The following is a 57671-nucleotide window of genomic DNA, read 5'->3' as shown; positions in this document are numbered from 1 at the left end:
TGCAACACCCCTGACTATCCAAGGACCCCCATGCGCAGAGAAATTGGCTACTGGCACCGCGAAGGTCGCGAGCTGTTCTATTACCTGGAATTCAAGCCCGACACCGCCGAGTTTTACCTGACGTGCGAACACACGCCCGCCGAAGGCGAGGGCAGTGTGCGCTCGGTATTGCTCAGTGAGGCGCGCGGCGAGCGTTACTACGAAGATGCGTTGCTGATTATCAAGGAGGAACTGTTCAAGCAATACACCCTGTGAGTGGGGATCGCGGTCAATGTTCCGGTTGGTGGCGGGGGCAAGATGTGCCGATAATGCCGCGGGCCCGACAGGTGTCGGGTCAGGATGTTGCCATTCAAAGGAGCTGTAAATGCGCGTGTTTTATATCTTTACCCTGTTGGGCAGCTTGTTGCTGGCCGGTTGCGCCAGCAACCCGATGGCCCCGGTAGCCGACCAGGCGGTGCAGGCCCCGAGCCCCGACATGGCACAAGTGGTGTTTATGCGCGATGCCTATACCGGCAAAGCCATTGTCTCTTCGCTGTATGACGTGACCGATGGTCAAACCCGTTTTATCGGCGTAATGGCCAATGGCACCAAGATCGCCCACCCGACCACCCCGGGCAAACACACCTTTATGGTGGTGTCCGAAGCGGCTGACTTTATGGAGGCCGACCTGGTGGCTGGCAAAACCTACTACGCGCTGGTTACGCCGCGCATGGGCTTGTGGAAGGCCCGGTTTTCCCTGTGGCCGATCAGCAATGAGCCGGATGCGGCCCACAGCTTGAAGTCCAATAACTTCAAGGACTGGGTCGAAGACACCGACCTGGTGACCAACTCGCCGAAATCCCTGGCCTGGTACCAGCGGGTCAAGGCCAGCGTCGAGAAAAAGCGCGCGGAGTACTGGCCGGTCTGGCAGGAAAAAAGCGCTGAGGCTATTGCCGAGCGCACGCTCAAGCCAACGGATGGTTTGTAACACCTGAGCCGGGGCGGTGGCATTCATGTCGCCCTGGCCTTACCTCGGCACTTCGCTGAGCTGCAGTACCCAGGCTATTGCCTGCGCCTTGCCATCCCACACATAGCGAAAATGCTGGCCCTGCACCGGTAGCGAAAGCGCCGGAGGGCGAAACGCTGCCACGCACTCGTGGCCGCTCAGCCGTACGCTGTTGTACAGCAGGCCCCAGGCGCCTTCTGCACGCAGTGGCCGGGCAAAATCCTGGCTCAGGCCATAACGGGCAGGTGAGGGATCGTGCAGGTCGGCAACGCCGCGTATATCGATCATCGGTTGTACCACGCGGTTGATATAGGTCCGCAAGGTGATTTCAATACTGGGCTCGCGGGTGGCCCGCCAGAACTGCTCCTGGTGAAAACAGGTTTCAGCAATGGCCGCCTCGACGCTGCTGGCGCAGTAGTACACACCATAAGTGCCATCGGTAAAACGGCTGGCCCGGCCAATATGGGTAAAGGCGGCCATGACGGGTGTCGACCCTTCGCCGCACAACCGGTCTTGCGGCTTTACCCGCTGCAGGACGCCAGCCTGGTCACGCAGACGGTCATTGGTGAGGCTTTCAAGGACAAAGGCGATCTCCAGGTCGGCCGGGTCCAGGGTGTCTTCAAACACTGAAATGGGCGGGAAGGCGCTGTTGACGATGCGATAAGCCCTGGTCCATTCAGGCAGCACTGCATCAGGCATCAGCCGCGCACACCATCCAGATAGCGGCGCACATCCGCCAGATCGACCACCTGGCCGGCGAGCATGTAGCCCAGGGCGCTCTGGCCATTGAAGGGCGCTGCGGTATTGGGCTTGTGTACCCATTGGTAGGCCCGTTCCGGGGTGTTGCTGAACAGGATACGCAGTGCCTTGTGAATGCCCATCAAGTACGAAATGCGCTCCAGGGTATCGTGGGGCAAGCGCACGTTCGGCAGTTTTTTGTATTTGAAGTAGGTGGTATTGCCAATGGCGCCAAGCAGGGTGCACTGCTGGTCCTTGGTGCAGCCCCAATGCTCCATCAGATTGAAGAAAAAGGTCAGGGCAACACGGCCAGCATCACCGCTGGTGATGTCCGGTTCAGGGTTATGGGCGACTAGCTGCATGACGGCCTCCACAGGGTCTATAAATTCAGCCTACTCCAGATATGTATTATTTCAAGGAAATCATCCGTAACTGAATGTTTAGCCGATAAGCCGGGCAGTGGGTGATTTTGCTCCGAGGGGGATGTGCCCAACCACGGGTCAAATCAGGCAAGGGCAAGGGCATGCCAGGAGATTTTTGGCCTGCCGCCGGTTAGGATGGCGCCTTACACCTACTCAAGAAACGGATCGGATCTTGACCGAACGACGTCAATTCAGCACTGGCATGAAGGGCAAGAACCTTCGCTATCTCAAAGACGGCGCCATTGAACCGGGACCCAAGGTGCGCACCGGTTTTGTGTTGCTGGAGCATTTTTCGCTGCCGGCCTTCACCCAGGCACTGGACACCCTCGTCACCGCCAACCTGCTGCGTGCCGGTTTGTTTTCTTCGCGCACCTATGGCTTGGGCGACAGTGAGGTGGTCAGCGACCTGGGCCTGGTGATCCGCCCCGATGCCTGTATCGATCCGGCGATGATCCACGAACTGGACCTGCTGGTGATCTGCGGCGGCTACCGCACCGAGTTGAAGGTCCACGATGAGTTGATCGGCCTGCTCAGGGCTGCTGCGCGGGAGGGCATCATGTTGGGCGGGCTATGGAACGGCGCCTGGTTTCTCGCCAGCGCCGGGGTGCTGGACGGTTATCGTTGTGCAATCCACCCCGAGCATCGTCCGGCACTGGCAGAAGTGGCCAGGGCGGCGCAGGTCACCAGCGAACCCTATGTCATCGACCGTGACCGGTTGACGGCCTCCAGCCCCGCCGGAGCCTTCCAGATGGCGCTGGGCTGGATCAAGGGCCTGCATGACAAGGCGCTGGTGGAGGGCATCGAGGACATTCTGGCGTTTGAGGAATCGCGCTACCGACGGATCAAGCCGGCGGAAAATATCTGCGTCAGTGCGCCCTTGCGCGAAGTGGTCAAACTGATGGACGCCAACCTCGAAGACCCCCTGGAGCTTGAGCAACTGGCGGTCTATGTCGGCCGTTCCCGGCGTCAGCTTGAGCGCCTGTTCAAGGAACAACTGGGCACCACACCGCAACGCTATTACCTGGAATTGCGCATCACCGAAGCGCGCCGGTTGCTGCAGCACACCGAGCTGTCGCAAGTGGAGGTACTGGTGGCCTGCGGGTTTGTCTCGCCCAGCCATTTCAGCAAGTGCTACAGCGCCTATTTCGGCTATCGACCGTCCAAGGAAGTGCGCCTGGTTAAATAGCACGGCCCGGCACCGTGCCGATCCTTGACTATGCTGTGGGCACTTACTGCGCAGGCAGATGCTCTGGTTCGAGGGATTGGCATGATTTCAGAATGGGAAATGATTGGCCGTTTGTTGTTGGCAGCGGTGCTTGGCAGCCTGATTGGCTTGCAGCGCGAGCATCAATTCTGGACGGCGGGTTTGCGCACGCACATGCTGGTGGCGACCGGCGCATGTTTGTTTATGACCGTGTCGGCCTTCGGCTTTCAGCAGGCGCTGACCCAACCGGGCACGCAACTGGGCCCTTCGCGGATTGCTGCGCAGATTGTCACCGGCATCGGCTTTCTCGGGGCCGGCTCGATCATGATGCGCGGCGAGGTGATCAAGGGGTTGAACACGGCGGCGAGCCTGTGGGCAGTGGCGGCCATCGGCATGTCGATTGGCGGCGGCATGTATGTGTTGGGTGTGGCTGCGACCGTGCTGATTCTGGCCATCCTGATCGCCATCGGGCCGATCGAACACCGCTATCGCGATTACATAAAGATCCATGTGATCAAGCTGGTAGCGCCGACGGGTGTGCTCAATCGTCAGAGTCTTGAGGCGTTTTTGGGCGCAGATGCCGTGCGCCTCAAGCAGGTGCTGGTCGAGCAGGGGCCGCAGATGGGCACTGAAAGCGTCACGGTCGAGTTCAAGAAAACCAGTCGGGTTGAGACCGCCGAGTTGCTCAAGCGCATATTGACGATTCCAGAGGTCAGGGAAGAACCGGCCCCCCATTGATTGAACGGGGTACTGCAGGCGGGCGCCATGCGATTGCGCCAGCGTTAAAGCCTGCGACTGCCGGCCAGCAACCACAGCAGGTAAAGCCCGCCCAGCAAGCCGGTAGTCAACCCGATCGGCAAGTTGAGGTGCTGGGTGAAACGCTGGCTGATCAGGTCGGCCACCAGCAATAGCAAGGCCCCCATCACCGCACCGGTCAGCAACGGGATATCGGGCGAACCGGTCAGCCTGCGGGCCAGTTGCGGCGCTGCCAGGGCGATAAAGCTGATGGGGCCGGCCGCCGCCGTGGCAATGGCCGTGAGGCCTACCGCCGCCATCACCATGAGCAGGCGCGAGCGTTCAACACTCACGCCCAGTTGGCTGGCGGTGTCGTCGCCCATTTCCAGCAGGTTCAGTGGCCGGGCCTGGTAGACCGCAACGGGGGTGATCAGCACCAGGCCCAGCGCCGCTGGCAGCACATGGGCCCAGGTGCGGGTGTTGAGCGAGCCGGACAGCCACAGCTGCGCCGTCATGGCCTGGTCGAGATCGCCGGTCACCAGCAGGATGGTGTTGAGCCCGGTCAGCATCGCGCCAACACCGATGCCCACCAGCACCAGGCGGTAGCCGCCGCTGGTGCGGCCCTTCATCGACAGCACAAAGACCAGGGCAGCGGTGCATATGCCGCTGAGCACCGCGGCCAGTGAGGTGCCCAGCGGCCCGGCATTGAACAGGATGATCTGCACAATCGCACCGCTGGCCGCTCCGGTGGTAAAACCGATGATGTCCGGCGAGCCAAGGGCATTGCGCGAGATGGACTGGAAGATCGACCCCGCCATGCCCAACGCCGCGCCGACGCAGACAGCTGTCAGTACCCGGGGTAAACGGACACGCCAGATCACCCGCTCGGCGGTGGGGTTGTCGCCCGCTCCGAACAGGCTGGCCAGCACTTCGCCGGGGCTCAGCGCCAGCGTGCCGACGCCCAGCAGCATGAGACCCAGCAACAGGGTCAGGACCATCAATAGCGTGCCGATCAGCATCACTCGCGGGCGCCAGAGCAGTGAACATGAAGCAAAGCGGATGACCGCAGGCAGGGCAGTTTTCATAGTTGGCTCAATCGGTACTTGCGTACCACGGCAATAAAGAACGGGCCGCCCAGCAACAGGGCGATGATCCCTGCTGCGACTTCGGACGGGGCCACTACCACGCGCCCGAGCACATCGGCTGCCAATAGCAGGATGGCGGCATACAGAGCGGAATAGGGCAGGATCCAGCGTTGATCCGGGCCGACCAGCAACCTTGCGATATGCGGTGCCACCAGCCCGACAAAACCGATTGGGCCGGCGCCCGCGGTGGCCGCGCCGGCCAGCAGCATCACTGCCAGGCACGCCAGCAGCCAGGTTGAACGCGGGCTGGCGCCCAGGGCCAGGCCCATGTCCTTGCCCAGCGCCAGCACATTGAGGTTGCCGGCAATCGCCATGGCGATGGCGCCGCCCGGGATCACGGCCGCCAGCAGCACCCACGCGGCTTGCGGCCCGCTGCGCTCAAGGGAGCCGGAGGCCCAATGGCGAAACTGGTCGAAGACGTCGGCAGGGGCATTGAGGATAAAAATGCCGGTGGCCGATACCAGCATGATCGACAGCCCGGCTCCGGCCAGGACCAGGCGCACCGGGTTGCAGGTGCCGGCATGGGCCTGACCGATGATAAACACCGTGACCCCTGCCAGCCCTGCGCCGATAAAGGCGAATCCCACATAGGCCAGTGGCGTCACCAGATTGAACGCGGCCGCCCCTATGATGATTGCCAGTGCAGCACCTGCATTGATACCCAGCAGGCCTGGCTCGGCCAGCGGGTTGCGCGTGACCGCCTGCATGATCGCTCCGGCCACCCCCAGCGCCAGCCCGGCCAGGATCGCCACCAGGGTGCGCGGGATACGCAGCTCGCGCACGATCAGGTGGACGTCGTTTTGCCGATCATAGGTGCCCAGCGCATCAAGGACCTGGTTCAGGCTCAGGGGGCGTGAGCCGAGGGCCAGGCTCAGCCCCACCATCAGTGCCAGCAATACCAGGCCGCCCACCAGGCCGCGCAGGCGTTTGCGGTGTGGCTGCTTGGACCGTAACGCGGTTCGCTGAAGAGACAGGGCCATGACTCAGGGAAAACTCCGTGCGACGGTATCGATCATCTGCTTGCCCGAGTAATAGTCGATGCGAAACGAACTGACCCCCAGTGGGTACACCTGTTTGTTGCGCACCGCAGGCAGATTGGCCAGTACCGGGTCGGCGAGAAACGCCTGCACATCGGCTTCACTGCCGCCGAGCAGGAACACGCTGTCACCGGCGATGGCCCGGGACAGGTTCTCGCGGGATATAAAACCCACGTCCGAGCTGCGCCGCACCTGATCCTTGAGCGCGTCAGGCAAGCCCGCCACGGTAAACCCCAGTGCGCTGAGCAAGCGTGCCTGGGGGCTGGCGGGCAACCCTACCGAATAACTGCCTGCAATGTTGTAGCCCACCACACTGACCGTGCCCGGGGGCGGGGTCAGGCCTGAGGCGACCTTCAGGGTGTAGGCATCGAAGCGCTGGATCGCATCCTGAGCCTGCTGCTCTAGCCCGGTGACCTTGCCCAGTTCGACGGCCATTTCCTGCCAGCTGTGATTGGAATAATTGACCACGGCGCTATTGATGCCCTGGGCCTCAAGCTCGGCCTGATGCTGCAGCACGCTGTCGGCACCGGTGGCCGACACCACCAGCAGATCAGGGGCCCAGCCGATCACGGCCTCAAGATCAAACTGCAGGTTGGGGTACAGCACTTGCACGGCGCGCTGGTCGGCGACTTCGGCCCACTGCCGGAAAAATCCCTTGGCATCTGTCAGGCGGCTGGGTGCGGCAGCGGCGGTGGCAATCACCGGTGCATTTATTGCCAGCAAGATCCCGGTCACGCTGGGGGTGGTCGAGACGATGCGTTGCGGTTTGTCGGCGGCATGGGCCAGCCCCGTCAACAGCAGCGCGACCAGGGGCAGGGTAAGTGTTCTAAGCATGCTCGCGGCCCTCATTGAGGTGATGGGCAAAGGTCGCGCCGCTGTAGCCCTCGCGGAACAGCCCGGCCTGCACCAGACGCGGCATCAGCTGTTGAAGAAACAGATGCACCGACTCCACCGAGCCGCCCGGGGCGGCAATGAAACCGTCAATCGCACCGCTGTGGGCCCAGTCGATAATCTGCTCCAGGGCGTCCTCCACCGTGCCCACCACTTGCCAATGGGCTGCAGAGATCACCTCGGGGCGCAGCAGCAACTGCTCGAGGGTCAGGGATTCACGCTCGATCAGGCGGCGCAGCAGGCTGTTGTGGGTGCGGCTGCCGGCATCGGGCGCTACAGCTGGCAGGTCGGTGCGGGTCACCGGGCGGCCCGGGGGCCAGTCAGTCAGGTCGAGGCCGATCATGTCCTTGATCGACGCCAGCTTGCGCGGCTTGTCCAGCCGCGCGTGGGTTTGCATAAACAGGGCGCGGGCCTCTTCGCGGGTGGCGGCCAGGTACAGGCTCAGGCCAGGCAGCAGACGAATCCCCGCGGGGTCGCGGCCGTGGCGCAGGGCCCTTTGCGAGAGATCGCGACGCAGTTCCAAAGCGGCTTCCTTGTCGGGCGTCGGGGCGAACACCAGGTCTGCCACCGAGGCGGCAAAGTCGCGCCCCGATGCCGATGCACCTGCCTGGATCAGCGGGATGCGCGGGCCGGGGTAGGCGGGCAGGTTGAGCGGCCCCTTGACCTTGAGGTGCTTGCCGTCATGGTCGATGGCATGCACCTGGGACACGTCAGCATAGTGGCCGCTGGCGCGGTCGATCTTCAATGCCGCGTTGGGGAAACTGGCCCACAGTTGCTGCACCACCGACGTGAATTCGGCGGCGCGCTCATAGCGTTCCTCGGCGCTGGGCATTTGCTCCAGGCCGAAGTTTTCGTGGCCCTGCAGGGCGGTCACGATATTCCAGCCGGCGCGGCCACGGCTCACCCAGTTCAGCGATTGCAGCTGGCGGGCCACCACATAAGGCGGAAAAAAGGTGGTCGATACCGTGGACACCAGACCGATATGCGACGTTTCCCGGGCCACGGCAGCGAGCAGCACGGTGGGGTCGAGGCTGGCAAAGCCTGAGCCGCTGTCGAGCATGTGCATGGGCATGCAACTGACGTCGGGGCGAAACACGAAATCCAGGTGCGCGGCTTCGGCGCGCACCGCCAGATCGATGGCGTAGTCCGCGGTGAAAATCTCTTCGATATTGCTGTTTTCCCGTCTCCAGCCATCGCCGCTCAACCAGGTAGGGGCCAGCGACAGGCCGATATGCAGGTGTTTGTGGGTGCTCATAAATGCAGGTTTCCAGCTTGAAAAAAAACCAGGGCAGCCCGCCACGGGGCCGCCCGTTCATGGGCAGGCAAAGGCTCAGAACGCGCCCTTGACCCCGATGCCGAACATGCGCGGCGTGGTCATGCTCGCCTCTAGGCCGCCAATGCCACGGTTTTGCTGCATATAAATGGCGGAGCGGTCATCGAACAGGTTTTTCACATAGCCATACACTTCAACGGCCTCGCTGAAACGATGGCTCATGCGTGCATCGGTCAGGGTGTAGGAGTCGATGGTCAGGCTTTTGCTGTTGGCCGTGTCGGAGTAGTAGCCGTCGTAATGACGCACCTGTACCGACAGATTGGTTTTTTCGGTGATGTCCCAGCTCGGCCCAACGCTCAGTGTGTAACCCGGCGAGCGGGCGAATTCGTTGGCCTGATACGCCTCGTTGCTGGAGATCTTGTCGATGCGGGTGCGCAGCGTGCCCAGGCTGGCGCGCAGCTTGAGGCTGTCGAGTAGCTGATAGTCGGCGCCCAGCTCCAGGCCGTAGCCGTGGGCTTTTTCAGCATTGATGGTGTAGGACTGGGCAATACCCGGGGAGACCACCACGGGGATGTTGTACTGGGCATCCTTGAAGTCCATGTAAAACAGGTTGGCGCTCAGGATCAGGCGGTCATTCAGCAGATTGGCGCGGGTAAACAGTTCGTAGTTCCACACCGATTCTTCCTTGAAGTCCTGCCACTGGCGGGTACTCAGGTTGAGCGACATGCCACCCGGGTTATAACCGCGGCTGATCATGGCGCCCAGTGTCCAGTCCGGGGTAGCGGCAAAGGCCAGCGACACCTTGGGCAAAAAGGCCGAGAAGGTTTTCTGATAATCCAGCGCCCCCGGTGCCAGCACCGATGTGCCCTGGCGGTCGATGCGGTCTTGCTGGTAGCGCAGGCCGCTACTCAGGGTCCAGCGGTCGTTGAGGCGGTAATTCAACTCACCGAACAGGCCGAAGTTTTCCTTGGTGTCATCAAAGCTCGACAGGCCGGAGAGTAAAAGCGATTCGTCGGATTTGGTGCGGGCTACATAGACCCCGCTGACTCCGCTGAACTCGCTGTGCTGGTCGCCAAACACCAGGCGGGTTTCGTTGGAAATATTGCTTTGCTTGATATCCGCATCACCCTGGCCCGCGATACCGGTGTAGCGCTTGACGCTGGAGTGGGAGTACTGCGCCTGGTTGAACAGCTTGATGCCGTTGTCGAAGTCATAGCTGACATCCAGGATCCCGGTGTTGGTGGTCTGTTCCCAGGACGGCATGGTGTTGGTGATGTGGTCCAGTTTGTGGAAGGGTTTGGAAGCTGATTCCTGGCTCGGGCGGTTGCTGTCGTTGTGGGCCAGGGTGAGCTTTGCCTCCAGCCCGGTCATTGAACTCGGCAGCCACAGCAGCTTGGCGCGGGCATTGAGTGCGCTGAAGTCCTGATCAGTCTTGCCCTTCTGGAAGTTGGGGCTGGTGTAATCGATAAAGGTGTCGCGGGCCGAGTAGTCCACTGCCAGGCGCCCGGCCAGGTCTTCGCCCATCAGCGGGCCGGAGAGGGCAATCGAGGTGCGCTTGTGGTTGTAGTTGCCGATCTCGGCCTGGTACAGCGCCTCGGGGCTGAAGGTGGGGTTTTTCGTGTTGACGATAATCGCCCCGGCAATCGCGTTGGCACCCTGGGAGGTGGTCTGCGGGCCGCGGAACACCTCGATATTGTCCAGGTCCCAAACCGAGGTGGCCCCGAAGAACATCTCGTTGTAGTTCAGGTAGTGGCCGTCCAGGTTGATGGTAGCGCGGGGTACCGTGCCGCCCCAGAACACGTTCTGGCCATTGTTTGGCCCCTGGCTGTCCATGCCGCGAATCACCGGCGCGCCAACGGTATCGGTATAGATGACGTTGGGTACGCCTTCGAGCACTTCATGCACGGTGGAGTCGCCGGTTTTTTGCTCGTCGATCTCGCGCCCCGAAATAACCGTTACCGACGAAGCCGTGTTCTTCAGGTCACGTTCGAGCTTTTCGCCCGTCACGGTAATCGGCTCGAACACCAGTGCCTGTTTTTTATCGCCAGCAAGCGCTTCGTCTGCCAGCGCGGCGCTGGCGCCAAGCAGGGTAGACAGGGTCAGTACGCTGAAACCGCACGTCAGCTTTCGGGGGGAGTAGGCCTTCAAGAGATGCTCCAAATGAGAATGATCCGCGTTATGGCGATCGTAGCATGTGGCTATCACGTTCCTCAATAAAGAATTGATTCCTCTATGTGGTATTTGTTGGCGTGCTATATGCTGGATTTTGTCGCAGGCGACGCCAGCCAAAGCCGGTATCATGCGCGGCGTCGATTGATGCCTATTGAGAAACAGCCGCGAGACAGTGGCGAGGAGAGAACCCTTGAAAAACCTGAAGGCACCGGATGACGATGCCCCGGACACCCCGAGCGAAAAGCGCTCGGGCACCATCCAGTCGGTGGCGATTGCAGCGCGGTTTCTCAATGTGCTGGCCAGCGCCGAACGCGAACTGGCCTTGGGCGAAGTGGCGCGACGCACCCAAACCGGCGGTTCGACGACTCATCGATATTTGCAAAGTCTGGTCAAGGAAGGGCTGGCCAAGCAGGATCCGGCCAGTGGCTTGTACGACTTGGGCCCGGCGGCATTGAGCATCGGCATCGGCGCATTGAAGCGCGTGGATGCGGTGGAAATTGCCGCCCAACACATGAAGTCACTGGCCCATGAACATGCGGCCAGTGGTGGTGTGGCGATCTGGACCGACCGCGGGCCGACGCTGGTGCGCTGGTACCGCAGTGCCTATTTTTCCATCAGCCCGCTGGCATTGGGCGATATCCTGCCGCTGGACAACACCGCCTGTGGCCTGGTGTTTCAGGCCTGGTTGCCGAAAACCACCATTGATGCCGCGCGCAAGCAGCAACCGGCGCATTTTCGCGGCACGCCGCCAACCAGGGCGGTACTGGACGAGGTGCGCCAGCGTTGCTGGGCAGAACTGACCAGCCACTTGCTGTCCAATGTCACCGGCCAGGCCGCACCGGTGTTTGATGCCCAGGGCGAGCTGGTGTGCGTAATGACCACAGTGACCGACCTGGGCCAGCTCAAGACACCTGAAGACCGCCAGGCACTGTTCCACGCTGCCCACCGGGTCAACCAGTCCACCGGTGGCTTGCCCTGGCAGGGTGGCGAGTAAGCCCTAGGCAGGCACCCGGGGCTTGGGCACCACCAGCGGGGTGCCGGTCACCGGGTCGGCGATAATCAGCGACGCCAGGCCGAATACCCGTTCGACCAGGCTTTCGGTAAAGACCTCGACTGGCGCTCCCTGGGCGACAATGGCCCCGTCTTTCATCGCAATGATGTGCGAGGCATAGCGACAGGCCTGATTGAGATCGTGCAGCACGGCAACGATGGTGCGGCCTTCGCGGTTAAGCCGGGCGAGCAGTTCGAGCAGTTCGATCTGATGGGCAATATCGAGAAACGTGGTGGGCTCGTCCAGCAACAGGATCGGTGTTTGCTGTGCCAGCACCATGGCAATCCAGACCCGCTGGCGCTGGCCGCCCGACAACTCGTCCAGTAGGCGTTCGCCCAGCTCGCTGACCCGGGCCGCAGCCATTGCAGCACTCACGGCTTGCTCGTCGGCCGGTGACCACTGGCGCAGAAAAGACTGATGCGGGTAACGACCGCGCGCCACCAGATCGGCCACGGTGATGCCATCCGGCGCTGTAGCACTTTGCGCCAGCAGGCCGAGCCGACGCGCCACCTCTTTGCCGGGCAATGCATGGATCGGCGTGTTGTCGAGCAACACCTGCCCGCTTGAGGGCACCAGCAGGCGCGACAGCGCCCGTAACAAGGTGGACTTGCCACAGGCATTAGGGCCGACGATCACGGTAAACGAGCCATCGAGAATGTTGACGCTGAGGTCGGTGGAAATGGTGCGCTGATCGTAGCCAAGGGTTACGGCATCGGCATGCAGGCGATGGGGCATCAGTCAGGATTCCTGGCGTCGGTGAGCTGGCCAGTATCACTCATATGGAATTTGTTCCGCAATACGGAACGGAGGCGAGTGCTGCCGCGGTCCGTATGAGTGAGCGAATGTGACAGGGCCGGCCGACCTGTACGACTACGCGGGCAGGGCCGTTGCGGGGGCATGACGCAATGTGGCTGCCCAGAATCCGAGGGCAGTCAGGCTCACGCCGGCGCCGAGCAGGCATACGCCGTTCCAGCCGAATGAGGCATACACGGCCGTGGAGGCCAGCGCCCCCGATCCGCTGCCGACGGCATAGAAGAGCATGTAGCAGCCCACGGCCCGGCTGTGGGAGTGGCCCGGGCTGCTGAAAATCATGCTCTGGTTGGTGACATGCACGGCCTGCGCGCCAAGGTCGAGGATGACAATGCCGATCACCAGCCACAGCAGCGACCAAGGGGCCAGCCACAAGGCTGCCCAGGCCAGGATCAGCAACCCCAGGGCCGCACCGGTTGTTCTTTGGCCCAGGCCTTGGTCCGCCCAGCTCCCTGCGCGTGAGGCTGCCAGTGCGCCCGCGACACCGACCAGGCCAAAGGTGCCGATGATGGTATGTGAGAACTCATAGGGGGCTTGAGTCAGAAGGAACACCAGTGCGCTCCAGAAAATACCCAGTACCGCGAAAATAAACAGGCCGAGCATGCCGCGAATTTGCAGCACGCGATCGTTCCTGAGTAACACAAACATCGAGAGCACTAACTTGGGATAGGCCATCGGTGCCGCCGTGGGCCGCTGTGATGGCAAGACTTTGCACAGGATCAGGGCCAGCGCGGCCATCACCAGCGCCGAGCCTAGATAGACCCAGCGCCACCCGGCCAGATCGCTTATCAACCCGGCCGCCAGCCGTGACAGCAGCAGGCCGATGACCACGCCGCCCTGAACCGTGCCCACCACCCGACCCTGTTCCTGTGGCCGTGCTGCGGTGGCGGCGAAGGCAATCAGGCCTTGGGTCATGGCGGTGCCCAGCAGCCCAACCATCATCATGGCCAGCAGCATGATCGCCGCAGAGCCAGTGATGCCGAGACAAACCAGCGTCGCAACCAGGGCGCCGATCTGGGCCAGCATCAAGGTGCGGCGGTTCAGTTGGTCACCCAGCGGCACGACTAACAGCAATGCCAGCACACTGCCGACCTGTGTTGCAGCCATCACGCCACCTGCTGCGCCCGGGTTGATGGCAAAGTCGGCGGCTATCTGGTCAAGCAGGGGTTGGGCGTAATAAACATTGGCTACGCTCAAACCGCTGGCGCAGGCAAACAGCCCCACCAGTGCGGGAGAAGCCGCGGTATTGACCGGGTGAAGATGATGACATGGCACGGGCGGACCTCTCGGCAAGCTAGTCTCGAATTAAGACTGGTTTCATTCTAGGCCAGCCAGTCTTAAAATGAAACTCGTTGCTCGACGTTACCCTGACATCCCGTTTCACCAGAGGAGCCTGCATGGCCAAGCCGCTTACTGATTTTGCCTCGACTGCCCCAGCCTGCCCGGTGGCCCGGGGTGTGGACTTGATCGGCGATCGCTGGTCATTGTTGATCGTGCGTGATGCCTTTGATGGCGTTCGCCGCTTCGGGGATTTCCAGAGTGGTCTGGGCGTTGCGCGCAGCGTGCTCACCAACCGCCTGAAGAATCTGGTGGAAGCCGGGATTTTCGACGTGCGACCCGCATCAGATGGCACCTCGTATCAGGAGTATGTGCTGACGGCGAAAGGCCAGAGCCTGTTCCCGGTGGTCGTGGCGTTTCGTCAATGGGCCGAGCAGCATCTGTTTGCCCCCCACGAGGCGCATTCGCAGCTGGTGGACAGCACCACTGGCCAACCGCTGGGCCTGATGCAGCCGGTGACTGCGCAAGGGCAGGTGATTGCCCCCGAGCAAACCCGGGTGAAAAAAAACCCGGCGTAACCGAGGTCACGCCGGGTGTACTGCCAGCCAGCACTTGGCTATCGTGGGGCTGCGTGCTGGCCGTTTGAACCCTTGGCGTTTAGTCGCGCTCGATGGCCAGGGCCACGCCCATGCCACCACCGATGCACAGGGTCGCGAGGCCTTTTTTCGCATCGCGCTTGATCATCTCGTGCAACAACGTTACCAGCACCCGGCAACCCGAGGCGCCGATCGGGTGGCCCAGGGCAATGGCACCGCCGTTGACGTTAACCTTGTTCATGTCCCATTCCAGTTCCTTGGCCACGGCCAATGATTGCGCGGCAAAGGCTTCGTTGGCTTCGATCAGGTCCAACTGGTCGATGTTCCAGCCAGCCTTGCCCAGGCATGCGCGGGTGGCCGCGACCGGGCCGATGCCCATGATTGCCGGGTCGACCCCGGCGTTGGCGTAACCAGCGATACGGGCCAGCACGGGCAGGCCCAACGCCTTGGCCTTGTCGGCACTCATCAGGATCACGGCAGCGGCGCCATCATTGATGGTCGACGAGTTGCCGGCGGTGACGCTGCCATCCTTTTTGAACGCAGGCTTGAGCTTGCCCAGGGACTCGGCGGTGATCCCGGCGCGGGGCTGTTCGTCGACTTCGAACGACAGCGGGTCGCCCTTGCGCTGAGGGATCAGAATCGGCGTGATTTCGTCAGCGAAGCGCCCGGACTCGATTGCCGCACTGGCTTTTTGTTGCGAGGCGGCAGCAAACGCGTCCTGCTGTTCGCGACTCAACTGGTACTTGTCTGCCAGGTTCTCGGCGGTGATGCCCATGTGGTAATCGTTGAAGGCATCCATCAAGCCGTCGTGCAGCAGGCTGTCGAGCATCGTCCCGTGGCCCATGCGCAAGCCGGTACGGGCTGCGGGCAGCACATAGGGGGCCAGGCTCATGCTTTCCATGCCCCCGGCGATCACCACCTCGGCATCACCACAGCGAATGGCCTGGGTAGCCAGGTGCAAGGCCTTGAGGCCCGAACCGCAGAGCTTGTTGAGGGTCAGTGCCGGAACCGTGTTGGGCAGGCCGGCAAGGATCGACGCCTGGCGTGCCGGGTTCTGCCCGCAGCCTGCGGTGAGCACCTGGCCGAGGATCACTTCATCCACCTGGTCACCCTTCAGGCCAGTTGTCGCGAGTAACTGACGGATCAGCGCAGCGCCCAGTTCGGCGGCCGGGACAGTGGCCAGTGAGCCTTGAAAGCTGCCTATCGCAGTACGGGTGGCGGCAACAATAACGACGTCTTGCATCAAATCTCTCCTGAAAAATGGGCGGCTCAAGCGAACTGCATTTGCGGGACATGTTCCGGAACGATCAACTTGCCTGCGGTTTTACGCACGATCTCGTCAATGCTGACGCCGGGGGCGCGCTCCTTGAGAATGAAGGCGCCGTTTTCGATCTCCAGATAGGCAAGGTCGGTCAGCACGCGCTTGATGCATCCTGCGCCAGTCAGTGGCAGGCTGCAACGCGACAGCAGTTTGGACTCGCCGTCCTTGGAGGCGTGGGTCATGGTGACGATGATATTGTCTGCGCCGGCTACCAGATCCATCGCGCCGCCCATGCCCTTGACCAGTTTGCCGGGGATCATCCAGGAGGCGATATTGCCCTGTACGTCGACCTCGAAGGCACCGAGTACGGTGAGATCGATATGGCCGCCGCGAATCATCGCGAAGGATTCGGCCGAAGAAAAAATCGAGGCTCCGGTGCGGGCCGTCACGGTTTGCTTGCCGGCGTTGATCATGTCCGCGTCCGCTTCACCGACGCGGGGGAAGGCGCCCATGCCGAGCAGACCGTTCTCCGATTGCAGCATGACTTCCATGCCTTCGGGGATGTAGTTGGCGACCAGGGTGGGGATACCGATCCCCAGGTTTACATAAAAGCCGTCCTGCATTTCGCGGGCGACGCGCTGGGCCATTTGTTCGCGGGAAAGTGCCATGTGGGTACTCCGTCAGAGCTGGGGGAAGGGGATCAGGCGCGCTCGGTGAGCTGTTCGATACGTTTTTCAAACGTGCCGCAAATGATCCGGTCGACGTAGATGCCGGGGGTGTGGATCTGCGTCGGGTCCAGCTCGCCGGGCTCGACGATTTCTTCGACTTCGACCACGGTGATCTTGCCGGCCGTGGCCGCCAGGGGGTTGAAGTTTTGCGCGGTATGGCGATAGATCACGTTGCCGAAGCGGTCAGCCTTCCAGCCTTTGACAATCGCAAAGTCGCCGGTGATGGACTCTTCCATCAAATAGGTACGCCCTTTGAACTCGCGGGTTTCCTTGCCGTCAGCAACGGGGGTGCCGACCCCGGTCGCGGTGAAAAACGCCGGGATGCCAGCACCGCCAGCGCGCATTTTTTCGGCCAGCGTACCTTGCGGGGTCAGTTCCACTTCAATTTCGCCGCTGAGCAATTGCTTCTCGAACAAGGCGTTTTCACCCACATAAGAAGCAATCACCTTGCTGACCTGGCGGTCCTCCAGCAACACACCGAGGCCAAAACCGTCAACGCCGCAGTTGTTGGAGACCACGGTGAGATCGCGGATGCCCTGGCGCTTGATCTCGTTGATCAGGTTCTCCGGGATGCCGCACAGGCCAAAGCCGCCGGCAATCACGGTCATGCCGTCCTTGAGCCCGGCCAGCGCCTCTTCGTAGGTCGCCACGCACTTGTCGAAACCAGCCATATGCACCTCTTTTATTGTTAGTGGGCTGTCGTCAGCCGTTTGCAGCAGTGTTACTGCCGGTGATTGTTTTGTTAAGTTGATTTTTGAGGTGAATTAATAGATAAAACAAATTAATCAGCGTGAGGCTATGGGATGACCGTCAAACAGATCCGCGCCTTTCTTGCCGTGGCCCAGAGCTTGAGTTTTGCGGTGGCCTGCCAGCGCCTGCATTTGTCGCAGTCGGCCCTGAGCCTGACCATCAAGGCCCTGGAGGAAGGCCTGGGCGGGCGCCTGTTCAGCCGCACCACGCGCAATGTGGCCCTGACCCCTGAAGGCGAGTCGCTGCTGCCCCTGGCCCGGCGCCTGATCGCTGAGTGGGACAACGCCGAGGACGAGATACGTCAGCGCTTTACCCTGCAACGTGGACGCGTGACCCTGGCGGCCATCCCGTCGTTCGCGGGTAATTTGCTGCCGTCGATCCTCAAGGATTTTCGTGTGCGTTACCCCAAGGTCAATGTCACAGTCAACGACGTGATCAATGAGCAGGTGCTGGAGCTGGTTGGCGATCGGCAAGTGGAACTGGGTGTGGCTTTCGAGCCCGCGCCGGGTTCTTCGTTGACCTTTACCCCGTTGTACAGGGACCGTTTTGTCGCCGTGGTGCCGCGTGACTCAGCGCTGGCCGGGCATACCCTGATTGACTGGCAGACCTTGCTGCAGCAGCCCTTTATCACCTTGCAGCGGCCTTCAGCCGTGCGGGTCATGCTGGAGGAACACTTGCAGGCCCAGCAGATGAAACTGCCGGTGGATTTTGAAAGCCATCAACTGGCAACGGTGGGGCGCATGGTCGCCTGCGGGCTGGGGGTCAGTGTGGTTCCAGCCTTGTGCGCCGAGCAGATGCGTGAACTCGGTGCATGCTGCATCACCCTGCATGAGCCGGTGGTGGAGCGGGCCATCGGGGTGTTGACCAAGCCCGGCCATGAGCTGTCTGCCGCGGCCCAGGCGATGTTTGACTGTTTGCTTGAAACGCCCTGGTGAGCCTGCTTTCGTCGCCACGGCAACAGCAAACATGTGCAACAACCCGCTCTTGTGGGAGCGGGCTTGCTCGCGATGGCAGCACTTCGCTCATCCAGACAGACCGAGGTGCCTGCATCGCGGGCAAGCCCGGCTCCCACAGAAAAAGTATGTCGCTCGCAAAACCCTGAAGGGGCTAGCGGATCAGGCTTCGCGCCCGGCCTTGTGCCCGGCGCTGATGGCGCCTTCGATGTAGCCGATACTGTGGCAGTCGCCAATGCTGCTGGCGCTCAGGCCCGCCCGGGTCAGCTCGTCGAGCAGTCCGGTATCGGGCTGGGCACCGATAGCCAGCACCACGGAGTCGGCCTCGCTCTGCGCCGAGGTCCCATCGGCCAGTTGATAGCGCACGCAATGACCGTCAATGGCGCTGACGCTGGCTCCGGTGATCAGCTGGCCGCCATGCACACGAATCTCATGCAGCACCCGCCAGCGGCGCACAATCGCCAGTTCGCGGCCCAGGTGGGTACCGCTTTCCAGCACGGTCACCTGGCGCCCGCGGGCAATCAGGAACTCCGCCAGCTCCAGGCCCACCAGGCCGCCACCGATAATGGTCACGCGCTTGCCCAGCGGCATCCATACCCGTGACAGTTTTTCCATGGCTTCACGGCTGTCGGTGATACCGGTCAGGCTGCCGGCTTTTATCATCGCCCGTTGGGTGAAGGACAGTTTGCGTTTGGCGATGTCTTCAGCGCGGTCGCCGGTCATCAGGCGACGCAGTTCGTCGCCGCTCCACACATGGTCCTGATCGGCACCGGGAATCGCCGGGGCTGCGCGTTCGGCACCGACGGCCACCAGCACCTGATCGGCGCCCAGGTCGCGCAGCAGGGCAGGGCTGGCCTGGGTATTGAGGCGGATATCTATCGCCGACTGCTGCACCTGCACCTTGAGGTTGTCCAGTAATCGCGCATTTTCGGCATAGGCCAGACCTGCAAAAAACAGCGTGCCACCGAGGCGGTCGCTGCGTTCAAGCAGGGTCACGCGGTGGCCGCGCAAGGCGGCGATGCGGGCGGCTTCCATGCCCGACGGCCCGGCACCGACCACCACCAGATGTTTGGGCGTGGCCGTGGGGCCGATCACGTATTCGAACTCATGGCCGGTCATGGGGTTGACCGCGCACTTGACCCGTTCGTTGATAAAAATCTGGCTCACGCACACATAGCAGTAGATGCATGGGCGGATGCTGGCTTCCTGATCGTGGAGCAGCTTGTTGGGCAAGTCGGGGTCGGCCAGGAACTTGCGCGCCATTGCGATAAAATCACAGTCGCCACGCTTGAGGGCTGCTTCACCGACTTCAGGCTCGATGCGCCCCACGGCAATCACCGGCACCTGTACGCTGCGCTTGAGGGCGGCGGTCCATTCCAGATAACCGCCGGGCTTGTGTACCAATGGTGCCTCGGTAAACACCACGCCGCTGGTGATTCGCGCAGTGGCCGATACGCTCACGGCATCTACCCCGGCGGCCTCTGCCAGGCGCGCAACGGCTTTGGCGTCTTCAAGATTGATGCCGCCGGGGGTGTGCAACTCTTCGGCGTCCAGGCGCAGCCACACGGCAAATTCATGGCCGACCTTGGCCCGTATGGCCGCGATGATTTGCAGCAACAGCCGGGCGCGCTTTTCCAGCGTGCCGCCGTATTCGTCTTCACGCTGGTTGTAATAGCCCGACAAGAAGCCGGCGATGATGTAGCCGTGGGCCGCGTGGATCTCCACACCGTCGAAACCGGCGCGCCTGGCGCGATCGGCTGCACAGGCAAACCAGTCAATCATCTGCGCGATATCGGCGCTGTCCATCACCCGGATCGGCGAGCCTTCGGCGCGGCGTTTCATGGAGCTGACAAAGTTGGCCAGCTCTTCAGGCGTCAATGCGGCCATCATGTCGCTTTGCAACACGGGCGGTACCGAAGGCACCCACAGTTGCCGGCCTTCAGCCATGTCGCGCACTGCAGTCTTGCCCGCGTGCTGCAACTGCATGGCGATTTTGGCGCCGTGCTGATGCACGCGTTCGGCCAGGCGACTGAGCCCGGGGATAAAGTCATCGCTGGACACGCCGACCTGGAATGGCTCGGCGGTGCCGGCCGGGAACGCCACCGAGCACACGCCCATGATCAGCAGCCCGGCACCGCCACGGGCACGGGCTTCGTAATAGGCCTGGATACGTTCGCCGCAACGGCCGTCGGCCTCGGCGAAATTGGAGCCCATCGGCGCCATGATGATGCGGTTGCGCAGTTCCATCGAACCGATGCGACCAGGTGCCAGCAACTGAGGGTATTTTGTCATTGTTATTTCAGCCCGAGCGGGTGTTGGAAGGGGCTGCGGCTGCCCGCAGGCAGCCGCAGTTGATACGGGTTGACCTCAACTGCGCAAAAACTCCAGGCACGCCTTGTTGAACAGCTCACGGTGTTCAACCTGCACCCAGTGCCCGCACTGGTTGAGCATGATAAAACGCGCATTGGGCGCGTGGTTCAGTACTTTCAGCGCGCCGGTGGCGGGGTTGAAGTTGTCGTTGGTGCCCCAGAAACCGAGGATCGGCGCCTGCAGTTCTTCAAGGCGCTCGGTCATGTTGGGCACCAGCATGGTGCTGAACAGATTGCGCGGCTGGTGTAGGGCCACGGCCACGCGCTCGGCCAGCAGGTTGTCGTCCAGTTGCGAGCTGTCGAACAGTTGCAGGCTCATGATCCGGCGCATCTGCTCGATGCCCAGCGGGCCTGCGTTGTACAGCTCGACCATGCGCTGAATGCCGATCATCTTGAAGTACGTTTCGCGCTCTTCAACACCGCCGGGGGCCATCAGGATCAGCTTTTCGACGCGCTCCGGCTCCGCCAGCGCCAGGCCCAGTGCAATCGCCCCGCCCAACGAGTTGCCGAGCAGGGTGGCGCGCTTGACGCCTACGGCCTTGAGAAAGCCCGACAGGGTGTTAACGAAAAATTCGAGGTCATAGTTCACATCTTCCGGCTTGTCGGAGCGGCCGAAACCCGGCAAATCCACCACCAGGTTGCGAAACCCGGCAGCGACAAACTGCGGGTAGTTGCCCTTGAAGTTGCTGTAGCCGCTGGCGCCCGGGCCGCTGCCATGCAGCCACAATACGACCGGGCCGCTGCCCTCGTCGAGAAAGTGCAGGCGCAGGCCGTTGTCCAGTGTCACAAAGTGGCCGATGGGCAGGGGAAGGTCTTGTTCGGTCATCACTCAATCTCCAGTTGTCAGGCAGTGGCCGCGTCAGCCAGCGGTGCTGGGGTCGGGGTCTTGTTCATCAGGTGGTTGCGATAGCGCGGCAGGGCCAAGGCCAGAAACACCGAGGCCAGGACCAGCAGCGAAACACAGGAGGCCAGGGCATAGCGCAGGCCTTCGTTGCCCAGGGTATGGGCGAAGCCGTCACTGAGCATGCCGATCAGTAGCGGCCCGACGCCGACCCCGAGCAGGGTCATGGCCATCACGAAAATCGCCGTGGCCTGCGCCAGTCGCGTGGCCGGAAACAGATGGGAAATCGCCCCCAGGCAAGGTGTTGCCCACCAGGTGCCGAAGAAGCTGAACACGCCATAAAATAGAAAAGCGCTGGGCACGGGGGTGTTGCCCACATAAAACGCGGTGCCCACCGGCCACAGAAAATAGGCCAGGCCAAAGGGAATGCTGATCAGCGTACCCAGCAACGGCACGCCGATTTGCCAGCCCTTGTCACGGCGCGCCAGGCGATCGCACAAGATGCCGCAGGTGAGGGTGCCGAACGTTGCCCCGGCGCCGCCTGCGACCCCGGCCAGCAGCCCGGCGTCCTGCAGGCTCAAGCCGTGGGAGCGGATCAGGAAGCTCGGGCTCCAGGTGCCGATGGCATAACCGGCAATGGCCGCAGAGCCGCCCGTGCAGACCAGCCAGAAAAAGGACGGCGTCTGGAACAACTGGCGCACCGTGACCGCCCAGTGGTCTTGCGCCACCAGACTGGGACTTACCAACCGTGCCGGTTTGGGCGCGCGCACAGTGAGCAGCAGGAGCAGACCGAGGAAAATTCCCGGCGCGCCGATCACCACAAATGCGAAACGCCAGCCGTAATGCTGGGCGATCCAGCCGCCCAGGCCCAGACCAAATATCGCCCCCAGGCTTGAGCCCAGCATCAATACCGACAGGGCGGTAGAGCGGCGCTCGGGCGGGTACAGGTCGGAGACCATCGCCATTGACGGTGCGGTCCCCCCGGCTTCGCCGATGGCCACCCCGATACGCGCTACCACCAGCATGGCAAAGCTGGCGGCGAAGCCACAGAAAATGGTCATCACGCTCCAGGCGATACAGCTGAAGGCAATCACCTTCTTGCGCCCGATACGGTCGGACAGGCGCCCCAGTGGAAAGCCGAACAGAGTGTAGAACACGGCAAAGGTCACGCCTGAAAGCAGGCCGATACCGGTATCGGAGATCCCGAACTCGGCTTTGACCGGCTCGATCAAAATGGCCATCAGCAGCCGGTCTATGTAGTTGAAGATATAGATGGCAGCCAAGACGCCGAGTGCGTAATGGGTTCGCCAGGTGGGGCGCAAGGGTATGGACACGGTGGGCTCTCCCGGTTTTTTGTTCTAGTGGGGGGAGTTATTCCACGAAGGGGGGCAGGGGAACATCGTCCATTTAGACCAGCCGGTCATGCACAGGATCTCTCTGGGGATGCAAGTTGTAGCAGCTGCCGAGGAACGAAGGCTGCGTCCGGCGGCGAAGCCGTCGTGAAACCCTTTGGGTTCGGTGTTTCAGACACACCGCGTTTAACTGATTTACGACGGCTTCGCCGCCGGACGCAGCCTCGCGCTGCTCGTCAGCTGCTACGGTCGTCATCCGCTGCGGGGCTGCTTAGTCCCATCGGACGATGTTCAGCTTTTTGCGCCAGTCAATGATTGCTCCCATACACCGTCCGGGTTTGCCGGCGGGCCGACATCGGGCAGGTGGGAGAACACGATGAAACTGCTGAATAAAGTGGCGTTTGTAACAGGTGCAGGCCAGGGCATGGGGCGGGCGATCGTGCGCCACTTTGCCGAGCAAGGGGCCAAGGTCGTTGCCGCCGATATCAACCTCGAAGCCGCACGCCAGAGCATTGAAGGCTTGGGCGACATGGCGCTGGCGGTGAGTTGCAACGTGGCCGACAGCGACTCGGTGGCTACGGCAATGGCGGGGGTTTACGCCCATTTCGGCAGCTTCGATGTGCTGGTCAACAACGCCGGCATCGGCTCCATCGATGCCTTCGCGCAAACCCCTGACGAGCACTGGCAACGGGTGATCGGGGTCAACCTCACCGGGACGTTTTTCTGCAGCCGTGAAGCGGTAAAACTGATGCTTGCCGCCGCCACGCCCGGGGTGATTATCAATATCTCCAGCACCGCGGCGCTGACCGGTGAAGGCCCCAGCCATTACTGCGCGGCCAAGGCCGGGGTAATGGGCCTGACCCGCAGCATGGCCCGCGAACTGGCAGGCAACGGCATACGCGTCAACACCATCGTTCCGGGCCCGACCAACACGCCAATGATGGCCGACATCCCGGACGACTGGATGCAAAGCATGCTCAAGGCCATCCCCCTGGGCCGCATGGGCGAAACCCATGAAATCGCCCGTGTCGCCGCCTTTCTGGCCAGCGAAGACGCAGCATTCATCACCGGCCAGAACCTCGCGGTCAACGGCGGCATGGCGTTTATCTGACAGGCCAATGGGAGAGCAGAACATGGGTACTCGTTTACAGGGCAAGGTTGCATTTGTGACCGGCGCCGGTTCCGGCATCGGGGCGGCTACGGCGTTGCGGTTTGCCGAGGAGGGCGCGCGGGTGGTGCTCTGCGGTCGGCGCATCGAGCCATTGCAGGCCGTCGCCGCGCAGATCCGTGACAGCGGTGGGTGCGCCGAGTGCGCAGTGGCCGATGTCAGCAATGAAGCGGCCTATGTCGCAGCCATCAACGATGCGGCGCAGCGCCACGGCCGCCTGGACATTCTGGTCAACAACGCGATGGCCTACAGCTGGGGCGCGATTGACAGCACCTCGACGGCCGATTGGCATTCGAACTTCGCCACCACTGTGGACGGCACCTTTTGGGGCACGCGCACGGCCCTGGGCCTGATGCGTGCCCAGGGCAGCGGCTCGATCATCAACCTGGCGTCGATCTGCGGGCAGTTCGGTACGCCGTGGATGGCCGGTTACTCGGCCGCCAAGGCGGCGGTGATCAACTTTAGCCGCGCTGCGGCCAGTGAGGGCGCCAGCCACAACATCCGTTGCAACGTGGTCAGCCCGGGTGTGGTCGAGACCCCGGCCACGGCAGGCATGCTCACCGATGACAAGACGCGCACCAATACCGAAAAACTCATCCCGCTCAAACGCGTCGGCCAGCCGGTGGAAGTGGCCAACGCCATTCTGTTCCTGGCCAGCGACGAGGCTTCTTACATCACCGGTGCTTGTCTGCCGGTGGATGGCGGGCGCAGCAGCGAGCTGTACACGGTACTGGAATAAGGACCTTTTTATGGAACAGAACGCCTTGCTAGCCCGTCTCGACCGACTGGAGTCGATTGAAGAAATCCGCCAGTTGGCCGGCAAATATTCGCTGTCGCTGGACATGCGCGACCTCGATGCCCACGTCAATCTGTTTGCCGAAGACATTCGCGTGGGCCGCGAAAAAACCGGGCGGGCGCACCTCAAGGCCTGGGTCGATGACACCCTGCGCGAGCAGTTTCACGGCACCTCCCATCATCTGGGCCAGCACCTGATCGAATTCACCGACCCTGACCATGCGGTGGGCGTGGTGTATTCCAAGAACGAGCACGAGACCGGCCCCGAGTGGGTGACCATGCAAATGCTCTATTGGGATGACTACGAGCGTATGCAGGGGCGCTGGTATTTCCGCCGCCGCCTGCCGTGCTACTGGTACGCCAGTGACCTCAACAAACCGCCGATCGGCACGCAAAAAATGCGCTGGCCGGGGCGCGAACCCTACGCCGGTACGTTTCACGACCTGTTCCCGTCCTGGACCGAATTCTGGGCTCAACGCCCGGACAAGGAACAACTGCCGCAAGTGGCGCCAGCTGCCCCGGTCGAACACTTTCTAGCCACCCTGCGCCGTGGGGCTGGTGCGCCGAAAATTCGCGTGCGCTGAGGAATAACCATGAGCATTTTGTTTGAACCCGTGCGCCTGGGCGAGCTTGAGCTGGCCAACCGCATCGTCATGGCCCCCATGACCCGTAGCCGCGCCGATGCGCAGGGCGTGCCGACCGCCGAAATGGTCGAGTACTACCGCCAGCGTGCCTCGGCCGGGCTGATCGTTGCCGAAGGCACGTCGCCGTCGGCCAGCGGCCTGGGCTACTGCCGCACCCCGGCGATTTACACCCCGGCGCAGATCGCTGCGTGGAAGGCCGTGACCGATGCGGTCCACGCCGAGGGCGGCCTGATCGTGCTGCAACTGATGCATGTGGGCCGCGCCGCCAGCGCGATGAACAAGCCCAAGGGGGCCGCCACGGTAGCACCCTCGGCCTTGCGCGCCCGCACCCAACTGTTTACCGATGCGGCCGGGCTGGTCGATACCGACGAGCCGCAGGCCCTGACGCTGGACGCTATCGGGCAGGTGATCGGTGACTATCGCCAGGCGGCACTGAATGCCCGCGCCGCCGGTTTTGACGGCGTCGAGCTGCACTGCACCAGCGGCTACCTGCCCATGCAGTTCATGGCGTCAGGCAGCAACCTGCGCGATGACCAGTACGGCGGCAGCGTCGAGAACCGCGTGCGTTTCCCGGCGCAAGTGCTGGCGGCGATGGCGGCGGCCATCGGCGCCGGGCGCGTGGGCTTGCGGCTGTGCCCGGGTAACCCGTTCAACGATATTGAAGATCAGGACCCGCTGGGTACCGCCGTGGCGCTGTGCAAGGCCGCCGAGCCGCTGGGCCTGGCCTATGTACATATCATGCGCTCACCCCTGGCCGAGCTGGATGCCTTTGCCCTGGCCCAGCGTCATTGCAGCAACGGCCTGATCCTCAATGACGGCTTTGACGGCGAATCGGCGCACGCCGCGTTGCAGGCCGGGCAGGGCGACGCGGTGTCGTTTGCCCGGCACTTTATCGCCAACCCGGACCTGGTCGAGCGCCTGCGCAGGGGCCTGCCCCTGGCCCGTTTCGAGCGCAAGACTCTGTATTCCCCGGGCCCTGAAGGCTACAGCGACTACCCCCTGGCCGAAGCGGTGAGCGCATGAACGACATGTCCCGGATCAGCGCCCTGGTGGCGCCCACACAACAGCCCGTTCCGCGCCAGCAAACCCAGGCCCTGCTGGACTTGCGTTCTGCGGCCAGTGCCCGGATCAAACCAGCGGACCTGTACACCCTGGCCGACCGTCTGGAGCAGCAGGCGCGGGCCTTTGCCGAGCGGCCCTTCTTGATCGCTGGCGAGCAGCGGTTCAGCTACGCCAGCGTGGAGGCCCAGGCCAATCGCATGGCCCATGTGTTCTATGCCAAGGGGCTGCGCCCGGGCGACGTGTGCGCGATTGCCATGGAAAACCGCCCGCAGTTTTTCTTCAGCTGGTTCGGGTTGGTCAAGCTCGGTGTGGTGGTGGCGTTCATCAACACCCAGGTCACCGGCAAGCCGCTGGTGCATGCCCTGCAATCCACGGGCGCCAAGGCGGTGGTAGTGGGCGAGGAATGCCTGGGCAACCTGCTGGGCACCGATGGCCTGCCGGATGTGCCGCTCTGGCTGGTTGAAGATGCCCTCAACCCGTTTGACGGCCCGCTGCCGACCTTTGTCGATTGTGACTTTGCCGAGCAGATCAGGCAGGCGCCAGGCACGGTGTTCCCCCGTGACGTGCGCGCAGCGATCACGGCTGAAACCACCACCCTGCTGATTTTTACCTCGGGCACCACCGGCCTGCCCAAGGCGGCGCGCTACAGCCATATGCGCTGGATGTCTTCGGGTGACGTGATGGAGGTGACCCTGGGGGCCACCTGCGACGACGTGTTTTATTGCTGCCTGCCGCTGTACCACGGCGCGGCGGCCACCTCGGTGACGTCAACGGCATTGCGTGCCGGGGCGAGCATCGTCATGCGGCGCAAGTTCAGCGTGCGCGAGTTCTGGGCCGATGTGCGGCGCAATCGCATCACCGTGTTCCAGTACATCGGCGAGATCTGTCGCTACCTGCTCAACCAGCCCGTGGTGGCCGGCGAGCGCGAGCACAGCTTGCGCCATATGCTCGGTGCCGGGCTGACCCCGGAATCCTGGCAACGCTGGCTGGAGCGGTTCGGCCCGATCCAGGTGTTCGAGGGGTGGGGTGCCACGGAGTCCAACGCCAACCTGATCAACGTCGACAACTATGTAGGGTCCTGTGGTCGTGTACCAGACTGGAGCCGCACCAATCTGCGCCTGGTGCGGTACGACGTCGAAAGCGACAGCCATCCCCGGGACGAAAACGGTTTCTACCAGCTGTGCCAGCCCGGTGAACTGGGCGAGGCAATGGGCTTTATCATTGACCACCCGCAAATTGGCGGCGGGCGTTTCGAGGGCTACACCCAGGCGGCCGCCACCGAGAGCAAGATCCGCCGCAACGTGTTCCAGGAAGGGGATGCCTACTGGAGTTCGGGGGACCTGCTGCGCTATGACGACGAGGGTTATTTCTACTTTGTCGACCGCATCGGCGACACCTACCGCTGGAAAAGCGAGAACGTTTCCACCCTGGAAGTGGCCGACACCCTGAGCGATATGCCGGGTCTTGAGCTGATCAACGTCTACGGTGTGCAGGTGCCCGAGCATGAAGGGCGGGCCGGGATGGCGGCGGTGCTGATGCAGCCCGGGCATGCCTTTGACCCGCAGGCCTTCTATGACCTGACCCTGGCGCGTTTGCCCCGTTATGCGGCGCCGGTGTTTGTGCGGGTCACCCCTGCGGCCGACCTGACCAGCACCTTCAAGCTGCGCAAGGTCGACTTGCAGCGTCAGGGCTACGCCCCGCAGTTATTCAGTGACCCGCTGTTCGTGCGCGATGAAAGCAGCGCCAGCTATCAGCCGTATTCACTGCAGGTACTGGCCCGTAACGGCCTGCTGCCGTTTGCCGGGGCCAGCCATGAGTGATGACCTCGACGCCCAGGGCCATCAATGGCGTGACGGCCTGCGCTACCCCTGGCCGCAGGCCCCGGCCAACGGCCAGGTGCAGGTTGTGGCCGAGGGGGTGCTGTGGTTGCGCATGCCGCTGCCATTTGGCCTCGACCACATCAACCTGTACCTGCTGCGTCACGCTGACGGTTGGGTGGCGGTGGATACTGGCCTGAACAGTGATCAATGCCGCAGCGTATGGGAGCAGGTATTTGTCGAGGCAATGGCTGGCTTGCCGCTCAAGGCGGTGATCTGCACCCATTTTCACAGCGACCACACCGGTGTGGTCGGCTGGCTGGCCGAGCGTTTTCACTGCCCGGTGCTGATGACCCAGGGCGAGTTCGATGCCTTGCATCACGGCCCACCCATGGCGGCAGAGCCGGACTGGGCGTTTCTGGATTTCTATCAAAAGGCCGGCTTCAGCGCCGAGCGCGCCACCTCGCTGCTACCGCTGATCCAGGGCGAGCACTTTCGCCCGCAGCTGGTGGCCGGGTTTACCCGGTTACGCCACGGCAGCGAACTGACCATCGGCGGGCGCCGCTGGCAGGTGGTGATGGGCAACGGCCATTCGCCGGAACATGCCTGCCTGTATGCCGCGCACGATGGCCTGCTGATTTCCGGCGACCAGGTGTTGCCGCGCATCACCTCGACCATCGCCGTGTACGTCACCGAACCTGCCGCCAACCCGCTGCGCGACTGGCTGGACTCCATCGAACGGCTGCGGGTGATCCCCGACAGCGTGCTGGTGCTGCCGGCCCATGAGCGGCCGTTTTTCAACCTGCATCTGCGTCTGGACCAGTTGCGTGACCACCATCACAACCACTTGCAGCAGTTGCTCGCGGCCTGTGCGCAACCGCGCACCGGGCTGGAGCTGATGGCGGTGCTGTTCAAAAAGCTGTCAGGCCGTTTCGACGAGCTGATGGCGCTTGGGGAGACGTTGGCGCACGCCAATTACCTTATGGCCGAGGGGGCGCTCGTTCGTGAGGTGCAAGGAGGGCTGCATCGTTATCGGCTGGCCCCGACAGGAGTCGTGAAGTTCGACCCGCTGCAGTTGTTTTGAGCACAACGCAATGACGCTTGAACCCATCGAAGCGGCCAACGAGTCGCTAATCAGGAGAGGCAGAGTGATCAATAAAAATAACAATAAATGTTCAGGGCCGCGCCCGCACAACTTCCAGGCCAGTGGCCTGGCCGTTGCCGTGGCGCTGGTCTGCAGCCCGTTGTGGGCAGGGGACACCATTGAGTTCGATGACGGCACCACGATTGACTGGTCGGTGACCACCAGCTACGGCATCGGCACGCGCCTGGGCAAGCCCAGCGACCGGCTGATGGGGATTAACGCTGATGATCCGAACCGCAACTTCGACCAGCACAGCCTGACCACCAACCGGGTGGGCGCGCTGGGCGAGATGATCCTGCGCAAGGACAACTACGGCGCGGTGGTGCGCGCCAGTACTTTTTACGACGACGTGTATCACCGCAAAAACGACAACGACTCACCGGCCACCGTCAACAAGTATGGCGACAACGACGAGTTCACCAGCAACACCCGTTATTACAGCGGCGGGCGTACACGCCTGCTTGACGCTTATGTGTTCGGCGGCTGGCGTTTTGAAAACGACACCATGCTCGATGTCAAAGCCGGCCGGCATATCGAGTCCTGGGGTGAAAGCCTGTACTACCCGGGCGTGAACGGCGTGCAAAACCCGTCCGACGCGGTCAAGGCGGCGCAGCCGGGGGTTGAGGTCAAAGAGGTGTTGCTGCCGGTGGGGCAGTTCTCGGCGTCGTACCGCATCAACCCGCAATTCACCCTCGGCGGCTATGTGCAGTACGAGTGGAAGGGCACTGAATTGCCGCCAGTGGGCAGCTTCCTGTCGACTTCCGACGTGATCGGCCCGGGCCGCGAGTTCTTGTACATGGGCGCCAACAAGGTGCCTTACCTGGGTACCGATGAGCCGCGCGACAGCGGCCAGTGGGGCGCACAGGTACGCTACCGGCCGATCACCGACCTTGAACTGTCGCTGTTCCATGTGGTGTACCACGACAAAAACCCGGCGACTGCACTGGTGGGCTGGGACCCGATACCGGCAGGCCCCGGTGGCCTGGCTTACAAGGCCAACGGCTACCGGGTCAAATACTTTGAAGACATCAAGCTGACCGGCATCAGTGCCACCACCAAGCTGGGCGAATACCAGCTGGGTGCGGAATGGTCGTACCGCGACGGTGCCCCTGTAATGGTCAACACCGGCCTGGGGCCGGTACCGGCCAAGGGGCGTGGCCAGCAGTTCCAGCTGTCGGCGATGCGCATCCTGGGGGACCGCCCGTGGGCCAGCCAGACCACCCTGACCGGTGAATTTGTCACCGTGCGTGCTGACCACGCCGACGAAACCTCGGCCGCACCGAACCTGGAGGGGGTGGGGCTGTTGCCGTCGCTGTTGCCGTCCGTGCAGCCGTCCGACCAGTACACCTACAAGACCGCCACAGCCTGGCGCACCCGCTCGTCGAGCGCCTACACCGTGGGCGCCTCGTTCAGCTACCCGGGGGTTTTCCAGGGCTGGGACCTGGAAGTGCCGTTCACCTTCTCCAACGTGTTCAGCGGTGCGGCCCCGATGGCCGGGACCATTGCCGGGGTGGCGGGTGACCGGCGCCTGAGCGCGGGAACCACCTTCAAGTACCTGAGCAACCTGGAAGTGTCGCTCAAGTACATCGGTTACCTGGGCTCGCCGGACCCGATCTACCGCCCGCTGGCAGACCGTGACTACGCCACGTTCTCGATGAAATACACGTTCTGACTGTGGGAGCGGGCTTGCCCGCGATGCAGGCAGCGCGGTGTATGTATTGCACCGCCTCGATGCCATCGCGAGCAAGCCCGCACCCACGCAACGGCCTGATTTGCACTTTTAAAGAGAGATAACCATGGGTCTTAAAGGTCATGCCGCCATTGTTGGCAGCGCTCAGTACAAACCCGAGAAATACGCCACGGCGCCGCGCATGTTCCATCTGGAGCAAGTCGCCGACCTGGCAGCCCGGGCATTACAGGATGCCGGTTTGCAGGCATCGGATCTCGACGGCCTGGTGATCAACGGCCCGCAGTTTCATGAAGCCTCGGTGTTCGTGCCGGCGATGGCCGCCGAGTACCTGGGCATGCGCCTGAATTTTGCCGAGGTGGTCGACCTTGGCGGCTGTACGTCGGTGGGCATGGTCTGGCGCGCGGCGGCCGCCATCGAGCTGGGTTTGTGCCAGGCGGTGCTGTGCGTGCTGCCGGCACGCATGGCGCCGTTGGGCCCGGATGAAGACGCCAGCTGGATGGCCCGGGCCATGCGCTATGGCGGGCACAGCACGGCATTCGGTGCCCCCGAAGCCGAATTCGACTTGCCGTATGGCCACATGGGCCAGAACACCGGCTACGCCATGATCGCCCAGCGCTATGCCGCGCAATATGGCTATGACCCGCGGGCACTGGCAAAAATCGCCGTCGATCAGCGCACCAATGCCCAGTACAACCCTGATGCGATGTTCTACGGCCAGCCGCTGACCATCGAGCAGGTACTGGCCAGCAAGAAAGTCGCCGACCCGCTGCATGTGCTGGAAATCGTCATGCCGGTAGCCGGTGGCGCCGCGATGATTATCGCCTCCAAAGAAGTGGCGGCCCGGGCCCGCAAGCGGCCGTCGTGGATCACCGGTTTTGGCGAGCATCTGGCATTCAAGTCACCGTCCTATGCCCAGGACATGCTGCACACGCCCATCGGGCCTGCCTCGCAGCGGGCATTTGCGATGGCCGGGCTCAAGCCGGGCGATGTGGATGCTGCACAAATTTATGACTGCTACACCATCACCGCCTTGCTGACCCTGGAAGACGCCGGGTTTTGCGCCAAGGGCGAAGGCATGAGCTTTGTGCGCGAACACGACCTGACCTGGCGCGGTGACTTCCCGATGAACACCCACGGCGGCCAGCTCAGCTTTGGCCAGTCGGGTGCGGCGGGGGGCATGAGCCAGGTGATCGAGGCCGTAACGCAAATTGCCGGCGAGGCGGGGGAACGCCAGCTCAAGCGCTGCGACACGGTGTATGTCTCAGGCACCGGTGGGGTGATGAGTGAGCAGGGCGCATTGATACTTCAGGGAGCTTGAGTCTAATGTCGAACAATAAACCAATGCCGGTTCCGACCGAGATTTCTGCACCGTTCTGGGAAGGCTTGAAGGCCGAGCGCCTGCTGATTCAGCAATGTGAGCGCTGCAGCCACTGGGTGTTTTACCCGCGCCGGCATTGCCCGGCGTGCTTCACCCATGCACTGGCCTGGCGTGAAGTCAGCGGCGGGGCGACGCTGTACAGTTTCACCGTGACCCGCATCGCGACCCTGCCCGACTTTGCCGATGAAATGCCGCAGATACTGGCGGTGGTCGAGCTGGACCAGGGGGTGCGCATCAACACCAATCTGGTGGGGCTGGACGAGGCCGAAGTGAAGGTCGGTATGCGCCTGCAACCGGTGTATGCCGAGGTCGATGCCAAGGGCAACCGGCTGCTGCGCTTTACCGGGCTGGACAAGGACGCCGAGGGCTTGAAGGCCTTGCGTGCGGTAGAACAGCCCGTGGTAGAAGCCGTTGTACAGGTGCGTCAGGTGGCGCTGGATGACGACGCGGCGTTGCAGGCGCTGGTCAGCGACGAGTTCAGCCCGTGGAGCAACCAGGTGGTGGTTGATCAGGGGCTGATTGACAGCTTTGCCCAATTGTCCGGGGATGATTACTGGATCCACACGGATCCGGAGCGGGCGCGCAAGCACAGTCCGTTTGGCGGCACCATCGCCCACGGTGCGCTGGTGCAGATCCTGCAGTCGCGGATGAAGCTCAACCTGGGTTACGAGATCACCGGGTATAGCAATATGGTCAACTATGGCTCGGACCGCCTGCGCTTTCCGGCACCGGTACCGGCGGGCTCGACCATCCATGCACGGGCGCGGGTCAAGCGGGTGGAGCGGGTCAAGAGCGGCACCCAACTGACCCTGGAACTCAACACCCATGTGCTGGGCAGCGAGCGGCCGTCGGTGATCAATGAGCTGGTGATCCTGTATATGTGATGCCCTGTGGGAGCGGGCTTGCCCGCGATGGCATCGACGCGGTTTTAATGGCACACCGCGCCGCCTGCATCGCGGGCAAGCCCGCTCCCACCGGTTTAAGGCGCCCCGCCTGGCAAGCTTTAGTCTCAACGGACGATGAGTCCCGCCCGCAACCTTCCCATACTGCCCCAAGCCAATAAATACAGGCATTGAGGAGCAGGCACATGATCGATATTCGTGGTTTGAGCTACTTCGTTGCAGAGTCTGCAGATCCCGTTCAATGGCAGCGTTACGCCACAGACGTGCTCGGGATGATGGTCAGCGAAGCACCCGCCGGCGGCTTGTATGTGAAGATGGATGAGCGTCCGTTTCGCATGCTGATCGTGCCCGGTGGCGAATCGCGCTACCTGGCCTCGGGTTGGGAGCTGGCCAGCGAGAAGGCTTTCAATGCCGCCATCGAAGTGCTGGACCAGGCCGACGTCAGCTGGCGCCACGGCACCGCCGAGCAATGCAATCAGCGCGGTGTACAGGCGCTGTTGCACGTTACCGATCCATCAGGCAACCGCCATGAACTGAGCTGGGGCCATCGCTCCGATTGCCAGCCGTTTGTCTCGCCACAGGGTGTGCCGCGGTTTATCACCGGGGACATGGGCCTGGGCCACACCGTGCTGCCTGCGCCGAACTTCGATGCCACCCTGGCGTTTGCCAAGGATGTGTTGGGTTTTGAGCTGTCGGACATTTTCAACTTTCGCCCCGACCCGTCGGCCCCCCCGATTCGCATCCACTTTCTGCATTGCAAGAACAGCCGTCACCACAGCCTGGCCCTGGCCGAATACCCGGTGCCGTCAGGCTGCGTGCATGTGATGGTCGAGGTCGATTGCATGACCGAAGTGGGCCGCGCCCATGACCGGCGCATCGCCCATGACGTGCCGTTGTCGGCCACCCTCGGCCAGCATCTGAACGATCACATGACCTCTTTTTATATGAAAACCCCTTCAGGTTTCGACCTGGAGTACGGCTATGGCGGCCTGCTGGTGGACTGGCAGGAGCACAGCGCTTTTGAATTCACCCGGGTCAGCCTGTGGGGCCACGATTTTTCCGTCGGCCAGCAGCAGTAAGGAGCAACACATGAACAAGCAAATGACAGCGGCCGATGTGGTCGGCCAGTTGCGCGACGGCATGACCATCGGCTTCGGCGGCTGGGGCCCGCGGCGCAAGCCGATGGCGATCGTGCGCGAGATCCTGCGCTCGGACGTCAAGGACCTTACCGTGGTCGCCTATGGCGGCCCCGAGGTCGGCATGCTCTGCGCTGCCGGCAAGGTGAAAAAGCTGATTTTCGGTTTTGCCACCCTCGACGCCATCCCCCTGGAACCCTACTTTCGCAAGGCCCGCGAGGCCGGTGAGCTGGAACTGATGGAGCTGGACGAGGGCATGCTGCAATGGGGCCTGCGCGCCGCCGGCATGCACTTGCCGTTCCTGCCCACCCGCTGTGGCCTGGCCACCGATGTCAGCCGCCTGAACCCCGACATCAAGCCGATAAAGTCGCCCTATGCCGATGGCGAGGTGCTGCTGGCCATGCCGGCGCTCAACCTGGATATCGCCTTCCTGCATGTCAACGTGGCCGACCGTTTGGGCAACACCCTGGTGACCGGCCCCGATCCGTATTTCGATCATTTGTATGCGCGTGCCGCGAAACAATGCTTTGTGTCCTGTGAGCGCATCGAGGAGCGCCTGAGCCTGGATGCTGTCCAGGCCCGCTTCAACACCTTTGAGCGTTACCTGGTCAGCGGCGTGGTGCATGCACCGTTTGGCGCGCACCCGACGTCGTGCCCGTCCGACTACGGCTGGGACCTGAGCCACTTGAAACGCTACAGCGCCAGTGCCGCCGAAGAAGGCGGCTGGCAAGGCTACATGGCCGAGTTCGTGACCCCGGGCGAGAGCGCTTATCAGGCCAGCAATGGCGGTGTCGACCGACTCAGCGCCTTGCCGCTGCCCGTGTTTTAAGGAGCTTTTACATGACTGCTACTAGCGAATTTACCCTGGCTGAATTGTTGATCGTGGCCGCCTGTGAAGCCTGGCGTGGCAACGGCGAAGTGGTTGCTTCGGGCCTGGGTGTAATCCCGCGTCTGGGCGCGAGCCTGGCCAAGCTGACCCATAGCCCCGAGTTGTTGATGACCGACAGCGAGGCCTTTCTGGTAGAAGAACCGATCCCCCTGGGCCCGCGCGGCGACTATGTGCCGCGTTACTCGGGCTACCTGTCGTTCGAGCGGGTGTTCGAGTGCGTGTGGGGCGGGCGTCGCCACGCGATGATTGGCCCGACCCAGATCGACCGCTGGGGCCAGACCAACCTGTCGTGCATCGGCGACTATCACAAGCCGAAAGTGGCGATGCTCGGGGTGCGTGGTTTGCCGGGCAACAGCATCAACCATATCAACTCGTTTTTCGTCCCGGCGCACAACACCCGGGCATTTGTCGCCGGGGAAGTGGACATGGTTTCGGGCGTCGGCTTCAAGCCCGAGCGCTGGGAAGAAGGCATGCGCCGCGACCTGATGGACATCCGCCTGATCGTTACCGACCTGTGCGTGATGGACTTCGGCGGGCCGGACCGCGCCGTGCAGGTGCGTTCCCTGCACCCTGGCGTGAGCTTTGAAGAGGTGCAGGAGAAAACCGGCTTCCCGCTGCTCAAGGCCGCCGACCTCAAGCAAACCGTGGCGCCGACGCCGGAGCAACTGGCGCTGATCCGCCGCCTCGATCCCCATGACTATCGCGCCTCTGCGCTCAAGGGCAACCCGCCCGGCATTCGTCAGGCCTGAAGGCCAGGAGTTCACATGAGCAGCGACAGCGAATTTGTGCAGCGGGCTGATACCGCTGTGTATGAAACCGAGGAGCCGGTGCTCTATGGGGTGGCGGATGGAATTGCCACGCTGACGATGAACCGGCCGACCGTCAATAATGCGCAGAACTCGCAAATGACCTACGCCCTGGACGATGCCTTTCGCCGTGCCGTCAATGACGACGCCGTGAAGGTCATTGTGTTGCGCGGCAACGGCAAGCATTTTTCGGCGGGGCACGATATCGGCACCCCGGGGCGCGATATCAACAAGGCATTCGACCGCGCCAGCCTGTGGTGGGATCACACCAACAAGCCGGGCGGCGAGTACCTGTATGCCCGCGAGCAGGAGGTGTACCTGGGCATGTGCCGGCGCTGGCGTGAATTGCCCAAGCCGACCATCGCGATGGTGCAGGGCGCGTGCATCGCCGGCGGGCTGATGCTGGCCTGGGTGTGTGACCTGATCGTGGCCAGTGACGATGCGTTTTTCCAGGACCCGGTGGTGCGCATGGGCATTCCGGGGGTGGAATACTTTGCCCATCCCTATGAACTCAACCCGCGCATTGCCAAGGAGTTCCTGTTTACCGGCGATCGTATGAGCGCTGAGCGTGCCTATCAGATGGGCATGGTCAACCGCCTGTTTGCCCGCGAGGGGCTGGAGGCGGGTACCTATGCGCTGGCGGCGGCCATCGCCAAGCAGCCGCGCATGGGCCTGGCGCTGACCAAGCAGGCGATCAATCACGTCGAGGACTTGCAGGGCAAGCGCACGGCGATGGATGCGGTGTTTGCCTGGCATCACTTCGCCCATAGCCATAACGAACTGCTCTCCGGGGACAAGCTGGGCGGCTATGACGCCAAGGCGATGATTGAAGCGAACAAGAGTGCTGCGGGAGAGCGTCGATGAGTGAGTATCTGCAAACGGCGTTGACCGATGCCCTGGGCTGTCGTTATCCCATTGTGCAAACCGCGATGGGCTGGGTGGCGGATGCCAATCTGGTGATCGCCAGCTCCCGCGCCGGGGCCTTCGGGTTTCTGGCCGGGGCGACCATTGCTGCGGATCAACTGGAAGCGCAAATCCAGCGAGTGATCGAGGCCACGGGTGGCAGCAATTTCGGCCTCAATTTTCATATGTTCCAGGAAAACGCTGCGCAGTGCGTGGACCTGGCCATTGAATACCGTCTGCGTGCGGTCAGTTATGGTCGCGGCCCGGATCGTCAAACTATCGACCGTTTCAAAAAGGCCGGGGTGCTGTGTATTCCCACCGTGGGCGCACTCAAGCACGCGCTCAAGGCTGTGGAGCTGGGCGCTGACATGATTACCGTGCAGGGCGGCGAAGGCGGCGGCCATACCGGCGGGGTACCGAGCACGATTTTGCTGCCCCAGGTGCTGGATGCGGTGAAGGTGCCGGTGATCGCGGCGGGCGGTTATTCCACCGGGCGCGGGCTGGCCGGGGCGCTGGCCACGGGGGCGGCGGGGATAGCGATGGGCACGCGGTTTTTGATGACTCAGGAATCGCCCACACCGCTGGCGACCCTGGAACGCTATGTGAACGTCACCGACCCGCAGCAGATTCGCGTGACCATGGCGGTGGACGGCATGCGCCACCGCATGATCGAAAACGCCTTTATCAAGCGCCTGGAACAAGCCAGCGCCTTTGGCCGCCTGCGCATTGCCCTGGGCAGCGCCTGGCAGTGGAAGCAACACACCGGCATGAGCCTTGGGCATATGCTCGGCGTGTTTGCAAAGTCAGTGAAAGAAGACCCGGGTGCGCTGTCGCAGACGGTGATGGCGGCCAATCAGCCGGTGCTGTTGCAGCGCTCGATGGTGGATGGCGTGCCGGATGAGGGGATTTTGTCGAGCGGGCAGGTGGCCGCGGCCATTGGCGAGCTGAAAAGTTGCCAGAGCCTGATCGACGAGATGGTACAGGAGGCCGAACGCTGTCTGATCGCGGTCAATGCACGTCAGCAGGCCGTGCGCTGTAGGGCTGGTGAACCGGCGGCGCTGTGAAAGGGCCTTTTATGCTGTAACTGAACTTATCTCGATACAAAGCCGGTCCGCACACGGCCGTGGGGCAGCAAACCTGATCACTACACTTTTTAATTATTGTGCAGTTCAGGAACTCGCCCCATGCCTCAAGCCTTGCATCGCCATACCCCGACGCTTAGCGCCTGCGACCCTCGCGGGCTGCCCGTGCGCCAGGTGGCCTACCACCGGCGTAGCGCGGCACAGCTGGCCGAAGCACGCATCAGCCGTCAGGTGTTCGGCCCCACGGGGCATGTGGGTGAGCTGTGGGATGCCCGCCTGCTGGCCTTGCGCAGCCAGGATCCGGCCACGGTGGCCAATCAACGCAACCGCCACTCACTGTCGGGGCGCCTGCTGCACAGCACCCATGTCGACCGGGGTGTACGTATCACCCTGGCAGGCGCAGGGGCACAACTACGCTACAGCTGGGATGCCCGTGGCACACGGCACACCTGTGAATACGACGGCCTGCTGCGCCTGAGCGCCGTGTTCGAACAGGGCGCCGACGCCGCGACCGGTCGTTGTGTCGAACGCCTGAGCTATGCCGACAATCGCGCAGAACACCGCTTGCTCAACTGCTGCGGGCGGTTGGTGCGCCATAATGACCCGGCAGGCACGCTGTGGTTCGAGGGCTATGACCTGCTGGGGCAGGTGACGAGCCAGTCCCGGCGCTTTGTGCGCGACATATCCCTGCCCCCCGATTGGCCGGTGCACAGCGCAGGGCGTGAGCCGTATCTGGAACCTGGCAGCTGGCGCACACAATGGCGCCATGATGCCACGGGCCAGTTGATCGAACAGACGGATGCCCGGGGCAACCGGCAAGTGTTCCAGCAGGGGGTGGATGGCCTGCTGACCTCGCTGCGGGTGCGCACCGGCAGCAGCACCGAGCAGCGGGTGATAGAGCAAAGAACCTACACCGCCAATGGCCAGATCGAAGTCGAGCGGGCGGGCAACGGCGTGGTCAGTGTTCTGACCTACAACCCGCTGGATGATCGCCTGCAGCGTCGCCAGACTTGGCGCACCGGCAAACCGGGTGAACCGCTGCAAGACCTGACCTATACCTACGATCGGGTCGGTAATGTGCTGAGGTTGGCGGATGCCGCGCAACCCTTGCAGTGGGCTGATAACAACCGTGTGCAAGCGGTGAGCAGTTATGTCTACGACACCCTCTACCAACTGATCGAAGCCACCGGCCGGGAAAGTTCAGACCAGACCTGCGGCCCGCAACTGCCCGGTATTGCACTGTTCTCCGGGGGCAACGCCCAGCGCTTGCGTAATTACCGCCAGGTCTATACCTACGATGCCGGTGGCAATCTGGCCCGGTTGCAACACATCCCCAGCCACGGCTCGGGCTATACCCGTCAGATGAGGCTGGCGCAGCGCAGCAATCATGGCCTTGAGCAAATGCCGGGGGTGGCCGCCAGCCAGGGGCCGGGCAGTGGTTTTGATGGCAATGGCAACCAGCAGAGGCTGGCGCCCGGCCAGGCCCTGGCCTGGACCCTGCGCAACCAGTTGCAGCGGGTAACGCTGGTGGCGCGGGCAGATGGGGCCAACGATGAGGAAATCTGCGTTTATGACGGTAGCGGGGCGCGGGTGATTAAAGTCCGACAAAGGAACGGCCATCGTCTGCCCCGGAACGAGGCCGTGTACTACTTGCCCGGGCTAGAAATCCGTCGCAACAGCGCCACGGGCGAGTGGCTGGATGTGCTGACTGTTGCCGGCGAACTCAGCGCTGCCCGGATCCTGCACTGGGAACAGGGCCGCCCCGCGGACATCGATAACCGCCAGTTGCGCCTGAGCCTGACAGACCACCTGGGCAGCAGCACCCTGGAGCTGGATGGTGCTGCGCGCCTGCTCAGCCAGGAAAGTTGCTACCCCTATGGTGCCACCGCCTGGTGGGCGGCCAGATCGGCCATTGAGGCCAGTTACAAACATGTGCGTTATTCGGGCAAGGAGCGCGATGCCAGCGGTCTTTATTACTACGGCTACCGTTATTACGCACCCTGGCTGGGGCGCTGGATCAGCGCCGATCCGGGGGACACGGTCGATGGCCTTAACCTGTACGCGATGGCGCGGGGCAACCCGATCAGCAGGCGGGACGAGCAGGGCTTGCAAAGCAGCGAAGTGGCCGGGCAGGGCAGCCTGGTTGCTACGGTGAAAGGTGTCGCCACGGGGGTGTCGAACCTGGTGCGGTCGCGCCTGCAGGCCTCCAGTGCGGCGGCAATCCGCGATGCCCTGGCCACGTATATAAGCAATGCCATAGGCGCCGGGGTCGATATTGCCCTGTTCGAGGGGCGTCAACCGTCGAGTGCAGCTAACACCGCCCTGAGAAGCGTGGTGGCGGCCCTGGACGCACTGACCATGATGCACATGACCACCGGGGTTTTTGGCCACCTTACCCGTTGGAGCCCCTTTATCGGCTTTTTTGCCGCCTCGGCGGTGGACCGGGGTTTCGAAATGCGTGGTGCCATCGAGGAGGCGGGCGGGAGTCAAGCCTGGGACCCGGTGGCCCGCCTGCGCCTGGCCGGTCATGTTCGGGCCTTTAGCCGGGAAATCGTCCAGCAGGCGCTCAGCGGCCTGGGGGACAGCGTGGTCTGGGGCCAGACCCCGGTGCCAGCACGAATCCCGCGAACGTTGATGGCTGCGGGCGCCTATAGCCTGGCCACCATCCCCGGTGCGGTCTATGGCCACTATGTGCCGGGACCGCTGGTGTCCAACCTGGCCCCGGCGATCGAGGCTTACGATGCGGCAGCGGGGACGTGGATTCGCGCGGGCCATCCTACTGCGCACCTGGAGCGGCATGCCCAGACACTGCAACTGCCCGCCTTGATGGACACCGCCCAGGGCGGGCTTAGCCGGATGTTCAACCAGACCTGGAGTTACTGGGCGGGGGTGGGCATCGAGGCCATTGCGGCCTTTGCCACGGGCGTACCCATTGCCCGGCAAAGTGCCCGGGCACGGGCCTGGGTAGGGGCGGCCAAGGGCGTCGTGTCAGCCCTTACCGAAGTGCGCGGGCTGCTGCTGCAAACCGCCAGAAGTGGTTACAGCAGCCTGTTTGCGCGCTGGAGAACGGCCAGAGGCTGAAAAACACCCCTGCTCCGGGAGTGACTGGCTCAGGACAGAAAACCGCCATCCACATTCAGCGAAACACCGGTGGTGTAGCTGGATGCATCGCTGGCCAGGTACAACACCGCCCCGGCCATTTCCTCGGGCGCGGCCACGCGCTTGAGCGGGATGTGCTGCAGGGCTGTCTTGAGGATGGCGTCGTTGCTGACCAGCGCCGAGGCAAATTTGGTGTCGGTCAGCCCCGGCAGCAGGGCGTTGCAGCGAATGCCGAAGCCTGCGCATTCCTTGGCAAACACCTTGGTCATGTTGATGACCGCCGCCTTGGTCATGGAATACACGCCCTGGAACACCCCGGGCGATACGCCGTTGATCGAGGCCACATTGATGATGCTGCCACCCCCGTGCTCGCGCATCAGCTTGCCGGCTTCGACCGACATAAAGAAATAGCCGCGGATATTCACGTCCACGGTTTTCTGGAAGGCGCTGAGGTCAGTGTCCAGCACGTTGCAGAACTGCGGGTTGGTCGCCGCGTTGTTGACCAGGATGTCGATGCGGCCAAAGTCGGCGCGGATGCGTGCAAAGGTCTGGGTAATCTGCTCCATTTCACCGATATGGCAGGCAATGGCCGTGGCCTTGCCACCTTCGGCAATGATTGCTTCGGCCACGGGCTGGCAGCCTTCGATCTTGCGGCTGGAAACAATGACATGAGCGCCCTGGCGGGCCAGCAATTTGGCGATGGCTTCACCGATGCCGCGGCTGGCTCCGGAAACAAAGGCGATTTTGCCATCAAGGTCGAACAGTTGAGTCCTGGACATGGGGCTTCCTTGGGTTCTCGGCTTAGAGGCTGGAACGGCGAATGACGGTGAGGCTCATCTGCTCAAGCAGGGCGTTCATTTGCACGAATTGGGCAAAGCGTTTGTCCGCAGTCTGGCCGTGGTAGTAGCGGTAGTAGATTTGTTGAACGATACCTGCCAGACGGAACAGTCCGTAGGTGTAGTAGAAATCGTAGTTGTCTATCTGAATCCCGGAGCGCTCAGCGTAGTAATCGACGAATTCGCGGCGGGTCAACATGCCGGGGGCATTGCTCGGCTGGCGTCGCATCAGTTGCACGGGGGCCGGGTCGACGGCTTCGATCCAGTAGGCCAGGGTATTGCCCAGGTCCATCAACGGGTCGCCCAGGGTGGTCAGCTCCCAGTCCAGTACACCGATGATCTGCATCGGGTCGGCGGGGTCAAGGATCACGTTGTCAAAGCGGTAATCGTTATGAACGATGGCCGGGGTGGGGTGGTCGGCCGGCATATGGGCCTGCAGCCAGTCCTTGACCGCGTGCCAGCGTGGCGCGTCCGGGGTCAGGGCCTTGTCGTAGCGCTCGCTCCAGCCGCTGATCTGGCGCTGCACATAGCCTTGCGGTTTGCCCAACTCACCCAGGCCACAGGCGTTGTAGTCGACGCGATGCAGTTCCACCAGCTTGTCGATAAAGCTCTTGCACAGGGCGCGGGTCTGCTCGCTGCCCAGTGCCAGTTCCGCTGGCAGGTCCGAGCGCAGAATGATGCCCTTGACCCGCTCCATCACATAGAACTCGGAGCCGATCAGGCTTTCGTCAGTGCAATGCGCGTAGGCCTTGGGGCAGTAGGGGAAGGCATCGCTGAGCTGGTTGAGGATGCGGAACTCGCGGCCCATGTCATGGGCAGACTTGGCCTTCTGACCAAAGGGCGGTCGGCGCAGCACCAGTTCCTTGCCGGGGTATTCGATCAGGTAGGTCAGGTTCGAGGCACCGCCGGGGAACTGGCTGATCGCAGGTGTTCCCACCAGCCCCGGAACGTGCGCCTTGAGGTAAGGGTCAATGCGACCGGCGTCGAGTTCTTCGCCAGGGCGGATGCGGGTAGATGAGTCGGTAAGCGCCATGTTTATCTCTTCTGCTTATATTTGTGGCCTGACAACATTCGCTAATCTAATGGGCAACCCGGGGCGCGACAAGGCAGGCACGGCCTTAATAGGCAGGGGTGTTAATGGGGAATCAGCCTCTTTGATAAGCCTGTTTGAGTGAAGCACAGGGCAAAAAAAACCGAAGCGTCGTGGGCTTCGGTTTTTGGGTGTTGCGTGTGGCTTAGGCCGGGAACAGTTCGCTCAGCTTCATGGCCAGCATCATGTCGCCTTCAGCGCGCAGCTTGCCGCCCATAAAGGCCTGCATGCCGTCGGTTTCGCCGCTGACGATGCCTTCCAGGGTCTCGCCGTCCATCACCAGAGTTACCTGGGCGTCCGGGTTCTCACCTTCCTTGAGTTCACAGGTGCTGTCTTTGACGATCAGGGAGAAGTGCTTGTCGTCATCGATGCGGAAACCAAATACCAGGTCCAGGCCTGCAGCAGCGGCTGGGTTGAATTTGGCTTTCATTGCTTGAACGGCATCAGCTACAGAAGTCATGGTTCGATCCTTATAAGGGTGGAGTACGGCGGCCCTAGGGCCGCGGTTGCCGGTGCTCAACGATAGGTGATGAGTGCCGGCGTCTTCAACAGTTGCAAATGCACATGACTGTTGAAGGAAGCCAGGGTGACCTCGCGGCCATGAAACTTGAGCTGGCTGAGCGAGGTGTTGACGATTTGCCACGCCAGCTTGAAGGCATCAGTGGCGGGAATTTGGGTCAGCAGGTGGATCAGCGCGGTAATGGTGCCGGCCGAGGTAAACACAGCAATGTTCTGCTGGCCCTTGGCAAGGTCGAGCAGGCGATTGAGCCCGCCCTGTACACGCTCGACAAAACCCGGCCAGGTTTCCAGCCCGGGCGCGTCGTAAGTGCCGCTGATCCAGCGTTCGATAATCAGTTCAAAGATGCGCTGGAATTCTGCCGGGTTATGGGCGGCATTGTTCATCGCCGTCAGGGCCTCGGGCTCGTCTGGCAGCAGGCCGGGAAGCAGGGCGTCGAGTATGGCGAAAGCATCGAATTCGTTGAAGGCAGCGTCTGTTTCAACGGTAGGGGCGGGCAGCCCGGCGGCGCCCAGTTGCGCCAGGGCATGGCGCGCGGTGTCTTGCTGGCGCGACAGGTCGCCCGCCAGGCAACGGTCCAGGCGCAGGCCCAGATGGGCCAGGTGCTGGCCGGCAATTTCGGCCTGGCGCACGCCGAGCGGCGACAGCCTGTCGTAGTCGTCGGCACCGAAGGAGGCTTGGCCATGTCTGATCAGATAAATGCTGCCCACGTGCGCGTCATTCCGCTGCGGTGAAAGTCTGGCGAGGTTAGGAGGATGGCAAGTGGCTGTCAATGAAAAAACATACGCTTGTTTGAATTGCTGGCGGCGCTTGCGCTCAAGGTGTTTCACGGCTGGCAGGGCCAGGTTGGCGCCGGTATGCTGGTTGCCATTGCGCAGCCCTGATCCGGGGGCTGCAGACGTTTTCAAGGAGAGGCTGTGGAATTTCTTGCCGAGTACGCCAGTTTTCTGGCCAAAACCGTGACCCTGGTGGTCGCCATTGTGGTGGTACTGGTGACCCTCGCCGCCCTGCGCGGCAAAGGGCGACGCACCACCGGGCAATTGCAGGTCATTAAACTCAATGACTTCTACAAGGGCCTGCGTGAGCGACTGGAACAATCGCTGCTATCCAAGGACCAGCTCAAGACGCTGCGCAAGCAGACGGGCAAGGCCGACAAAAAGCTGAAAAAACAGCCCGAAGACAAGCCTAACGTTTTTGTGCTGGATTTTAACGGCGATATCAAGGCATCGGCCACCGAGAGCCTGCGCCATGAAATCACCGCCTTGCTGACCCTGGCCAAACCCACCGATGAAGTGGTGCTGCGCCTGGAAAGCGGCGGCGGCATGGTCCACAGCTATGGCCTGGCGTCTTCGCAACTGGCGCGCATCCGTGAGGCGGGCATCCCGTTGACCGTCTGCATCGATAAAGTCGCCGCCAGTGGCGGTTACATGATGGCCTGCATCGGCGAGAAGATTATCAGCGCCCCCTTTGCCATCCTCGGTTCCATCGGCGTTGTTGCGCAATTGCCCAACGTTAACCGCTTGCTGAAAAAGCACGATATCGACTATGAAGTGCTGACCGCTGGCGAATATAAACGCACCCTCACGGTATTTGGCGAAAATACCGAAAAAGGGCGTGAGAAGTTTCAACAGGATCTGGATATTACTCATCAACTGTTCAAGAACTTTGTCTCTAAATATCGCCCGCAACTGGCCATTGATGAAGTGGCAACGGGTGAAGTCTGGCTGGGAGTTGCCGCCATCGACAAACGCCTGGTCGACGAACTGAAAACCAGCGATGAATACTTGTCGGCACGCGCCAAGGATGCCCATCTCTACCACCTGCACTATGCCCAGCGTAAAAGCCTGCAGGAGCGTGTGGGCCTGGCGGCGAGCACTTCCGCAGAAAAAGTGGTCGACTCGTTGTGGGCGCGTTTGACCCAGCAGCGCTTCTGGTAAAGGGCGGCGGCACGGTTGCAATCACATGACTGCCACAGTGCCGCTGTTTTACACGGTAACGTTACTTGTAAAGTGCGGTAGATAGTTATTGTTTTAACCGTGTTTTTAAATGCGTTGACCGAAAGTTGATCAAGTAATTAACCGACTCGTTTTGCGGGCTGTCTATAAACTTCAAGCATTGTACTGGATGCCGGAGTTTAGTGATGACAGACATGCTTGCCAGCGTTTTATCCACGGCCGAACAAACGGTTATTGAACAGGCCGCTCGCCTGGCCAAAACACCGATCGAAAACCGCCATATCGCTTACCTGCCTGAGTTGATGCCGCCCTGGTTCGTCCAGGCGCCCCCGGTGTTGCGCGATGCATTGCGCAGCAGCTTCAGGCAGTGGCAGGCCACCCGGCGTGCCACCTCCGCCATCCTGGCCCAGGTCCAGCCCATCGAACAGTTTGCCGAACCCCTGCTCAGGGCGGCCCTCACGGCCCGCGGCTGGGGCGAGGTAGACCCGCGTACCTATGGCATTAAACAGGTGCGCCTCTTGAGCAATCTGGTGCTGTTTTTTGCGCGCCAGCAGGTCAAGCTGGTCGATACGGTGATCCAGCTGGCCTGGCCTGAACTGCTGACCCCCGAATCACTGGAGCTGGATCTGGTGTCCGGCATCACCCGGCACAGCTTGCTGCAGGCAGCCCTGCAAAATTTTGAGCGTGCAGAAACCGCCGAAGACGGCTTTGATCCAGGCAGTTGCCTGTATCAAGTGAGTGGCGAGGCACATGTGCAGCATGCCACGTTCAAGCCCTGGGCCTTTGCCGCTATCTGCCGGGACCTGGATCTTGGCACGCAATACCAGTGGCACCTGAGCCGCGTGTTTGAGCCGATGGATGACAACCTGGCCCCTGAAGACAGCAACTCCAGGGCCTACAAGGTCAATCTTGCATTCTGCCAGAGCAAGCGCTTCGAATTTACCTCGGCCCTGCACATGGCCATGATGAAGATGGAGATCAGTCCGGCCACTTACGCCTTTCTGATCAACCTGCTGGCCGCGCCGGGAGCAAGCCCGTCGCGTCTGCCTGTGGTCCACAGCACCTTGCAGATCATGGCGTTCGAAGTGCCCGGGGTCATGATCTTCTGGCCCGAAGGCAAACCGGTGCGACAGGTGCAGGCATGCGTACTGTATCTGCCTGACAGCCCGAACCGGGCGTTTCACGAGTTCGAGTCGTTCCAATTGTTGAAGGCGACACTGTGGCAATGGCTCAAGGGCCGTAATTTTGCCCACTATTTTTTTCAGCGTGTGCCCCTGCGCCATCGCGCCGAGTTTATGCGGCGTACCGATGTGAAGAACATGACCTGGGACTCGCTGCTGCTGCGCCGCCCGCCCATCATTAATGAACCTGCACTGATGTCTGAGAGCCAGCACCTGCTGCAGCGGGAAGACCCATTTGTCGTAGCCTGGCGCCTGCAACTGGCGCAGATCAAGGACGATGCCCGGGTCCTGGTGGTGCCAACCGAGGATGAAGACTCCAAAACTCGCCTGGAACGCCAGGCCTGCTTCCTCAACCTGGGGCTCAGCCTGCTGACCATTGCCCTGGGGTTTGTGCCGGTGCTGGGCGAGGTGCTCCTGGTTACCAGTGTGATCCAGCTGGGGGTTGATGTGTATGAAGGCATCAGTGCCTGGCAGCAGGGCGATCGCGTTGCTGCCCTGGAATATCTGTTTGATGTTGCGCAGAACATCGCGCTGACGGCGGGCCCGGCAACGCTGCGGCCGGCGCCGCTGGTCGATGCCCTGGTGCCGGTGCGCCTGGTGACCGGGCAAAGACGCCTGTGGCGCCCGGACCTGGCCCCTTACGCGATGCCCAAAAATACCCTCGCAGGGCTTTTGCCTGATGCCCAGGGGGTGTACAGCGCGGGTGAGCGGCAATTTATCAGGCTTGAAGACAAGGTATACGGGGTCAAGGTCGACCCGCAGACCCTCAAGGGGCATATCCAGCATCCCCATGATCCCCGGGCCTACACTCCGCGCATCGAGCACAATGGCAGCGGCGCCTGGGTGCATGAGCTGGAAGACCCCACGCACTGGTCGAGCAGCCAGTTGCTGCGTCGCCTGGGGCCTGAGGTCCGCGGGGTCAGCGATGCCGGTGCCAGGCAGGCGCTGGCCGTGAGCAATACCGATGAGGGCATGCTGCGCACGCTCTACCTGGAGCATCTGCCCCTGCCGGCAATGCTGAGCGACAGCCTCAGGCGCATCCGCCTCAGTGAAATGATTGAAAGTTTTATTGTGCAGATGCAGCAGGGAGTCAACCGCTGGGCAGACAATGCCGAGTTGCAACTGGACTTGATAACCCGGTTGCCCGGCTGGCCGCCAGACCGTGTCCTGCGCGTTGTCGACGTTCAAGGTACAACGCTGCGCGAGTACGGCCCGAACCTGGCGCCCACCCACCCACGGCTGCAAATCGTTGAAAGCCAGATCCGCAACGGTGATCTGTTGAAAGTGACCCTGGAGTGTCTGTCCACGGACCAGGTTGAAGCGTTGCTGGGGCAGGCCATCGAAGGGCTGCCGCAGCAGCTCCAGGCCCTTGCCCGCCAGCTGGGGGAGCAGGCCGCAGCCACCAGGGGCGAATGGCTCGCACGGCTGTATGACGCACAGGATGCAGTGCCGGAGCAGGCACAGGCACTGAAAAACCAGTTTCCCGGCCTGCCGGGGGTGGTGCTGCAGGAGCTGCTGCATCACCCGTCGGTTGCCCGTCTGGGGGGGAGCGACAGCGCAGGGCGCCTGCCCCTGGCTGTGCTGGAGGAAGCGCGCAGCTATACCCGGGCCCTGCGCCTCAATCGTGCTCTGGAGGGGCTTGGCTTTGACGCGCTGAGCAATGCCGACAGCCTCAGGCTGGCCTGGAAGACCTTGCCCGACGTGCCCGGCTGGCCCGCCAACCTGCGCCTGGTGATCCGCGACAAGGCCAGCGGCACGGTGCTCGATAGCGTGGGCAGTGACTCGGCCCGCTACAGCCACGAATTGTTTAAAACTGCTGATGGCTACGAGTTTCATGGCACGGCCTCGCAAGCGGTCTATCGCAGCACCGACCTGCTGGCGTGCGTGCTCCAGGCACTGACACCGGCACAGTGCCAAAGCCTGGGGCTGCCGCTCGCAGAGCCGTTGGCGGCGTTGCGCGCCCGTATCGCCACCCGGGCGGCAAGCTATCGTGAACACAGTGCCGTGGCCCTGGGCATGCAACCGGTCAAACCCTGGTTCAAGTCACCGTTACGGCTGGCCGATGGCCGTCTGGGCTACACCTTGGGCGGGCGTTCGGGGCATATGCTGGAAGCCGAGCGCACGCACCTGCTCAAAGACCTGGTCACCGAACTGTTCCCGCTGATGGACGAGACGCAGGCCGGACAGTTTCTGTACCGCCTGAAGCTGACGCCCGAACTGACCACCCGGGCGCTGGCCAGGCTCAAGGTCGAGTTGCAGACGCTGCGTAACGATCTGGAGCAGTGGGAAAAAGCCACGGTGTGGACCCAGCCTGCCGAGGGGCCGCGGGTGCCGGTGCCCGTTCAGGTCAAGCGGGCCATGAGCCAGGCCTTGATCCGTACCTGGCGCAGGCAAACTGAAACCCTGAGCCTGGGCGATTACACGGGCCATGTGCTTGACCTCAATGCCTGGCCAGTGGATTGCCTGCCCGAGCTGTCCGCCAATTTTGGCCATGTTGGCACGTTGCGCCTGCACAACTCGCCCAATGGCCGGTTTGCCAACCGGTTTCTGGAGCGTTGCCCCAACGTACGGGTGCTGTCCCTGGTCAATTGCCAACTGTTGGACTTGCCCACGGCGATTTCCGGCATGCACGAACTGATCGACCTGGACCTGCACGGCAACCGGATTGAACTCAACGACCGTTCCACCAGTATCCTGGCGGGCCTGAACAAGCTGCAGTCACTGAACCTGGTGGGCAACACCCTGGGGCGGCGAATCTCGGTGCGCCGCATGACCGGGCTGGTGCATTTACGCCTGCGCTATACCGGCCTGCAAACCTGGCCGGAAGGGGTCGAGGCGCTCACTGGCCTGCAAACCCTGGACCTGCGCGACAACGCCATCACCCGTATCCCCCAGGAAGTGCTGACCGCCCAGAGGGCCGCGCTCAATCGGGTCACCCATCTGCATGACAACCCGCTGAGCGCCGACTCCCTGCGGCGCCTGGAGAGCTACCGGCGCAGCCAGGGCATCGACTTTGGAGTCATGCCCGGGCGCCAGCATGTGATGCATGTGCGTGGTGTTTTTCATTGGGCACCCCAGCCGACTTTCCAGCAGAACGATATCTGGCGCGACCTGAGCAGCCTCGAGCGCTCGGCGGATTTTTTCCGCGTGATTGAGGACCTCAGTGCCTCAGCCCAGTACTTGCACGGCCGTGAAAACCTCAGCCGGCGCGTGTGGGCAATGCTCAATGCGATGCATGCCCACGGTGAACTGCGTGACGAGTTGTTCGAGGTCTCGGCCAACCCCGCTACCTGCGCCGACGGGATCCCGATGATCTTTGCCGATCTGGAGCTGCGCCATCAGATTTTTACCGCCCAGAGCACGGTCAACACCGAGAGCAAGCTGCTGACGCTGGGCCAGGGGCTATTTCGCCTGGAGCTGCTGGACAAGCATGTGCTTTCGGTGATTGAGGGGAGGGTGGCGCAGGTTCACGCCGAGCAGAGCGAATATGTACGGCAGCTGCAAACCCTGGTGGATGCTGTCAGCGCGGACTTTGCGTCCGGGCCGGTGGCGCACATGACGCCCCAGGAGCAGCAGGGCGTGGCTTACCGGCTGGGCACACGGCAAGCCATGCGCCTGGCCCAGCGCCTGAGCCCGGCCGACTTGCAGGCGCGCATTGAACGTATCGACCCGCTGGAGGTGCAGATGTTCTATCAGGTCAACCTGGCGCGGCAACTGGGCTTGCCCGCTCGACCCACGAGCATGATTTTCGAGCGCATGGCCAATGTCACCCCGCAGCAACTGGAAGTCGCCCGGCTGCATGTAGTGAGCGAGGACACGCTGGAGACCCGGACGGCCTATATCGAAAAACAGGGGTTTTGGGCCAGCTTTCTGGAGCGGAAATACCCGGAGGCGTTCAGTGCTGCCGATGCGCCATTGCACGAGCGCATGCAGGTGATTTACACCGCGCGTGAGGGCATGTCCAGTCAGGAGTATGTGGCGCAAACCCAGGCGGTGGGCCAGAGTCGCCAGCAAGTGAGGGAGGCGTTGATCGCCCGGCTGACCAGGGCCGAAATCGAAAAATATCCATTTCCCGAGCCCGCTGCCTGAGCCGCCGGTACGAAGGCCGGCCCCGAACGTTCGGGGTCGGCCGGCGAATCAACGACGACGGAACAGTGGCATCGGCTCATCGGTTGACGACTGGTACGTCACCGAAAAATCCTTTAGGCCCTGCAGGGCTTCGTACGGATCCTTGTCGGGGCGAATGGCAAAGGCGTCGAAACCGCAGCGATGCAGATAGAACAACTGGTCGCGCAATACATCGCCAATGGCGCGCAGTTCGCCCTTGTAGCCGTAGCGGTCACGCAGCAGGCGGGCATTGGAGTAGCTGCGACCATCGGTAAAGGCCGGGAAATTCAGGGCAATGACCTGAAAATTCGCCACGTCTTCACCCAGTTCTTCAGCTTCTTCATCGCTGTCCAGCCATACGCCCAGGCCGCCATCGCGGGCCTTGAGGGCATGACCGTGTTCGCGCCACATCGCCAGCGGCACGATCAGATCGTCGCAGTTGGAGATTTCGTCAAAGGTGGTTTCCTTGGGCAGCAAGTGCCAGGTTTCATCGATGACTTGGTTGTTCTTAATTATTCGCTGCATAGACGCGCTCCTTGAAAGGGTCGATGCCGATACGCTGGTAGGTATCGATAAAACGCTCGTCTTCGGTACGTTTTTCAACATACACGTCGATCAGCTTTTCAATCACATCCGGCATGGCGTCCTGGGCGAACGACGGGCCAAGGATTTTGCCCAGGCTGGCATCACGGCTGGCGCTGCCACCCAAGGACACCTGGTAGAACTCGGCGCCTTTTTTATCAACGCCCAGAATCCCGATATGACCGACGTGGTGGTGACCACAGGCGTTCATGCAACCGGAAATATTCAGGTCCAGTTCGCCAATGTCGAACAGGTAATCCAGGTTTTCAAAGCGGCGCTGGATCGACTCGGCAATGGGAATTGACTTGGCGTTGGCCAGGGAGCAGAAATCACCGCCCGGGCAGCAGATCATGTCGGTCAGCAGGCCGATGTTCGGTGTGGCGAAACCGTTTTCACGCAACTCGCCCCACATGGTGAACAGCTGGCTTTCTTCAACATCGGCCAGGATGATGTTCTGCTCGTGGGAGGTGCGCAGTTGGCCAAAGCTGTAGCGGTCGGCCATATCGGCAATGGCATCCCACTGCTTGTCGGTCACGTCGCCCGGCGCAACGCCTGTAGGCTTGAGCGACAAGGTAACGGCGACATAACCCGGCTTCTTGTGGGCCAGGGTGTTACGCACACGCCAGCGGGCAAAGCCCGGGTGCTGCTTGTCGAGCTCGGCCAGTTCAGCGCCGAAGTCGGGCAGGGCCTTGTAGTCCGGGTCGACGAAGTGCTTGGCGATACGCTGCACTTCAGCTTCAGTCAGGGTGTTGGAACCCCCGCGCAGGTGAACCATTTCCGCTTCGACGCGCTCGGCGAACACTTCAGGCGTGAGGGCCTTGACCAGAATCTTGATCCGCGCCTTGTACTTGTTGTCACGACGGCCATAGCGGTTGTACACACGCAGGATGGCTTCGAGGTAACTGAGCAGGTCTTGCCACGGCAGGAATTCATTGATGAAGGCACCGATTACCGGGGTACGGCCCAGGCCACCACCGACCAGTACGCGGAAACCCACTTCACCGGCGTCGTTGAGCACCGGCTCCAGGCCGATGTCATGCACTTCAATGGCGGCACGATCGGATGTCGAGCCGTTGATGGCGATCTTGAATTTGCGTGGCAGGTAGGCGAATTCCGGGTGGAAGGTCGTCCATTGACGCACGATCTCGCACCAAGGGCGCGAATCGATCAGCTCATCGGCTGCCACACCGGCGAACTGGTCGGTGGTGACGTTGCGCAGGCAGTTGCCGCTGGTCTGAATGGCGTGCATCTGCACGGTGGCCAGCTCTTCCAGGATATCCGGGATGTCTTCCAGCGCAGGCCAGTTGAACTGCACGTTCTGGCGGGTACTGATGTGGGCATAGCCCTTGTCATAATCGCGAGCGATCTTGGCCATCATTCGCGCCTGACGCGAGGTCAGCTGGCCATACGGCACGGCGACTCGCAGCATTGGGGCAAAGCGTTGAACATAAAGGCCATTTTGCAGGCGCAGGGGGCGGAACTCTTCTTCGCTCAGCTCACCTGCCAGATAGCGTCGGGTCTGATCCCGGAACTGCTTGACGCGGTCCTCGATGATCTGCTGATCGTACTCGTCATATACGTACATATAGGTCCTGTTCTCAGGCTGCTAACAGCTTATCTGCGCGCACGGCCGCGCACTCCCCAAGGAGCGGGGCACGATACCAGTTTGTAGTTATGCGCAAAAGTGATGTTTAAGCATATGCAAAGAACCAAAACGACTATAAGCGGTTGATTCTCAATCCCTTACTTGTGGGAAGGGCATGGCTGGACTTAACTCAGTGGAAGTCTTCAAGCAATCACCCATAAAACCGAAAAGAGGCGATGCGATGAGTACTCCCGTGAAAGTCCGTAAAAGCGACAGCAAGGTCGATGCCTGGGCGATTTTCTTCCTGATTGTACTGGTGGTGGCGACAGCCGTGTTCTGGGTCAGTCACCAGTAACTGGCGGGTAAAGTCAGCCTGCTTTCAAGGCGCGTTTGTGGGGCGAGCAAACCCGCTCCCACCACAAGCCCGTGCCACATCCCTGCCAGATGCAGCACCAGCGTGACGATCCCGTACAGGGTCAGGGCAAATACCCCTGTAAACAGTAAACCCAGCACCAGGAAGTGGGCGGGTTTGCCGTGGGTAAAGTCGCGTGCCCGGTTTTTGGCGCTTTGCACGCCAAAGGCGGCGGCCATTACGCTGTGCAGCATTTGCCACAGAGTCGGTGGCTTGTTGTCGGCAGGATCGTCCATAAGTGCCTCGGCTGTCTGAGGGTGAAGCGGCGATAACCTGAGCTTAGTCAATTTTCTCCTGCATAAATATTTACCACCTTTGGCGATGCCTTGTTGGTTGTACTGGCGACTCATTCAAACGGGTTTTCAGCCAGAGGCATCACATGGACAGTTTGCACTCCCCGGCAGAATCAGGGCCGTACGACACCTTTATCAGCAACAAAATGCCCGCCTGGGTCAAACACACTGTGGCGGACGATATCAAGCGCCTGAAGCCGGGGCTGTTCCCGGGCTACACCGCACCGGCGGATGCCGACAACCGTTTCGCCCGCGCCCCGTCATGGCAGGTCCAGGCCTTGTTGGCCAGCCAGCTGCGCAGCCGCGCCGCCAATCAGGCGCTGGCCCTGGCGCTCGGGCATCTGCAGGGTATCACCCAGTTTGCCGAGCCGCGCCTGCAGGAGGCCCTGCACAGCCATCAGGGCCAGGGCCGGGCAATGGACATCAACAGTGACCGCCTGTTTTATCTGCGCCGTGACCGGCCAGTACAGCAACAGACCCTGCTGCAGGCGGCATTGTCCAACTTCGAGGGCAACGAAGACTTCAATCAACGGGTGGCCGGGCAGGTCAGTGCGCTGGCACCGCCGGGGGCATTGCCCGTCGAACGCTTTGTACCGCAAACCGGTCCCGATTACCCCGCCATGCTCGCCGATACCCTGGTCCACGGTTCGTCCTGGCCGGTGGGCAAGGTCAAGCAGGAGCTGGACAACCTGAACCCCGTGCCCGGTTTCAGTTATCAGCAAACCTTGCCCATGAGCCCCCAGGTGTTCTCGCAAATCTGCAGGGCGCTGGACCTGGGCGCGCAGTATCAGGCGCACTTGAATGAGGTGTTCGCCCCCCCAGCCGTGCGGTCCCTGATGATCCGGGCGCAGATCGAGCTACTCGCAGTTCGCCTGCATACGGCGCTGATCCAGGGCCATGTCAGCCAGGCCGCCCATGCAATGGTCATGGCCCTGCTGCAACGTGAGCGGGACCCGCAGCTGTATGGCAAGCCCGTGGTCTTCAGCCGCCTCCAGATCTATGGCATGACCCTGGATGAAGTGCTGGTCATTGGTCCGTATCGGTCCCGCTGGCCGGTACTGGAGTGGGAGCACACTGGCCTGGATGGTGTACCCGTCATGAAAAAGCCGGACATGGAGCCGGTAGTGGTCTATATCCCGGGGGCGCTTGCGGCCCCCCTCAAGGAGTACCCGTCATTCGAGGCGTTCCAATATGAACTGGGCCTGAACCTGCGCGATCCGGTCTGTCGGCAACTGATCGCCAGCCTGGTGCCCCAGGGCAGCGCCGGGGCTTTTAGGGCGCGGCTCAACCAGCATGTGTACCAGACCAGACCTGACCCCGCTGGCCAGGTGCCGCCGGTGTATGTGGACGAAGTGGATCTCAAGTTGGCGCTGGTCGGCATTGATACGCCAGCCCATGAGCTGTTCACGACCCTCAACCGCCAGCACCTGGCCCGGCTCAAGGCCAATGCCCGCGTGCTGGCGGTGCCCACGGCCGATGCCGACAGCAAACTGCTGCAGGAGCGCCTGGAGTACTACCTGGGCATTGGTCTGGATACCCTGAATGTGGCGGCGTTTTTTATCCCGGGGGCCGGGGAGGTGATGATGGCCGTAATGGCGCTGCAGATGGGCATGGATGTCTGCCACGGCATCGAAGCCTGGAATGTGGGGGATGTGCAGCAGGCCTGGTCCCATATGGAATCCATTGCCCTGAATATCGCCGTCACCGGTGTGATGGGGGCCGCCGGCCACGTTATCAGCGGCCGGTTGGCGAAGGCGACGGCGCGCTGGGGCGAGGGGCTTGTACCGATCGTCTTGCCTGACGGGCAAACCCGCTTGTGGCGCCCTGAACTTGAGCCCTATCGGTGCGCCGAGTCGTTCGACCCGCAGGTTGAACCCAATGCCTTGGGCCAGTATCGGCTGGAGGGCAAAGCCTATGTGCGGATAGACCGGCACTTTTACGAGCAGGTCTACGATCCAAAGCTCGATGCCTGGAGGGTCAGGCACCCCGGCGACGACAGCGCCTATCAGCCACTGCTCAAGCACAACCATGCAGGCGCCTGGCGCCATAGCCACGAGCAACCCTTGCAGTGGCAGCGTTTGACCCTGCTGCGGCGGCTGGGGCACGAAACCCGCTTCTTTGATGACAAGGTACTGGTACAGATTGGCGATGTCAGCGGCGTAACGGATGAGGCATTGCGCAGGGTGCATATGGACGGTCTGCCGGTGCCGGCATTGTTGCAGGACACCCTGGCGCAGTTCAGGGCCGCACGGGAGCCGGGCGGGCGAGCCAGCGGTGCGCGGGGCGCGGCCGTTGACAGCGGCGGGCCGGATCTTGAGCGGCTGCGTCGCCGGTTCCCGATGCTGACCGGGAACGCTGCCCGGGAAGTCCTTGGGTATGCTAGCGCAAGTGACCTTGCGCGACTGCGCCTGACAGGCCAGGGCTCCAGGGAACTGGACGATCTGGCGCGGTATTACGCCCAGCAAGCGCGCCTTAACCGGGCACTGGCCGGGCTGTATGTGCCGGAGCTGGCAAGTGCCGACAGCGAGCGCCTGGCCATCGAGGCAAAGCTGCATGCAAGCGGCCTGCAGGGCACTGCGCAGGATGAAGCAATGGCCGCTTATGCCACGTCCCATCGCAATGAAATGGCGGGCGCACTGCATATGCGACCGATACGCGCAAGGCCCGGCTGGCAACGGCTCAATGGCAAGGTAGGCTATGCCTTGTCGGGCCGCGGGGCAGGGGTGGAGGTCAACCCCTCACTGACCAGCCGGGTGCGCGATATTTACCCCGACCTGAGCGACGAACAGGCCGAAGCCTTTGTGCGTCAGTGTATGGCGAGCGCCCAGACGGATCGGCAGATCTTCGATTTTCTCGCCACCCGCCAGCGGGAGCTGGATGCCCTGCGCGCCACGTTGGAGAACTGGGCCTCGGCGGCCAACGGGCCTTTGAATCAGCGGGTGCGGCGCCTGACCGCTGACCGCCTGGTCACATGCTGGCGGCAAGGGTTGCAGCGCAGCGAGCAGCCTTTTGCCTATCTCGATCTCGGGTTTGATTTGAGCGCCGCAGGTGATTTTCCGGTGCTGGAAGCTGATTTTTCCCATGTCAGGACCTTGAAGCTCAGTGCCGACCTGCTGCTGAGCGAGCCCGAGGGCAACCTGGTCAAGCGCTTTGGCGCTGTGCGCAGCCTGGAACTGAGTATGGAACAGGGGCAGATGCCGGCCGTGGCCGATGCATTGACACAGTTGCCTACGGTTACGCAACTGTCGCTGGAGGCCAGCTGGCAGGGGTTTTCCAGGGCATTTCTGGGGCGCCTGGAGGGCTTGCCCCGGCTCGAATCCCTGACCCTCAAAGGCTCTGTGGGTACCCTGGATGCAAGTGGCTGGCCGCAACTGCGCCTGCTGCGCGTCAGCGGCCGGCTGGAACACTGGCCGGCCGGGGTGCTGGAGCTGGCCCACCTCGAAACCCTGGACCTGTTTGGCACTTCACTCAAGACCTTGCCCGACGAGTTGTTTGCAGGCCATCAAAGGCTCTGGCGGGGCCTGCTGCTGGACTGGTCCGGGGTAGAAGCGCATACCGCGATGAAGGCCTGCGAATACCTGCGTGACAACCCTGCCACTGGGGTGGACCTGCACATGTGGTCCAGCGCTTACTGCTCCGGCTGCCTGACCCGATTCCTGCCCCGGGACCGCCAGTTTGTCCCTTCACTTATGGCCCGTCTGGGCCAGGGCGAGGGAGCTGTGGCCCAGTTGCTGGAGCGGGTCAATGGTTTGCAGGCGGAGCACCAGGCCCTTACTGAGGGCGTCAATGCCTGGATCGAGCGTGAATCGATCAGCGCAGACACGCTGTTTCGCCGTCAGGCGGGAGAAAGGTTTCTGCGTTGCTGGCGTAGTGGCATAGAGCCACGGCTGGGGCTGGAAGAGTCCGTAGCCGGGCCGTCGTGGCGAGCCGCACCCGGTGTGCAGACGCTGGATCTGACGGGTGACACGATAAGTGATCTGCCAGTGTTGCCGGGCCAGGCGGCCTTT

The 57671-nt window shown here is 62.3% G+C and carries 47 protein-coding genes and 1 pseudogene (2 of these 48 running past the window's edge); 26 read left to right on the top strand and 22 right to left on the bottom strand.

Annotated elements, in window-relative coordinates; all coding sequences use genetic code 11:
• From BFC21_RS06895 to BFC21_RS06885, 3 genes are all read left to right on the top strand, one after another.
• A protein-coding gene (locus tag BFC21_RS06895) for a PLP-dependent aminotransferase family protein (protein ID WP_088377543.1) crosses the window boundary here: on the top strand, positions 1-14 show its 3' portion. The gene continues 1318 nt to the left of window position 1, outside the view; only the last 14 of its 1332 coding nucleotides appear in the window; the start codon falls outside the window, past its left edge; the stop codon is at positions 12-14.
• 16 nt (positions 15-30) lie between these two features.
• On the top strand, positions 31-255 hold the full coding sequence (locus BFC21_RS06890) for a hypothetical protein (protein WP_088377542.1): 225 nt from the start codon (positions 31-33) through the stop codon (positions 253-255).
• 109 nt (positions 256-364) lie between these two features.
• On the top strand, positions 365-967 hold the full coding sequence (locus tag BFC21_RS06885) for a hypothetical protein (protein ID WP_088377541.1): 603 nt from the start codon (positions 365-367) through the stop codon (positions 965-967).
• Between the two features lie 39 nt (positions 968-1006).
• On the opposite strand, the gene BFC21_RS06880 is transcribed toward BFC21_RS06885, so the two are convergent.
• Together BFC21_RS06880 and BFC21_RS06875 are read right to left on the bottom strand one after the other, a co-directional pair.
• Positions 1007-1684: an RES family NAD+ phosphorylase gene (locus tag BFC21_RS06880; protein ID WP_016781155.1), complete on the bottom strand. Its 678-nt coding sequence runs from the start codon at positions 1682-1684 to the stop codon at positions 1007-1009.
• A complete protein-coding gene (locus BFC21_RS06875) occupies positions 1684-2085 on the bottom strand; it encodes an MbcA/ParS/Xre antitoxin family protein (RefSeq protein WP_016781154.1) in 402 nt (133 codons plus the stop codon). The genes BFC21_RS06880 and BFC21_RS06875 overlap by 1 nt, the downstream gene beginning before the upstream one ends.
• Positions 2086-2347: 262 nt before the next feature.
• On the opposite strand from BFC21_RS06875, the gene BFC21_RS06870 reads away from it, so the two are divergent.
• The gene (locus BFC21_RS06870; protein WP_120266691.1) at positions 2348-3331 is read left to right on the top strand and encodes a GlxA family transcriptional regulator; all 984 of its coding nucleotides are present in this window, start codon (positions 2348-2350) and stop codon (positions 3329-3331) included.
• 81 nt (positions 3332-3412) lie between these two features.
• The gene (locus tag BFC21_RS06865) at positions 3413-4087 is read left to right on the top strand and encodes an MgtC/SapB family protein (protein WP_120265840.1); all 675 of its coding nucleotides are present in this window, start codon (positions 3413-3415) and stop codon (positions 4085-4087) included.
• 44 nt (positions 4088-4131) lie between these two features.
• Here BFC21_RS06865 and BFC21_RS06860 read toward each other — a convergent pair whose 3' ends face one another.
• The 5 genes from BFC21_RS06860 to BFC21_RS06840 form a co-directional block, all read right to left on the bottom strand.
• Positions 4132-5169: an iron chelate uptake ABC transporter family permease subunit gene (locus tag BFC21_RS06860; RefSeq protein WP_088377539.1), complete on the bottom strand. Its 1038-nt coding sequence runs from the start codon at positions 5167-5169 to the stop codon at positions 4132-4134.
• Positions 5166-6209: an iron ABC transporter permease gene (locus BFC21_RS06855; RefSeq protein WP_088377538.1), complete on the bottom strand. Its 1044-nt coding sequence runs from the start codon at positions 6207-6209 to the stop codon at positions 5166-5168. Before BFC21_RS06855 ends, BFC21_RS06860 begins: the two co-directional genes overlap by 4 nt.
• Positions 6210-6212: 3 nt before the next feature.
• Positions 6213-7100 carry a Fe2+-enterobactin ABC transporter substrate-binding protein gene (gene fepB / locus BFC21_RS06850; protein ID WP_162939291.1) on the bottom strand — a complete coding sequence of 296 codons (888 nt, stop codon included), beginning with the start codon at positions 7098-7100 and terminating at the stop codon, positions 6213-6215.
• Positions 7093-8412, bottom strand: coding sequence for an NtaA/DmoA family FMN-dependent monooxygenase (locus BFC21_RS06845; protein ID WP_088377537.1), 1320 nt, complete (start codon positions 8410-8412; stop codon positions 7093-7095). The genes fepB and BFC21_RS06845 overlap by 8 nt, the downstream gene beginning before the upstream one ends.
• A gap of 75 nt (positions 8413-8487) precedes the next feature.
• Positions 8488-10578: a TonB-dependent receptor gene (locus BFC21_RS06840; protein WP_088377536.1), complete on the bottom strand. Its 2091-nt coding sequence runs from the start codon at positions 10576-10578 to the stop codon at positions 8488-8490.
• 223 nt (positions 10579-10801) lie between these two features.
• On the opposite strand from BFC21_RS06840, the gene BFC21_RS06835 reads away from it, so the two are divergent.
• Positions 10802-11596, top strand: coding sequence for an IclR family transcriptional regulator (locus tag BFC21_RS06835; protein WP_371837093.1), 795 nt, complete (start codon positions 10802-10804; stop codon positions 11594-11596).
• 3 nt (positions 11597-11599) lie between these two features.
• Here the strand turns inward: BFC21_RS06835 and BFC21_RS06830 are convergent, their stop codons facing one another.
• Together BFC21_RS06830 and BFC21_RS06825 are read right to left on the bottom strand one after the other, a co-directional pair.
• Positions 11600-12388 carry an ABC transporter ATP-binding protein gene (locus BFC21_RS06830; protein ID WP_088377535.1) on the bottom strand — a complete coding sequence of 263 codons (789 nt, stop codon included), beginning with the start codon at positions 12386-12388 and terminating at the stop codon, positions 11600-11602.
• 135 nt (positions 12389-12523) lie between these two features.
• Positions 12524-13738, bottom strand: coding sequence for an MFS transporter (locus BFC21_RS06825; protein WP_198344915.1), 1215 nt, complete (start codon positions 13736-13738; stop codon positions 12524-12526).
• Between the two features lie 122 nt (positions 13739-13860).
• Here BFC21_RS06825 and BFC21_RS06820 point away from each other — a divergent pair, with 122 nt between their 5' ends.
• Entirely contained in the window at positions 13861-14319 is a 459-nt protein-coding gene (locus tag BFC21_RS06820; protein WP_088377533.1) for a helix-turn-helix domain-containing protein, read from the top strand.
• 79 nt (positions 14320-14398) lie between these two features.
• Here the strand turns inward: BFC21_RS06820 and BFC21_RS06815 are convergent, their stop codons facing one another.
• The 3 genes from BFC21_RS06815 to BFC21_RS06805 are packed head-to-tail and all read right to left on the bottom strand — an operon-like array spanning position 14399 to position 16997.
• On the bottom strand, positions 14399-15580 hold the full coding sequence (locus tag BFC21_RS06815) for an acetyl-CoA C-acetyltransferase (protein WP_088377532.1): 1182 nt from the start codon (positions 15578-15580) through the stop codon (positions 14399-14401).
• Between the two features lie 26 nt (positions 15581-15606).
• The gene (locus BFC21_RS06810) at positions 15607-16266 is read right to left on the bottom strand and encodes a CoA transferase subunit B (protein ID WP_016781136.1); all 660 of its coding nucleotides are present in this window, start codon (positions 16264-16266) and stop codon (positions 15607-15609) included.
• A 32-nt stretch (positions 16267-16298) separates the two neighbouring features.
• Positions 16299-16997 carry a CoA transferase subunit A gene (locus tag BFC21_RS06805; protein ID WP_095003675.1) on the bottom strand — a complete coding sequence of 233 codons (699 nt, stop codon included), beginning with the start codon at positions 16995-16997 and terminating at the stop codon, positions 16299-16301.
• A gap of 132 nt (positions 16998-17129) precedes the next feature.
• On the opposite strand from BFC21_RS06805, the gene BFC21_RS06800 reads away from it, so the two are divergent.
• A complete protein-coding gene (locus BFC21_RS06800; protein ID WP_088377530.1) occupies positions 17130-18011 on the top strand; it encodes a LysR family transcriptional regulator in 882 nt (293 codons plus the stop codon).
• Positions 18012-18191: 180 nt separating this feature from the next.
• Here BFC21_RS06800 and BFC21_RS06790 read toward each other — a convergent pair whose 3' ends face one another.
• The 3 genes from BFC21_RS06790 to BFC21_RS06780 all read right to left on the bottom strand — a co-directional run bounded on the left by BFC21_RS06790 (position 18192) and on the right by BFC21_RS06780 (position 22573).
• On the bottom strand, positions 18192-20321 hold the full coding sequence (locus tag BFC21_RS06790; protein WP_120265839.1) for an FAD-dependent oxidoreductase: 2130 nt from the start codon (positions 20319-20321) through the stop codon (positions 18192-18194).
• A gap of 75 nt (positions 20322-20396) precedes the next feature.
• Positions 20397-21224 carry an alpha/beta fold hydrolase gene (locus tag BFC21_RS06785; RefSeq protein WP_088377528.1) on the bottom strand — a complete coding sequence of 276 codons (828 nt, stop codon included), beginning with the start codon at positions 21222-21224 and terminating at the stop codon, positions 20397-20399.
• A 17-nt stretch (positions 21225-21241) separates the two neighbouring features.
• A complete protein-coding gene (locus tag BFC21_RS06780) occupies positions 21242-22573 on the bottom strand; it encodes an MFS transporter (RefSeq protein WP_088377527.1) in 1332 nt (443 codons plus the stop codon).
• 394 nt (positions 22574-22967) lie between these two features.
• Between BFC21_RS06780 and BFC21_RS06775 the strand changes: the two genes are divergently transcribed.
• The 15 genes from BFC21_RS06775 to BFC21_RS06700 all read left to right on the top strand — a co-directional run bounded on the left by BFC21_RS06775 (position 22968) and on the right by BFC21_RS06700 (position 41088).
• A complete protein-coding gene (locus BFC21_RS06775) occupies positions 22968-23702 on the top strand; it encodes an SDR family NAD(P)-dependent oxidoreductase (protein ID WP_088377526.1) in 735 nt (244 codons plus the stop codon).
• 22 nt (positions 23703-23724) lie between these two features.
• Complete coding sequence (locus BFC21_RS06770) at positions 23725-24498, top strand: SDR family NAD(P)-dependent oxidoreductase (RefSeq protein WP_016781129.1); 774 nt, start codon at positions 23725-23727, stop codon at positions 24496-24498.
• Positions 24499-24508: 10 nt separating this feature from the next.
• Positions 24509-25138, top strand: a complete 630-nt coding sequence (locus tag BFC21_RS06765) for a nuclear transport factor 2 family protein (RefSeq protein WP_088377525.1) — start codon at positions 24509-24511, stop codon at positions 25136-25138.
• A 9-nt stretch (positions 25139-25147) separates the two neighbouring features.
• Positions 25148-26221, top strand: a complete 1074-nt coding sequence (locus BFC21_RS06760; protein WP_088377524.1) for an alkene reductase — start codon at positions 25148-25150, stop codon at positions 26219-26221.
• Complete coding sequence (locus BFC21_RS06755; protein WP_088377523.1) at positions 26218-28080, top strand: long-chain-acyl-CoA synthetase; 1863 nt, start codon at positions 26218-26220, stop codon at positions 28078-28080. Before BFC21_RS06760 ends, BFC21_RS06755 begins: the two co-directional genes overlap by 4 nt.
• Entirely contained in the window at positions 28073-29161 is a 1089-nt protein-coding gene (locus BFC21_RS06750) for an MBL fold metallo-hydrolase (RefSeq protein ID WP_120265838.1), read from the top strand. Before BFC21_RS06755 ends, BFC21_RS06750 begins: the two co-directional genes overlap by 8 nt.
• 64 nt (positions 29162-29225) lie before the next feature.
• On the top strand, positions 29226-30893 hold the full coding sequence (locus BFC21_RS06745) for a DUF1302 domain-containing protein (RefSeq protein WP_120265837.1): 1668 nt from the start codon (positions 29226-29228) through the stop codon (positions 30891-30893).
• Between the two features lie 124 nt (positions 30894-31017).
• A complete protein-coding gene (locus BFC21_RS06740; RefSeq protein ID WP_088377520.1) occupies positions 31018-32229 on the top strand; it encodes a thiolase family protein in 1212 nt (403 codons plus the stop codon).
• A 5-nt stretch (positions 32230-32234) separates the two neighbouring features.
• On the top strand, positions 32235-33173 hold the full coding sequence (locus tag BFC21_RS06735; RefSeq protein WP_088377519.1) for an OB-fold domain-containing protein: 939 nt from the start codon (positions 32235-32237) through the stop codon (positions 33171-33173).
• 203 nt (positions 33174-33376) lie between these two features.
• Entirely contained in the window at positions 33377-34270 is an 894-nt protein-coding gene (locus tag BFC21_RS06725) for a VOC family protein (RefSeq protein ID WP_088377518.1), read from the top strand.
• Positions 34271-34280: 10 nt separating this feature from the next.
• Positions 34281-35156 (top strand): CoA transferase subunit A, encoded by an 876-nt coding sequence (locus tag BFC21_RS06720; RefSeq protein ID WP_088377517.1) that lies wholly within the window; start codon positions 34281-34283, stop codon positions 35154-35156.
• Between the two features lie 11 nt (positions 35157-35167).
• The gene (locus BFC21_RS06715) at positions 35168-35965 is read left to right on the top strand and encodes an acyl CoA--acetate/3-ketoacid CoA transferase subunit beta (protein WP_016781119.1); all 798 of its coding nucleotides are present in this window, start codon (positions 35168-35170) and stop codon (positions 35963-35965) included.
• A gap of 15 nt (positions 35966-35980) precedes the next feature.
• Entirely contained in the window at positions 35981-36886 is a 906-nt protein-coding gene (locus BFC21_RS06710) for an enoyl-CoA hydratase (protein ID WP_088377516.1), read from the top strand.
• Positions 36883-37989, top strand: a complete 1107-nt coding sequence (locus BFC21_RS06705; RefSeq protein WP_120265835.1) for a nitronate monooxygenase family protein — start codon at positions 36883-36885, stop codon at positions 37987-37989. Before BFC21_RS06710 ends, BFC21_RS06705 begins: the two co-directional genes overlap by 4 nt.
• A 120-nt stretch (positions 37990-38109) precedes the next feature.
• Entirely contained in the window at positions 38110-41088 is a 2979-nt protein-coding gene (locus BFC21_RS06700; protein WP_120265834.1) for an RHS repeat-associated core domain-containing protein, read from the top strand.
• A 29-nt stretch (positions 41089-41117) separates the two neighbouring features.
• Here BFC21_RS06700 and BFC21_RS06695 read toward each other — a convergent pair whose 3' ends face one another.
• The 4 genes from BFC21_RS06695 to BFC21_RS06680 form a co-directional block, all read right to left on the bottom strand.
• On the bottom strand, positions 41118-41885 hold the full coding sequence (locus BFC21_RS06695; protein ID WP_095003687.1) for an SDR family oxidoreductase: 768 nt from the start codon (positions 41883-41885) through the stop codon (positions 41118-41120).
• 22 nt (positions 41886-41907) lie between these two features.
• Positions 41908-42975 (bottom strand): phosphotransferase family protein, encoded by a 1068-nt coding sequence (locus BFC21_RS06690; protein ID WP_120265833.1) that lies wholly within the window; start codon positions 42973-42975, stop codon positions 41908-41910.
• A gap of 202 nt (positions 42976-43177) precedes the next feature.
• Positions 43178-43492, bottom strand: a complete 315-nt coding sequence (locus tag BFC21_RS06685; RefSeq protein ID WP_016781113.1) for an SCP2 sterol-binding domain-containing protein — start codon at positions 43490-43492, stop codon at positions 43178-43180.
• A 56-nt stretch (positions 43493-43548) separates the two neighbouring features.
• Positions 43549-44259 (bottom strand): histidine phosphatase family protein, encoded by a 711-nt coding sequence (locus BFC21_RS06680; RefSeq protein ID WP_016781112.1) that lies wholly within the window; start codon positions 44257-44259, stop codon positions 43549-43551.
• Between the two features lie 207 nt (positions 44260-44466).
• Between BFC21_RS06680 and sohB the strand changes: the two genes are divergently transcribed.
• Together sohB and BFC21_RS06670 are read left to right on the top strand one after the other, a co-directional pair.
• Positions 44467-45486, top strand: coding sequence for a protease SohB (gene sohB, locus BFC21_RS06675; protein WP_088377511.1), 1020 nt, complete (start codon positions 44467-44469; stop codon positions 45484-45486).
• Between the two features lie 203 nt (positions 45487-45689).
• Complete coding sequence (locus BFC21_RS06670; RefSeq protein WP_120265832.1) at positions 45690-50774, top strand: NEL-type E3 ubiquitin ligase domain-containing protein; 5085 nt, start codon at positions 45690-45692, stop codon at positions 50772-50774.
• A 48-nt stretch (positions 50775-50822) separates the two neighbouring features.
• On the opposite strand, the gene BFC21_RS06665 is transcribed toward BFC21_RS06670, so the two are convergent.
• From BFC21_RS06665 to BFC21_RS06655, 3 genes and pseudogenes are all read right to left on the bottom strand, one after another.
• Positions 50823-51317 carry a DUF934 domain-containing protein gene (locus tag BFC21_RS06665; RefSeq protein WP_016781108.1) on the bottom strand — a complete coding sequence of 165 codons (495 nt, stop codon included), beginning with the start codon at positions 51315-51317 and terminating at the stop codon, positions 50823-50825.
• Positions 51301-52959, bottom strand: a complete 1659-nt coding sequence (locus BFC21_RS06660; protein ID WP_016781107.1) for a nitrite/sulfite reductase — start codon at positions 52957-52959, stop codon at positions 51301-51303. Before BFC21_RS06660 ends, BFC21_RS06665 begins: the two co-directional genes overlap by 17 nt.
• 432 nt (positions 52960-53391) lie before the next feature.
• Positions 53392-53607 (bottom strand): annotated as a pseudogene (locus BFC21_RS06655) (DUF2970 domain-containing protein); the annotation flags it as partial.
• A gap of 143 nt (positions 53608-53750) precedes the next feature.
• Between BFC21_RS06655 and BFC21_RS06650 the strand changes: the two are divergent.
• Positions 53751-57671, top strand: the 5' portion of a protein-coding gene (locus BFC21_RS06650) for an NEL-type E3 ubiquitin ligase domain-containing protein (RefSeq protein ID WP_120265831.1). It continues 2553 nt past the right edge of the window; only the first 3921 of its 6474 coding nucleotides appear in the window; it begins with the start codon at positions 53751-53753; the stop codon falls past the right edge of the window.

The organism is Pseudomonas sp. TMW 2.1634, from assembly GCF_001703595.1.
GTDB classification, from domain to species: domain Bacteria; phylum Pseudomonadota; class Gammaproteobacteria; order Pseudomonadales; family Pseudomonadaceae; genus Aquipseudomonas; species Aquipseudomonas fragi.
The sequence above is the reverse complement of the archived record's forward strand: the minus strand, read 5'-3'. Positions and strand labels throughout refer to the sequence as shown.

Coding starts and splice junctions, on each gene's coding strand:
- BFC21_RS06890 (WP_088377542.1), top strand. CDS start 31: ATGCGCAGAGAAATTGGCTACTGGCACCGCGAAGGTCGCGAGCTGTTC.
- BFC21_RS06885 (WP_088377541.1), top strand. CDS start 365: ATGCGCGTGTTTTATATCTTTACCCTGTTGGGCAGCTTGTTGCTGGCC.
- BFC21_RS06880 (WP_016781155.1), bottom strand. CDS start 1,684: ATGCCTGATGCAGTGCTGCCTGAATGGACCAGGGCTTATCGCATCGTC.
- BFC21_RS06875 (WP_016781154.1), bottom strand. CDS start 2,085: ATGCAGCTAGTCGCCCATAACCCTGAACCGGACATCACCAGCGGTGAT.
- BFC21_RS06870 (WP_120266691.1), top strand. CDS start 2,348: ATGAAGGGCAAGAACCTTCGCTATCTCAAAGACGGCGCCATTGAACCG.
- BFC21_RS06865 (WP_120265840.1), top strand. CDS start 3,413: ATGATTTCAGAATGGGAAATGATTGGCCGTTTGTTGTTGGCAGCGGTG.
- BFC21_RS06860 (WP_088377539.1), bottom strand. CDS start 5,169: ATGAAAACTGCCCTGCCTGCGGTCATCCGCTTTGCTTCATGTTCACTG.
- BFC21_RS06855 (WP_088377538.1), bottom strand. CDS start 6,209: ATGGCCCTGTCTCTTCAGCGAACCGCGTTACGGTCCAAGCAGCCACAC.
- fepB (WP_162939291.1), bottom strand. CDS start 7,100: ATGCTTAGAACACTTACCCTGCCCCTGGTCGCGCTGCTGTTGACGGGG.
- BFC21_RS06845 (WP_088377537.1), bottom strand. CDS start 8,412: ATGAGCACCCACAAACACCTGCATATCGGCCTGTCGCTGGCCCCTACC.
- BFC21_RS06830 (WP_088377535.1), bottom strand. CDS start 12,388: ATGCCCCATCGCCTGCATGCCGATGCCGTAACCCTTGGCTACGATCAG.
- BFC21_RS06820 (WP_088377533.1), top strand. CDS start 13,861: ATGGCCAAGCCGCTTACTGATTTTGCCTCGACTGCCCCAGCCTGCCCG.
- BFC21_RS06815 (WP_088377532.1), bottom strand. CDS start 15,580: ATGCAAGACGTCGTTATTGTTGCCGCCACCCGTACTGCGATAGGCAGC.
- BFC21_RS06810 (WP_016781136.1), bottom strand. CDS start 16,266: ATGGCACTTTCCCGCGAACAAATGGCCCAGCGCGTCGCCCGCGAAATG.
- BFC21_RS06805 (WP_095003675.1), bottom strand. CDS start 16,997: ATGGCTGGTTTCGACAAGTGCGTGGCGACCTACGAAGAGGCGCTGGCC.
- BFC21_RS06800 (WP_088377530.1), top strand. CDS start 17,130: ATGACCGTCAAACAGATCCGCGCCTTTCTTGCCGTGGCCCAGAGCTTG.
- BFC21_RS06790 (WP_120265839.1), bottom strand. CDS start 20,321: ATGACAAAATACCCTCAGTTGCTGGCACCTGGTCGCATCGGTTCGATG.
- BFC21_RS06785 (WP_088377528.1), bottom strand. CDS start 21,224: ATGACCGAACAAGACCTTCCCCTGCCCATCGGCCACTTTGTGACACTG.
- BFC21_RS06775 (WP_088377526.1), top strand. CDS start 22,968: ATGAAACTGCTGAATAAAGTGGCGTTTGTAACAGGTGCAGGCCAGGGC.
- BFC21_RS06770 (WP_016781129.1), top strand. CDS start 23,725: ATGGGTACTCGTTTACAGGGCAAGGTTGCATTTGTGACCGGCGCCGGT.
- BFC21_RS06765 (WP_088377525.1), top strand. CDS start 24,509: ATGGAACAGAACGCCTTGCTAGCCCGTCTCGACCGACTGGAGTCGATT.
- BFC21_RS06760 (WP_088377524.1), top strand. CDS start 25,148: ATGAGCATTTTGTTTGAACCCGTGCGCCTGGGCGAGCTTGAGCTGGCC.
- BFC21_RS06755 (WP_088377523.1), top strand. CDS start 26,218: ATGAACGACATGTCCCGGATCAGCGCCCTGGTGGCGCCCACACAACAG.
- BFC21_RS06750 (WP_120265838.1), top strand. CDS start 28,073: ATGAGTGATGACCTCGACGCCCAGGGCCATCAATGGCGTGACGGCCTG.
- BFC21_RS06740 (WP_088377520.1), top strand. CDS start 31,018: ATGGGTCTTAAAGGTCATGCCGCCATTGTTGGCAGCGCTCAGTACAAA.
- BFC21_RS06735 (WP_088377519.1), top strand. CDS start 32,235: ATGTCGAACAATAAACCAATGCCGGTTCCGACCGAGATTTCTGCACCG.
- BFC21_RS06725 (WP_088377518.1), top strand. CDS start 33,377: ATGATCGATATTCGTGGTTTGAGCTACTTCGTTGCAGAGTCTGCAGAT.
- BFC21_RS06720 (WP_088377517.1), top strand. CDS start 34,281: ATGAACAAGCAAATGACAGCGGCCGATGTGGTCGGCCAGTTGCGCGAC.
- BFC21_RS06715 (WP_016781119.1), top strand. CDS start 35,168: ATGACTGCTACTAGCGAATTTACCCTGGCTGAATTGTTGATCGTGGCC.
- BFC21_RS06710 (WP_088377516.1), top strand. CDS start 35,981: ATGAGCAGCGACAGCGAATTTGTGCAGCGGGCTGATACCGCTGTGTAT.
- BFC21_RS06705 (WP_120265835.1), top strand. CDS start 36,883: ATGAGTGAGTATCTGCAAACGGCGTTGACCGATGCCCTGGGCTGTCGT.
- BFC21_RS06700 (WP_120265834.1), top strand. CDS start 38,110: ATGCCTCAAGCCTTGCATCGCCATACCCCGACGCTTAGCGCCTGCGAC.
- BFC21_RS06695 (WP_095003687.1), bottom strand. CDS start 41,885: ATGTCCAGGACTCAACTGTTCGACCTTGATGGCAAAATCGCCTTTGTT.
- BFC21_RS06690 (WP_120265833.1), bottom strand. CDS start 42,975: ATGGCGCTTACCGACTCATCTACCCGCATCCGCCCTGGCGAAGAACTC.
- BFC21_RS06685 (WP_016781113.1), bottom strand. CDS start 43,492: ATGACTTCTGTAGCTGATGCCGTTCAAGCAATGAAAGCCAAATTCAAC.
- BFC21_RS06670 (WP_120265832.1), top strand. CDS start 45,690: ATGACAGACATGCTTGCCAGCGTTTTATCCACGGCCGAACAAACGGTT.
- BFC21_RS06665 (WP_016781108.1), bottom strand. CDS start 51,317: ATGCAGCGAATAATTAAGAACAACCAAGTCATCGATGAAACCTGGCAC.
- BFC21_RS06660 (WP_016781107.1), bottom strand. CDS start 52,959: ATGTACGTATATGACGAGTACGATCAGCAGATCATCGAGGACCGCGTC.